The 53791-nt window shown below is 41.2% G+C and carries 73 protein-coding genes and 1 riboswitch (1 of these 74 cut by a window edge); of the genes, 33 read left to right on the forward strand and 40 right to left on the reverse strand.

Translation table 11 applies throughout. From position 1 onward, the window contains the following. Positions 1 to 176: 176 nt before the first annotated feature. Entirely contained in the window at positions 177 to 827 is a 651-nt protein-coding gene (locus L2D08_RS07070) for a YiiX/YebB-like N1pC/P60 family cysteine hydrolase (protein ID WP_242233047.1), read from the reverse strand. Between the two features lie 143 nt (positions 828 to 970). Here L2D08_RS07070 and L2D08_RS07075 point away from each other — a divergent pair, with 143 nt between their 5' ends. After that, positions 971 to 1075, forward strand: a complete 105-nt coding sequence (locus L2D08_RS07075; RefSeq protein ID WP_242233048.1) for a YjcZ family sporulation protein — start codon at positions 971 to 973, stop codon at positions 1073 to 1075. A 50-nt stretch (positions 1076 to 1125) separates the two neighbouring features. Here the strand turns inward: L2D08_RS07075 and cotJC are convergent, their stop codons facing one another. Genes cotJC through L2D08_RS07090 form a run of 3 tightly spaced genes read right to left on the reverse strand, consistent with a single transcriptional unit; the run spans position 1126 to position 2219 of the window. Continuing rightward, positions 1126 to 1695: a spore coat protein CotJC gene (gene cotJC / locus L2D08_RS07080; protein WP_242233049.1), complete on the reverse strand. Its 570-nt coding sequence runs from the start codon at positions 1693 to 1695 to the stop codon at positions 1126 to 1128. Positions 1696 to 1717: 22 nt separating this feature from the next. Beyond that, positions 1718 to 1981 (reverse strand): spore coat protein CotJB, encoded by a 264-nt coding sequence (locus L2D08_RS07085; protein WP_242233050.1) that lies wholly within the window; start codon positions 1979 to 1981, stop codon positions 1718 to 1720. Continuing rightward, positions 1974 to 2219 (reverse strand): spore coat associated protein CotJA, encoded by a 246-nt coding sequence (locus L2D08_RS07090; protein ID WP_242233051.1) that lies wholly within the window; start codon positions 2217 to 2219, stop codon positions 1974 to 1976. Before L2D08_RS07090 ends, L2D08_RS07085 begins: the two co-directional genes overlap by 8 nt. A gap of 139 nt (positions 2220 to 2358) precedes the next feature. Between L2D08_RS07090 and L2D08_RS07095 the strand changes: the two genes are divergently transcribed. Further along, positions 2359 to 2589 (forward strand): hypothetical protein, encoded by a 231-nt coding sequence (locus L2D08_RS07095; RefSeq protein WP_242233052.1) that lies wholly within the window; start codon positions 2359 to 2361, stop codon positions 2587 to 2589. Between the two features lie 513 nt (positions 2590 to 3102). Here the strand turns inward: L2D08_RS07095 and L2D08_RS07100 are convergent. From L2D08_RS07100 to modA, 4 genes are all read right to left on the reverse strand, one after another. Beyond that, positions 3103 to 3339, reverse strand: a complete 237-nt coding sequence (locus tag L2D08_RS07100; RefSeq protein ID WP_242233053.1) for a hypothetical protein — start codon at positions 3337 to 3339, stop codon at positions 3103 to 3105. Between the two features lie 88 nt (positions 3340 to 3427). Beyond that, positions 3428 to 3724, reverse strand: a complete 297-nt coding sequence (locus L2D08_RS07105; RefSeq protein ID WP_242233054.1) for an IDEAL domain-containing protein — start codon at positions 3722 to 3724, stop codon at positions 3428 to 3430. Between the two features lie 405 nt (positions 3725 to 4129). Continuing rightward, on the reverse strand, positions 4130 to 4786 hold the full coding sequence (gene modB / locus L2D08_RS07110; protein WP_242233055.1) for a molybdate ABC transporter permease subunit: 657 nt from the start codon (positions 4784 to 4786) through the stop codon (positions 4130 to 4132). A 4-nt stretch (positions 4787 to 4790) separates the two neighbouring features. Continuing rightward, positions 4791 to 5594, reverse strand: coding sequence for a molybdate ABC transporter substrate-binding protein (modA, locus tag L2D08_RS07115; RefSeq protein ID WP_242233056.1), 804 nt, complete (start codon positions 5592 to 5594; stop codon positions 4791 to 4793). A 123-nt stretch (positions 5595 to 5717) separates the two neighbouring features. On the opposite strand from modA, the gene L2D08_RS07120 reads away from it, so the two are divergent. Then, entirely contained in the window at positions 5718 to 6635 is a 918-nt protein-coding gene (locus L2D08_RS07120) for a substrate-binding domain-containing protein (protein WP_242233057.1), read from the forward strand. A gap of 71 nt (positions 6636 to 6706) precedes the next feature. Here the strand turns inward: L2D08_RS07120 and L2D08_RS07125 are convergent, their stop codons facing one another. Beyond that, positions 6707 to 7543, reverse strand: a complete 837-nt coding sequence (locus tag L2D08_RS07125; protein ID WP_242233058.1) for an STAS domain-containing protein — start codon at positions 7541 to 7543, stop codon at positions 6707 to 6709. A gap of 546 nt (positions 7544 to 8089) precedes the next feature. After that, the gene (locus L2D08_RS07130) at positions 8090 to 8743 is read right to left on the reverse strand and encodes a glycoside hydrolase family 25 protein (RefSeq protein WP_375337566.1); all 654 of its coding nucleotides are present in this window, start codon (positions 8741 to 8743) and stop codon (positions 8090 to 8092) included. Positions 8744 to 8935: 192 nt separating this feature from the next. Here L2D08_RS07130 and L2D08_RS07135 point away from each other — a divergent pair, with 192 nt between their 5' ends. The 6 genes from L2D08_RS07135 (at position 8936) to L2D08_RS07160 (ending at position 12998) form a co-directional block, all read left to right on the forward strand. Beyond that, positions 8936 to 9100 (forward strand): hypothetical protein, encoded by a 165-nt coding sequence (locus L2D08_RS07135; protein ID WP_242233059.1) that lies wholly within the window; start codon positions 8936 to 8938, stop codon positions 9098 to 9100. 155 nt (positions 9101 to 9255) lie between these two features. Further along, positions 9256 to 10005: a TraR/DksA C4-type zinc finger protein gene (locus tag L2D08_RS07140; protein ID WP_242233060.1), complete on the forward strand. Its 750-nt coding sequence runs from the start codon at positions 9256 to 9258 to the stop codon at positions 10003 to 10005. Between the two features lie 166 nt (positions 10006 to 10171). Further along, entirely contained in the window at positions 10172 to 10702 is a 531-nt protein-coding gene (locus L2D08_RS07145; protein ID WP_242233176.1) for a GNAT family N-acetyltransferase, read from the forward strand. Between the two features lie 269 nt (positions 10703 to 10971). Continuing rightward, positions 10972 to 11829 (forward strand): manganese catalase family protein, encoded by an 858-nt coding sequence (locus tag L2D08_RS07150; RefSeq protein ID WP_242233061.1) that lies wholly within the window; start codon positions 10972 to 10974, stop codon positions 11827 to 11829. Between the two features lie 141 nt (positions 11830 to 11970). Then, entirely contained in the window at positions 11971 to 12399 is a 429-nt protein-coding gene (locus L2D08_RS07155; protein WP_242233062.1) for a YugN family protein, read from the forward strand. Positions 12400 to 12503: 104 nt separating this feature from the next. After that, positions 12504 to 12998: a L,D-transpeptidase family protein gene (locus tag L2D08_RS07160; RefSeq protein ID WP_242233063.1), complete on the forward strand. Its 495-nt coding sequence runs from the start codon at positions 12504 to 12506 to the stop codon at positions 12996 to 12998. Positions 12999 to 13190: 192 nt separating this feature from the next. Here L2D08_RS07160 and L2D08_RS07165 read toward each other — a convergent pair whose 3' ends face one another. The 4 genes from L2D08_RS07165 to L2D08_RS07180 all read right to left on the reverse strand — a co-directional run bounded on the left by L2D08_RS07165 (position 13191) and on the right by L2D08_RS07180 (position 14750). Further along, positions 13191 to 13418, reverse strand: coding sequence for a hypothetical protein (locus tag L2D08_RS07165; protein WP_242233064.1), 228 nt, complete (start codon positions 13416 to 13418; stop codon positions 13191 to 13193). Positions 13419 to 13611: 193 nt separating this feature from the next. After that, on the reverse strand, positions 13612 to 13785 hold the full coding sequence (locus tag L2D08_RS07170) for a hypothetical protein (RefSeq protein ID WP_242233065.1): 174 nt from the start codon (positions 13783 to 13785) through the stop codon (positions 13612 to 13614). Positions 13786 to 13942: 157 nt separating this feature from the next. Beyond that, positions 13943 to 14251, reverse strand: a complete 309-nt coding sequence (locus L2D08_RS07175; RefSeq protein WP_242233066.1) for a hypothetical protein — start codon at positions 14249 to 14251, stop codon at positions 13943 to 13945. Positions 14252 to 14330: 79 nt separating this feature from the next. After that, positions 14331 to 14750: a hypothetical protein gene (locus tag L2D08_RS07180; RefSeq protein ID WP_242233067.1), complete on the reverse strand. Its 420-nt coding sequence runs from the start codon at positions 14748 to 14750 to the stop codon at positions 14331 to 14333. A 123-nt stretch (positions 14751 to 14873) separates the two neighbouring features. Here L2D08_RS07180 and L2D08_RS07185 point away from each other — a divergent pair, with 123 nt between their 5' ends. After that, positions 14874 to 15191 carry a DUF2642 domain-containing protein gene (locus L2D08_RS07185; protein ID WP_242233068.1) on the forward strand — a complete coding sequence of 106 codons (318 nt, stop codon included), beginning with the start codon at positions 14874 to 14876 and terminating at the stop codon, positions 15189 to 15191. 359 nt (positions 15192 to 15550) lie between these two features. Further along, positions 15551 to 15748, forward strand: a complete 198-nt coding sequence (locus tag L2D08_RS07190; RefSeq protein ID WP_242233069.1) for a hypothetical protein — start codon at positions 15551 to 15553, stop codon at positions 15746 to 15748. 91 nt (positions 15749 to 15839) lie between these two features. On the opposite strand, the gene L2D08_RS07195 is transcribed toward L2D08_RS07190, so the two are convergent. Together L2D08_RS07195 and L2D08_RS07200 are read right to left on the reverse strand one after the other, a co-directional pair. Next, positions 15840 to 16067: a LexA family protein gene (locus L2D08_RS07195; protein WP_242233070.1), complete on the reverse strand. Its 228-nt coding sequence runs from the start codon at positions 16065 to 16067 to the stop codon at positions 15840 to 15842. A 219-nt stretch (positions 16068 to 16286) separates the two neighbouring features. Next, on the reverse strand, positions 16287 to 16622 hold the full coding sequence (locus L2D08_RS07200) for a hypothetical protein (RefSeq protein ID WP_242233071.1): 336 nt from the start codon (positions 16620 to 16622) through the stop codon (positions 16287 to 16289). A 52-nt stretch (positions 16623 to 16674) separates the two neighbouring features. Next, positions 16675 to 16765: riboswitch (cyclic di-GMP riboswitch) on the reverse strand. A gap of 259 nt (positions 16766 to 17024) precedes the next feature. On the opposite strand from L2D08_RS07200, the gene L2D08_RS07205 reads away from it, so the two are divergent. Further along, positions 17025 to 17489, forward strand: a complete 465-nt coding sequence (locus L2D08_RS07205) for a hypothetical protein (protein ID WP_242233072.1) — start codon at positions 17025 to 17027, stop codon at positions 17487 to 17489. A 56-nt stretch (positions 17490 to 17545) separates the two neighbouring features. On the opposite strand, the gene L2D08_RS07210 is transcribed toward L2D08_RS07205, so the two are convergent. Together L2D08_RS07210 and L2D08_RS07215 are read right to left on the reverse strand one after the other, a co-directional pair. Beyond that, the gene (locus L2D08_RS07210; protein WP_242233073.1) at positions 17546 to 18220 is read right to left on the reverse strand and encodes a Bax inhibitor-1/YccA family protein; all 675 of its coding nucleotides are present in this window, start codon (positions 18218 to 18220) and stop codon (positions 17546 to 17548) included. Between the two features lie 233 nt (positions 18221 to 18453). After that, positions 18454 to 18759, reverse strand: a complete 306-nt coding sequence (locus L2D08_RS07215) for a hypothetical protein (protein ID WP_242233074.1) — start codon at positions 18757 to 18759, stop codon at positions 18454 to 18456. A gap of 1087 nt (positions 18760 to 19846) precedes the next feature. On the opposite strand from L2D08_RS07215, the gene L2D08_RS07220 reads away from it, so the two are divergent. Then, positions 19847 to 20332 (forward strand): YhcN/YlaJ family sporulation lipoprotein, encoded by a 486-nt coding sequence (locus L2D08_RS07220; RefSeq protein ID WP_242233075.1) that lies wholly within the window; start codon positions 19847 to 19849, stop codon positions 20330 to 20332. Positions 20333 to 20518: 186 nt separating this feature from the next. Continuing rightward, complete coding sequence (locus L2D08_RS07225) at positions 20519 to 21802, forward strand: ATP-binding protein (protein WP_242233076.1); 1284 nt, start codon at positions 20519 to 20521, stop codon at positions 21800 to 21802. Positions 21803 to 22009: 207 nt separating this feature from the next. Here L2D08_RS07225 and L2D08_RS07230 read toward each other — a convergent pair whose 3' ends face one another. Continuing rightward, positions 22010 to 22174, reverse strand: coding sequence for a hypothetical protein (locus L2D08_RS07230; protein WP_242233077.1), 165 nt, complete (start codon positions 22172 to 22174; stop codon positions 22010 to 22012). 108 nt (positions 22175 to 22282) lie between these two features. Between L2D08_RS07230 and L2D08_RS07235 the strand changes: the two genes are divergently transcribed. Together L2D08_RS07235 and L2D08_RS07240 are read left to right on the forward strand one after the other, a co-directional pair. Beyond that, complete coding sequence (locus L2D08_RS07235) at positions 22283 to 22390, forward strand: YjcZ family sporulation protein (RefSeq protein ID WP_285881603.1); 108 nt, start codon at positions 22283 to 22285, stop codon at positions 22388 to 22390. Between the two features lie 219 nt (positions 22391 to 22609). Further along, positions 22610 to 22873 (forward strand): hypothetical protein, encoded by a 264-nt coding sequence (locus tag L2D08_RS07240; protein ID WP_242233079.1) that lies wholly within the window; start codon positions 22610 to 22612, stop codon positions 22871 to 22873. Between the two features lie 74 nt (positions 22874 to 22947). Here the strand turns inward: L2D08_RS07240 and L2D08_RS07245 are convergent, their stop codons facing one another. Then, positions 22948 to 23196 (reverse strand): hypothetical protein, encoded by a 249-nt coding sequence (locus L2D08_RS07245; protein WP_242233080.1) that lies wholly within the window; start codon positions 23194 to 23196, stop codon positions 22948 to 22950. A gap of 219 nt (positions 23197 to 23415) precedes the next feature. On the opposite strand from L2D08_RS07245, the gene L2D08_RS07250 reads away from it, so the two are divergent. The 3 genes from L2D08_RS07250 (at position 23416) to L2D08_RS07260 (ending at position 24550) form a co-directional block, all read left to right on the forward strand. Next, a complete protein-coding gene (locus tag L2D08_RS07250; protein WP_242233081.1) occupies positions 23416 to 23877 on the forward strand; it encodes a hypothetical protein in 462 nt (153 codons plus the stop codon). Positions 23878 to 24002: 125 nt separating this feature from the next. Then, positions 24003 to 24146, forward strand: a complete 144-nt coding sequence (locus tag L2D08_RS07255) for a hypothetical protein (protein ID WP_242233082.1) — start codon at positions 24003 to 24005, stop codon at positions 24144 to 24146. Positions 24147 to 24370: 224 nt separating this feature from the next. Further along, positions 24371 to 24550 (forward strand): small acid-soluble spore protein H, encoded by a 180-nt coding sequence (locus L2D08_RS07260; RefSeq protein ID WP_242233083.1) that lies wholly within the window; start codon positions 24371 to 24373, stop codon positions 24548 to 24550. Between the two features lie 83 nt (positions 24551 to 24633). Here the strand turns inward: L2D08_RS07260 and L2D08_RS07265 are convergent, their stop codons facing one another. Beyond that, a complete protein-coding gene (locus tag L2D08_RS07265) occupies positions 24634 to 24876 on the reverse strand; it encodes a hypothetical protein (RefSeq protein ID WP_242233084.1) in 243 nt (80 codons plus the stop codon). A 165-nt stretch (positions 24877 to 25041) separates the two neighbouring features. Between L2D08_RS07265 and L2D08_RS07270 the strand changes: the two genes are divergently transcribed. Both L2D08_RS07270 and L2D08_RS07275 read left to right on the forward strand, forming a co-directional pair. Further along, positions 25042 to 25368, forward strand: coding sequence for a hypothetical protein (locus L2D08_RS07270; RefSeq protein ID WP_242233085.1), 327 nt, complete (start codon positions 25042 to 25044; stop codon positions 25366 to 25368). 418 nt (positions 25369 to 25786) lie between these two features. Further along, positions 25787 to 25978 carry a hypothetical protein gene (locus L2D08_RS07275; RefSeq protein ID WP_242233086.1) on the forward strand — a complete coding sequence of 64 codons (192 nt, stop codon included), beginning with the start codon at positions 25787 to 25789 and terminating at the stop codon, positions 25976 to 25978. 127 nt (positions 25979 to 26105) lie between these two features. Here L2D08_RS07275 and L2D08_RS07280 read toward each other — a convergent pair whose 3' ends face one another. Beyond that, positions 26106 to 26534, reverse strand: a complete 429-nt coding sequence (locus tag L2D08_RS07280) for a hypothetical protein (RefSeq protein ID WP_242233087.1) — start codon at positions 26532 to 26534, stop codon at positions 26106 to 26108. A gap of 184 nt (positions 26535 to 26718) precedes the next feature. Here L2D08_RS07280 and L2D08_RS07285 point away from each other — a divergent pair, with 184 nt between their 5' ends. The 4 genes from L2D08_RS07285 (at position 26719) to L2D08_RS07300 (ending at position 29010) form a co-directional block, all read left to right on the forward strand. Beyond that, complete coding sequence (locus L2D08_RS07285) at positions 26719 to 26901, forward strand: Spo0E family sporulation regulatory protein-aspartic acid phosphatase (RefSeq protein WP_242233088.1); 183 nt, start codon at positions 26719 to 26721, stop codon at positions 26899 to 26901. A 371-nt stretch (positions 26902 to 27272) separates the two neighbouring features. Further along, positions 27273 to 27422: a hypothetical protein gene (locus tag L2D08_RS07290; protein ID WP_242233089.1), complete on the forward strand. Its 150-nt coding sequence runs from the start codon at positions 27273 to 27275 to the stop codon at positions 27420 to 27422. Between the two features lie 236 nt (positions 27423 to 27658). Further along, on the forward strand, positions 27659 to 28099 hold the full coding sequence (locus tag L2D08_RS07295) for a prolipoprotein diacylglyceryl transferase (RefSeq protein WP_242233090.1): 441 nt from the start codon (positions 27659 to 27661) through the stop codon (positions 28097 to 28099). 410 nt (positions 28100 to 28509) lie between these two features. After that, on the forward strand, positions 28510 to 29010 hold the full coding sequence (locus tag L2D08_RS07300; RefSeq protein WP_242233091.1) for a hypothetical protein: 501 nt from the start codon (positions 28510 to 28512) through the stop codon (positions 29008 to 29010). A gap of 55 nt (positions 29011 to 29065) precedes the next feature. Here L2D08_RS07300 and L2D08_RS07305 read toward each other — a convergent pair whose 3' ends face one another. Together L2D08_RS07305 and L2D08_RS07310 are read right to left on the reverse strand one after the other, a co-directional pair. Next, positions 29066 to 29701 carry an MBL fold metallo-hydrolase gene (locus L2D08_RS07305; RefSeq protein ID WP_242233092.1) on the reverse strand — a complete coding sequence of 212 codons (636 nt, stop codon included), beginning with the start codon at positions 29699 to 29701 and terminating at the stop codon, positions 29066 to 29068. 90 nt (positions 29702 to 29791) lie between these two features. Next, positions 29792 to 30049, reverse strand: a complete 258-nt coding sequence (locus L2D08_RS07310; protein WP_242233093.1) for a hypothetical protein — start codon at positions 30047 to 30049, stop codon at positions 29792 to 29794. Between the two features lie 198 nt (positions 30050 to 30247). On the opposite strand from L2D08_RS07310, the gene L2D08_RS07315 reads away from it, so the two are divergent. Continuing rightward, the gene (locus tag L2D08_RS07315) at positions 30248 to 30463 is read left to right on the forward strand and encodes a hypothetical protein (protein WP_242233094.1); all 216 of its coding nucleotides are present in this window, start codon (positions 30248 to 30250) and stop codon (positions 30461 to 30463) included. 95 nt (positions 30464 to 30558) lie between these two features. On the opposite strand, the gene L2D08_RS07320 is transcribed toward L2D08_RS07315, so the two are convergent. The 3 genes from L2D08_RS07320 to L2D08_RS07330 form a co-directional block, all read right to left on the reverse strand. After that, positions 30559 to 30912, reverse strand: a complete 354-nt coding sequence (locus tag L2D08_RS07320; RefSeq protein ID WP_242233095.1) for a hypothetical protein — start codon at positions 30910 to 30912, stop codon at positions 30559 to 30561. 1173 nt (positions 30913 to 32085) lie between these two features. Continuing rightward, positions 32086 to 32709, reverse strand: coding sequence for a hypothetical protein (locus L2D08_RS07325; RefSeq protein WP_242233096.1), 624 nt, complete (start codon positions 32707 to 32709; stop codon positions 32086 to 32088). Positions 32710 to 32936: 227 nt separating this feature from the next. After that, complete coding sequence (locus L2D08_RS07330) at positions 32937 to 33344, reverse strand: hypothetical protein (RefSeq protein ID WP_242233097.1); 408 nt, start codon at positions 33342 to 33344, stop codon at positions 32937 to 32939. A 300-nt stretch (positions 33345 to 33644) separates the two neighbouring features. Between L2D08_RS07330 and L2D08_RS07335 the strand changes: the two genes are divergently transcribed. The 3 genes from L2D08_RS07335 to L2D08_RS07345 all read left to right on the forward strand — a co-directional run bounded on the left by L2D08_RS07335 (position 33645) and on the right by L2D08_RS07345 (position 35065). After that, positions 33645 to 34433, forward strand: coding sequence for a hypothetical protein (locus L2D08_RS07335; RefSeq protein WP_242233098.1), 789 nt, complete (start codon positions 33645 to 33647; stop codon positions 34431 to 34433). Positions 34434 to 34610: 177 nt separating this feature from the next. After that, positions 34611 to 34778 carry an aspartyl-phosphate phosphatase Spo0E family protein gene (locus tag L2D08_RS07340; RefSeq protein WP_242233099.1) on the forward strand — a complete coding sequence of 56 codons (168 nt, stop codon included), beginning with the start codon at positions 34611 to 34613 and terminating at the stop codon, positions 34776 to 34778. Between the two features lie 137 nt (positions 34779 to 34915). Continuing rightward, positions 34916 to 35065: a hypothetical protein gene (locus L2D08_RS07345; protein ID WP_242233100.1), complete on the forward strand. Its 150-nt coding sequence runs from the start codon at positions 34916 to 34918 to the stop codon at positions 35063 to 35065. Positions 35066 to 35142: 77 nt separating this feature from the next. On the opposite strand, the gene L2D08_RS07350 is transcribed toward L2D08_RS07345, so the two are convergent. The 9 genes from L2D08_RS07350 to L2D08_RS07390 form a co-directional block, all read right to left on the reverse strand. Continuing rightward, a complete protein-coding gene (locus L2D08_RS07350) occupies positions 35143 to 35526 on the reverse strand; it encodes a DUF6173 family protein (RefSeq protein WP_242233101.1) in 384 nt (127 codons plus the stop codon). 177 nt (positions 35527 to 35703) lie between these two features. Then, positions 35704 to 36879, reverse strand: a complete 1176-nt coding sequence (locus L2D08_RS07355) for a beta-ketoacyl synthase N-terminal-like domain-containing protein (protein WP_242233102.1) — start codon at positions 36877 to 36879, stop codon at positions 35704 to 35706. Between the two features lie 175 nt (positions 36880 to 37054). Further along, positions 37055 to 38413 carry a glutamine synthetase family protein gene (locus L2D08_RS07360; protein WP_242233103.1) on the reverse strand — a complete coding sequence of 453 codons (1359 nt, stop codon included), beginning with the start codon at positions 38411 to 38413 and terminating at the stop codon, positions 37055 to 37057. Positions 38414 to 38702: 289 nt separating this feature from the next. Further along, positions 38703 to 39734, reverse strand: coding sequence for an FUSC family protein (locus tag L2D08_RS07365; RefSeq protein ID WP_242233104.1), 1032 nt, complete (start codon positions 39732 to 39734; stop codon positions 38703 to 38705). 289 nt (positions 39735 to 40023) lie between these two features. Further along, complete coding sequence (locus tag L2D08_RS07370; protein ID WP_242233105.1) at positions 40024 to 40185, reverse strand: hypothetical protein; 162 nt, start codon at positions 40183 to 40185, stop codon at positions 40024 to 40026. Positions 40186 to 40290: 105 nt separating this feature from the next. Continuing rightward, complete coding sequence (locus L2D08_RS07375) at positions 40291 to 40485, reverse strand: hypothetical protein (protein WP_242233106.1); 195 nt, start codon at positions 40483 to 40485, stop codon at positions 40291 to 40293. 180 nt (positions 40486 to 40665) lie between these two features. Next, positions 40666 to 40863: a hypothetical protein gene (locus L2D08_RS07380; protein ID WP_242233107.1), complete on the reverse strand. Its 198-nt coding sequence runs from the start codon at positions 40861 to 40863 to the stop codon at positions 40666 to 40668. Positions 40864 to 41077: 214 nt separating this feature from the next. Next, positions 41078 to 41305, reverse strand: a complete 228-nt coding sequence (locus L2D08_RS07385) for a hypothetical protein (protein ID WP_242233108.1) — start codon at positions 41303 to 41305, stop codon at positions 41078 to 41080. 474 nt (positions 41306 to 41779) lie between these two features. Further along, complete coding sequence (locus L2D08_RS07390; RefSeq protein ID WP_242233109.1) at positions 41780 to 41956, reverse strand: hypothetical protein; 177 nt, start codon at positions 41954 to 41956, stop codon at positions 41780 to 41782. A gap of 493 nt (positions 41957 to 42449) precedes the next feature. On the opposite strand from L2D08_RS07390, the gene L2D08_RS07395 reads away from it, so the two are divergent. From L2D08_RS07395 to L2D08_RS07405, 3 genes are all read left to right on the forward strand, one after another. After that, on the forward strand, positions 42450 to 43004 hold the full coding sequence (locus tag L2D08_RS07395) for a DUF7010 family protein (protein WP_242233110.1): 555 nt from the start codon (positions 42450 to 42452) through the stop codon (positions 43002 to 43004). A gap of 606 nt (positions 43005 to 43610) precedes the next feature. Then, positions 43611 to 44039, forward strand: a complete 429-nt coding sequence (locus tag L2D08_RS07400; RefSeq protein ID WP_242233111.1) for a hypothetical protein — start codon at positions 43611 to 43613, stop codon at positions 44037 to 44039. Positions 44040 to 44351: 312 nt separating this feature from the next. Continuing rightward, the gene (locus L2D08_RS07405; RefSeq protein ID WP_242233112.1) at positions 44352 to 44522 is read left to right on the forward strand and encodes a hypothetical protein; all 171 of its coding nucleotides are present in this window, start codon (positions 44352 to 44354) and stop codon (positions 44520 to 44522) included. Between the two features lie 1788 nt (positions 44523 to 46310). On the opposite strand, the gene dctA is transcribed toward L2D08_RS07405, so the two are convergent. Further along, the gene (dctA, locus tag L2D08_RS07410; RefSeq protein WP_242233113.1) at positions 46311 to 47651 is read right to left on the reverse strand and encodes a C4-dicarboxylate transporter DctA; all 1341 of its coding nucleotides are present in this window, start codon (positions 47649 to 47651) and stop codon (positions 46311 to 46313) included. Positions 47652 to 48295: 644 nt separating this feature from the next. Here dctA and L2D08_RS07415 point away from each other — a divergent pair. Further along, positions 48296 to 48622, forward strand: coding sequence for a hypothetical protein (locus L2D08_RS07415; protein WP_242233114.1), 327 nt, complete (start codon positions 48296 to 48298; stop codon positions 48620 to 48622). A 965-nt stretch (positions 48623 to 49587) separates the two neighbouring features. On the opposite strand, the gene L2D08_RS07420 is transcribed toward L2D08_RS07415, so the two are convergent. The 3 genes from L2D08_RS07420 to L2D08_RS07430 all read right to left on the reverse strand — a co-directional run. Further along, a complete protein-coding gene (locus tag L2D08_RS07420) occupies positions 49588 to 49791 on the reverse strand; it encodes a DUF6366 family protein (RefSeq protein WP_242233115.1) in 204 nt (67 codons plus the stop codon). Between the two features lie 450 nt (positions 49792 to 50241). Beyond that, complete coding sequence (locus L2D08_RS07425; RefSeq protein ID WP_242233116.1) at positions 50242 to 52836, reverse strand: polynucleotide kinase-phosphatase; 2595 nt, start codon at positions 52834 to 52836, stop codon at positions 50242 to 50244. Further along, a protein-coding gene (locus L2D08_RS07430; protein WP_242233117.1) for a 3' terminal RNA ribose 2'-O-methyltransferase Hen1 crosses the window boundary here: on the reverse strand, positions 52833 to 53791 show its 3' portion. It continues 394 nt past the right edge of the window; 959 of the gene's 1353 nt are visible here — the last part of the coding sequence; the start codon falls outside the window, past its right edge — the gene reads right to left on this strand; the stop codon is at positions 52833 to 52835. The genes L2D08_RS07425 and L2D08_RS07430 overlap by 4 nt, the downstream gene beginning before the upstream one ends.

Genomic DNA, 53791 nt, shown 5'->3' on the forward strand with positions numbered 1-53791 from the left:
GATAACATTCTTTTCCCTTTCCTGCTTTATTATAAGCCTTTTTTTATAATTTATTTGAATTTAGCACATAATGTAATAAATAAGAATATTTTTAAAAGGACCATCCATACTAGGAGTGAGCAGCTTATGAAAAAGGAGCGTTTTGTTATGAAGCAAAAAGATCAGCGCAATTTTATTTATCTGTGTGTGTACGGATTGATTGTTTTGGCGGTTGCGTTCACTCTTTCGCCTGATAAGTCAGGAACCATTTGAAACATCGGGTAAACATTGGGATCTGCCGCAATATGCTCGGGGTAAATAAAACCTTCTTTTGTCCGCGGAAACTCAACGCCTATTTGTTTAAAGCATAAATCCACAAACTCCGAACAAATATATTCTTCATTTTCTTTATGCCGTCCAATGCCCAGTTTAATTCTCGTTAAAATTCGGACCAGCTCTGCCTGGTCATAATTTTGATGAAGCAAATCAAGCGCTTTTCCAATCATATAGTGCAGCTTTCTTCTATCGAATGAAGAATCAATGAGGGTTTTGTGGCGTGCTATGTACAGCGCCCCTTTATACTTTTCATCCGTCTGCCGATTTCCCTTTACGTATTGAGCCAGCGGAATCACACGCACCCCGGTGCTTTCTACACTTTCAAATACGAGAATCCGGCCGTGCCAGCGCACTAAAAAAGCGACATGGCTCATAAGAGAGTTGGATGCTTTTTTAATAAATTCAGAGATCAAAGAAGTTCCACTGCAAAATAATAGATCACCGGTTTGAATTTTCGAAACGGCCTGCGAATAGGGAATTTGAATGATACCATTAAACTTTTGAGAGCTCATTTTCCCCCTCCTTCAAAAATCAGTTTCATTCTTTATACGGTATGCTTCCAATTTGAAGCTGTCCCTAAGAAATACCCTTGTCTGCCGATTTGTCCAGGAATGTTTTTTTCTGCCGCATACACTATTATGTGGAGGTGGAAAAAATGGGTGCTAAACAGGAAGGAAACAGCTGGGGCTATGGATCAGGTTTCGTGCTTGTTGTCGTTTTGTTTATTCTCCTGATTATTATCGGTACAGTGTTTGTTTAATGTATGGACAAACAAAAAAGCCAGAGCCGGCGGCTCTGGCTTTTTCTCGTTTAAAATATTTTTTTCTGGCTGCGGTCTTCCTTCACGATTTCGACAGCCTCCCGGAAACGCTGGGAATGTACAACTTCCCTTTCCCGCAGGAAACGGAGGGAATCGTTTAAGTCCGGATCATCGGATATATCAATAAGCCACTGATAGGTGGCCCGGGCTTTTTCTTCAGCGGCGATATCTTCGTACAAATCCGCAATCGGGTCCCCTTTTGCTTGAATGTACGCAGCGGTAAACGGCACACCTGCCGCGTTGTTGTAAAATAGAGCACTGTCATGGTTGACATAATGCTCAGTAAGCCCCGCTTCACGGAGCTGCTCGGGTGTTGCATCTTTTGTCAGCTTGTAAATCATGGTGGCAATCATTTCAAGATGAGCAAATTCCTCTGTGGCAATATCATTTAAAAGCCCAACTACCTTATCTGGAATCGTATAGCGCTGATTCATATAGCGGAGTGCAGCGGCAAGCTCCCCATCTGCTCCTCCGTACTGTTCCATTAAATATTTGGCAAGCGTTGGGTTGCATGTACTGACTTTTACAGGATATTGGAGCTTTTTTTCATAAATCCACATTCGATAGCCACCTTTTCATTTTTTAGACCTGCCATGGCCAGGGAGAAGTGCTCCACGTCCATTCAGCCGTAGATGTGTTTGGACTGTTCTGCTGAAGCGGACCAAACTGTGCTTCAAAAGCCTGCTTCAGCTGTTTACTGTACTGCGCAAACTGTTTGTACTGCACAAGAGCCTGCGGATCATGAGGATGCGTGTCTAAGTAAAGAATTAATTCATACATGACAAAGTCAGCCGCTTGAATTTCTTCGAGCTGCTGGTAATATTCCTTTGGCAGAGGATTAGCCACGGCTTCGTCCTCCTTTTCGGTACGGATTATCATAGTAATCGTAAAATACTTTCCAAAGAGTCCCTTTTTTCAGTGCCTCTCTGGGAGAAAACTGTGGGAGGCCCGGCGGCTGAAAGCCCACGTACAGATTCGGAGGCGTGCTGTAATACTTACATCCGATCGGCGGACAAGGATCAAACGGCCCATGTCGTGGTACATAAGACTTCAAAGATGAAAAAGATTGCGGCTGGCTGCTCATATTTTGTCCCCCTATCCCTTGTTCTTTTCCTATGTGTATGTACAGGCATCAAGATTATGCGCAAGCAAAGAAACCGAAAAAGAAAAGGTTTTTCCTTTCCCCTCTTTTGGGTAGAGCATGTAAAAAGGAGCGATGCAGCATGCACATTGATTATCAGCGTCTTTATGAAGATTATTTGATTGCAAAAGAAGAAAGAACAAGACAGCTTGAGCTTGATGAATTCCAAAGCGAACAAGAACATATGTCCAATTGGCTGCAAAAAGTGCGCGGCATGACGGCCGAGCAGGCGCAGGCAGTTATCGATCATTCACCCATCCGCAGCCAAATTGAAGAAGAACATAAAAGAAAAAAGAATGAGTCAAACGAGTAATGGTTAAAAAAAGCACCTCTTTTAAAAGAGGCGCTTTTTTATTTTCGAAAGGAATGTGTTTTATTTCTGCTGTATAAACCAGTTTAACAGAATAGTAGTATCACCAACCGGTAAGGCAAAGGTCTGCAAAACTTTTATCCCCGGTTCGATTCCGAGTACCACCTTTTTTGGCCGGTACTCGCCTGATCTACTTTCAGCAGGCGGATATCTTCAAACGTCTGATAAAAACGGGCTTTTACTTAAAGCCCGTCCATATTTAACCCGGTGAACGGCTTCCGCCCTGCTCTTTTTTTTGTTTGTAATAGCTCCGCCTAATACACTCCACTCATCGTTTATACAATTTCCTCCTTTATCGTTTGAACGCCCATATGTTTTATCATAAACAAATTCATGCCGCGCATCCTATGGCCGTTCTGAGCTCTCCGCTTTTGGATTTTTCACAAACAAAAAAGCACAAAAATGCCGCCCGGCGGCGATCTTTCTGCGCTTGGTGTCCTGCCCTTTAAAATGTACTTATAAAGCAGTTTTAAACTGGCTGTATTTCTTTTTTCGAAACGGCTTAGAAGCCGCCAAAATATTGTCACGCTTAAACGTGCGTAATGTTCCACGCTTAAAGCAGTAAGCCCGAATATAGTCAGGATGAATTTTCCTTACAATAATGCTGCGGTCGGTAATAACCCGATCGTCCGTCATGTACATAATTACAATTGGCTTTTTTTCTTCAAGGGACATTTGAAACAATCCATTCATTTTTTAACCTCCCTTTCTTCCTCTATTATACCGAACAAACGTTCAAAAGGCAACTAAAAGTCGAACGTCTGTCCGCAAACAGCGAGGGTTAAAAAATATCTACTGTTAATTCGTCAAACCATTCTTTATCCCTTGTCAGCAATGCCAGATCAATCAGCGCTGTTTTATCTTGATAAAAGTCGAGCAGCTGTGCAGCAGAGTGGAAACGGCTCGATTCATAAATTCCCTGAGTCGGTTTGCGCCACTGGATCGTATTGTTTGTGATCCATCCTACTTTTGTAAATTCAACGCATTCTTTATGCCAGCTGTGATTTTTGATACTGCTCACATAGCCGATGGCTGTTGAACCTCCAATTTCGATCATTTTCCACTCCCCTATATTCATTTTAAACGCCTCCCTTTGTTTTTTGTTTAGAAACCCTTTTCACGCCCTTGAAGGAAATAAACCATCCATATATCATGTTCAACTTCACTGCCTGCCGATTTGTTTGGCCGCCTTTTATGATTTCATTTGATTTGAATGTATGCACTATACTATGTTAATAGACTTCTTTTTTGTTTTATTTATATGATAAAAGAGGAGGACCATGCTAAAAAATTTACTGCACAAAAAAAAGCACTTTTTCAAGCGCTCTCTTTTTAATCGGATTCTTTATTGCTTTCTATTGCATATTATTGAGAAAAGTTGGATAAGCTATAGGTGTTGGGAACTTCATCCCTCCAACTCCTATTTCAGCTGGTTATTCGTTTGCCGAGGAAACCCCTCGGCTTTTTTTGTGAGCTCTTTTCTTTAGGATTTAATCAGCTGAATACAGGCTAACATCAGAAACGAAATACCAATCATACTGCCCACCCACATCCAGGCCATTCCCATATTTCCCGAATCAATCGCCATGTAGATAGCTGTTGAAGCCGTTTGTGTTTTTCCGGGAATATTTCCGGCAAACATAAGCGTTGCGCCAAATTCGCCTAATGCCCGTGCAAAGCTTAATAAAAATCCCGAAACAATGGATTTGATTGCGAGCGGTGCGGTTACAAATAAAAATAGCGCGAATTCACCCGCTCCATCCACACGTGCCGCATGTTCAATGTCCCGATCAACAGATTGGAAGCCGGTTTTACATGATTGATACATAAGGGGAAAAGCCACCACCGTTGACGCTATGACGGCAGCCCACCACGTAAACATAATGCTCTGGCCCAATACTAATTGAATGAACCTGCCGGCGGGGCTGTTTTGGCCAAACAGCACAATTAATAGAAACCCGACGACCGTCGGCGGCAGGACGAGCGGCAGTAAAAAAAGAGTTTCTATAGCCGCTTTTCCTTTAAACGACACGTTTGCCATCACTCTGCCGAAAAAAAGACCGGTGATTAAGACGATGAAGCTGGACACAAAAGCAATCTCAACCGAAAGACGGAGCGGCGGCCAAAATGAATACTCCATCGTGTCAGCGCAATCCTTTGAATCCGTACTTTTCGAAAATGTTCATCGCTTCTTCACTCTGCAGATATTGATAAAAAAGCGCTGCTTCCTTTTGCCGCTTGCTGCTTTCGACAATACCTGCCGGATAAGTGATCGGTGCATGGCTTTTTTCCTCGGCTGCCGCCGCTATCTTCACTTTCGAAGAAATGAGTGCATCGGTTTTGTAGACCATTCCCGCATCGACATTCCCTGTTTCTACGTATGTAAGCACCTGCCGTACGTCTTTTGCATAAATTAATTTTCCGCTCACTTTATCCCAAATATGGAGATGCTGCAGCGTTTCTTTTGCATATTGACCCGCCGGAACCGATTCGGGCGTACCGATGGCGACTTTCTGTGCTGCTGGGAGCTCTTCAAATGATTGGACAGCGGCCTCCCCTTCTTTCGGTACGACGAGAACAAGATCATTGCCTACAAGGTCGGCACTGTTTTCCTGCTTAATGGATCCGTCTTTTACTAAAGCATCAAATTTGTCCTCTGCTGCTGAAAAAAACACATCAACCGGCGCTCCCTGCGAAATTTGCTGTGCCAGTGTCCCTGAAGAACCAAAATTGTATGTAACGTCTACATTGGAATACTTTTTTTCAAATGATTTTTTAATTTCACCGAGTGCATCCTGAAGGCTGGCTGCGGCCGACACCGTAATAGTTACGGTTTCCTCTTCCTGCCCACTGTTTTTCGCCTGTTTGCTTTGCTCTGCTGATGAGCAGGCTGCACAGCCAATGATCAATACAAGCAGCAGGCAAGCAAACATTCTTTTTTTCTTCATGCTTCCCCCTCCTAGTTATAATTGGTTATAACTCATTATAACTAATTATAATTTATCCCTGGCCGGGAAGGAATATTTCCTTTGAAGAAAGGCTCGAGTAAAATAAAAGGCGGAGGGATGAAAATGATGATAGAACAATCATATACGATCGAAGAAGTCGCTAATTTATTAAAAGTATCGAAATTAACCATATATGATCTTGTTAAAAAAGGAGAGCTTCCGGTTTTTCGAGTCGGCCGGCAGATGCGTATGTCTGCAGCAGATTTAGACCGTTATGTAAAAAAACAGACCATTACTGCCCCGACGTCGGTCCCTTCCCTCAGTGATTCAGAGCACAAAGCCAGTATTGTGATCAGCGGACAGGATATTGCGCTTGATATCCTTGCCCAGCATATTGAAAAAGAGTCTTCTTACAAAGCGCTGCGTTCACATGCTGGAAGCTTGAACAGCCTCATTTCGATGTATCAGGGGAAGTGTGATATTGTCAGCCTTCATATGTATGATGGAGATACCGGTGACTATAATCTGCCTTATGTGAAAAGAATTTTGAGCGGGTACTCGTATACTGTCATTCACCTTTTAGCAAGGAAGGCCGGTCTGTACGTTCAAAAAGGAAATCCGCTGCACATCCGCTCATGGACGGATTTAAGGCAGGAGCATGTAACCATTATTAACCGTGAAAAAGGATCTGGAGCCAGAATTCTGCTTGATGAGCAGCTAAGAATTCATAACCTCTCCCCCCGATTTGTAAACGGCTATGAACGGGAAGAAAACAGCCACTTGCGCGTCGCATCGGCGGTTTTAAACGGAACAGCCGATGCAGGCGTCGGCATTGAAAAAGCCGCACAAATGGTAGGTGTTGATTTTATTCCGCTTATTACAGAACGCTATGATCTTGTTCTATTAAAAACGCCCGAAACAGAAGGGCTCGTTCAAACGGTTCAAAAAATTATATCTTCTCCGTTGTTCCAGGCTGAAATAGGATCTCTCGGGAATTACGACTGTTCAAAAACAGGCCGTATTTTATTTGAAACCGATTAAAAAGAAAACCAGTTAAAGAATGGCCCCTATAATGGGCATTTCTTTAACTGGTTTTCTGTGCTGATATTTTATTACATTTCACTGGCGGCCATCGCATGTGACAGCGTGGAAGCAATGGACAGCTTGTCAAAGTTAAGACCCAGCTGCACGGCTGTTTGCGCAAGCTCCGGACGGATGCCTGACAGCGTGGTTTTGACGCCGATTAAGCCTAGCGCTTCTACAAGATGGAACAGCTGCTGGGCCACCATTGTATCAATCATAATCACACCTGACAAATCAATGAACAGACAATCCACCCGTTTTTCCGCGCATTGCTCGAGCGTTTTTTCGAGAATCAGCTTGGCGCGTGCAGTATCAATATCCCCTACCAGCGGCAGAAGTCCCGTTCCGCGATTTAAGGTAATAACAGGAGAACTCAGCTCGTTAATCATTTCCTGCTGGCATTGAAGCCGTTTCACAGAGAATTTATGGTGCTCTTCCATAAACCAGATCACGACGCTGTCAATACCCCGGCTGACCCGCTGATTCCATAGGTCAACAGCCTCCTGTGGAAAAGCGGACCGATGCGCAGAAAAAAACTCTCCTAAAAACCGGAGGTACTGGTCGCGTGTTCTAAAAAATTCCCTCACAATAAATTGCGCTGGTGTATTTAAGTGCTGCTCATCTTTTGCGACTTGAATAATCCATTGTTCCAGATCCTTTAAAAAAACACTTTCTTCTTTTACGAACAACTCGCAGAATTGCAGATGGAATTCGTAATTTTGCTTTTTAAGCAGTTCAATAGCATGGGGATCTGTTGTGGAATAAACTCCGCTTGGATCATTTTTATCCAAAGAAGCGTACCACTCTTCAGTGATCTGCTTTGCTTTATCTAATAAAAACTCCCGTATTTCTTGAGCTGGCTTCATATTTTTTCCTCCTGCGGCTGAATAAATGAACATTCGTTATTTTAAACGATTTTTGTAAAATAAGCTATCCTTGCACGGTCTCTCTGCATAAGCATCTCTCTTCTTTCAAATCATATAAAAGGCCAAAAACTGAATGCAGATGCAGTGTTTTTTATTTTTGGACTGAATATGTTTTATTTTTCTTGAGATGGGTAAAGAAGTAATTCATTACGATAAAACAAGGAGGTTTTCTACAAGATGACACCAATTGAACTTTTCGGATGGTCTTTATCTACTTTGCTGACAGCCGGCTTCGCTGGTTCACTTTTTTTCATGTCGAGAAAACCAAAATTGTTTTCCGAATCCGAGTATGGCTCCTCACTAAAGCATAATCCTGAAAACAGACAAAACCACAGCCGATAACTGTTGAATGTTTTTGATGAGCAAGCCGGAAAATCGACAACCGGGGAGTTTAAGCAAGCTCCTTTTTGCCTTATGACCATGGATTCCACACACTTGAAACCCGAAAAAGCTCCAAAGCCGCCCCTTAGCGGCTGGGGCTTTTTGTCATTTATCTCCTGTTATTTTATTCACAAATGAAACAGCGAGATCGATTATACTATCCGCTTTTGTTTTCGTTACAGCTTCAGACGGGCTGTTAAGAAACCACTCCAATGATTTTGTTCCAGTTAATCGATTTAAATCAACTGATCCCTTAATTCCTTCAATTTTCCCCCTGTCTGTATACTGCCATATGTCACACGGAAAGTCCGGCTGTTTTTGGCTGTACCGCGGAATCCAGACAAAATCAGCCCTTACTTTTTCTGCTTCAAATGCTTTGTACGTATGATGGCCGATATACAAGCCAACTTTTTTGGCCCCTAAACGCCGAAGCTCATCAATAAACGCTTGTGTACCGGCACGCATATCATTCATCGTTTTCACTTCCACATCTGCCGCCCAAAAAGCGGCTCTTTGATCACCCCGTTTCCAAAAGTCGCGCGCTTCGATGACCGCATCATTAACTGAAACAAACCGGCAGAACGCATAATTGCCGAATGGAATACCATACTCGTTACATGCTGCAGCATTAGCTGCATAACAGCGGTCCCTTGTCGTGCTGCCATCCTGCACCCGCAGAATGGCCAGCTCTATATGGCGTTGAGCTGTTTTCCAGTCAATGACGCCTTGGTGATGGGAAATATCTATAATCTGTTTCATCCGTCTGCCTTTCACTTCCATATTAAACAATGTTTTATTCCCTGTTTTTCTGTTTTTAAAACCTCTATTTACTTTTTTATCGAAAATATGGGAAAGCTTACATCTCTTTTGCATATTTATAGTGCTAAGTGTCCAAACTAGCGCATATCTTATTTATAATATCGTGTTTTTTCAACAAAGGAGGTTTTGCAAATGGCTCCCATTGATATGTTCGGATGGCTGTTATGTGTATTGTTAACCATTAGCTTTATTGCTTCAATTATTTTCCTTCCAAAAAACATAGACTCCGAAGAAAAATCGGATGAGGTCTTTTCAAAGAGCATTCCCATCAAAAAAGAAATAAAAAAGGAACATTAAGCGCTTAAGGCGCTTTTTTTATGTGCCAAAATATACAACTGCACGCTGCAGGAGTCAAAACGGCTGCTTTGGGAATCATACTTTAAAAGAGCTTGCCCTTTTCAAAATGAGTATGCTGAAAGACGTTAAAAATGGAATGTAAAGGACTGAACCTTATGCTGAACAAAACCCAATTAGCCGATTTTCAAACAGAGTTAACGAACAGAAAAAAGGAATTGGAATCCCGTTTTGAGGGTACTGATCACTTCCAATTGCAAAGAAGCTTGTCTGACTCGACGAGGGAATTGTCCGTTTACGATAATCATCCGGGTGATGTGGGGACAGAGTTATATGAGCGGGAAAAAGATATAGCGTTGAATGAACATAGCCGGTTTGAATTGGAAGGAATCAATACAGCACTAGAAGCGATTCAAAATGGAACGTATGGTATTTGTAGAACCTGTAAAGAAGAAATTCCTGTAGAGCGTTTAGAAGCCGTGCCAACCACTTTGTTTTGTCTGAAGCATTCACAAGACCAAAATATTTCAAACGACCGGCCCGTTGAAGAAGCCGTTCTTGCGCCGCCATTTGGCCAGTTTGATTTTGATGATAAATCAGAAAATATTGCCTACGATGCAGAAGACGCCTGGCAGGATGTTGCGCAGTACGGTACTTCTGAAACACCGGCAGACTTTATGAATGCGCCAGAGGAATACGGAGACATGTATGTGGAATCACAGGAAAATAAAGGTTATGTAGAGGATTATGAAAACTTTGCGGCTGTTGATATTCATGGAAACAGAGTGGACGTTTATCCAAGCAGAGAGCATAAATTGTATGAGGAAGTGCTTGATGATGAAGACTTAATGTCTTCTTTAGGCGATCTTCCTCCGGCGGAAAAAGACCCGTACACAGAACGAAAATAAATTTCTTGTTTGCCAGCTGTTCATGAGACAGCTGGTTTTTATTTCCACATTTACTTTTACAGGCTATAATAAAAAAAGCTTATGCCGTAAAGGAGCTGGACAATGCACAAAGAAACCCAAGCTTTTATTCAATAACTCATCCTGCATATGGAGGGGAAAAAGATTGCTGATTGATTTCTTTGAAACGAAGCGGCTCATACTCCGCAAAGTAACAGAGGCGGATGCTGCTTCTCTATTTTCAATCTGGTCTGATCCAGCCGTTACAAGGTTTATGAACATTGATACTTTTACTAATGTGGAACAGGCAGAGCAAATGATTCGTTTTTTAAACCAACTGGCAGACGAAAACAGGGCTGTCCGGTATACCTTAACCGAGAAGAAAACAGACCAAGCCATCGGCTCATGCGGGTTTAACAGCTTTGATTTCGAAAATGCAAAAGCTGAAATTGGATATGACCTTGGCCGGCCTCATTGGGGGAACGGATATGCAGGAGAAGCGGTATTGTGTTTGATCGATTACGCATTTCATCATTTACAATTAATGAGGGTGGAAGCAAAAGCAGAGCCTGAAAACCTTTCTTCTATTAGAGTGCTGCAAAAAACAGGTTTTTCATTTGAAGGCATTCTTCGAAAAAGCGAAAAATCAAAAGGAACATTTATTGACCTTGCTCTTTATTCACGTTTAAAAACAGATTGATTACCGCTAATCGCCGCCTCATCCCCGGTGAGGCGGCGATTGATAATCCGTCATAAAACACCCGTGTACTACTTGCTATCCTTTATCCCCTTTACCACTTTTTTATTTGAGACGGCTCCTTAGATTTGCCGAATGTACTTTCCTCGTCGAAATCCATCCATTTCATGACTCGTTTTCTTCGAACGAAATCCTGCCCTATGAATAAAACAAACAGGTCTCTGCCATGATAACGACTGAACAACCAATACGAAGAAATGAGGCAGATATATATGTATTATTACAAGGAAGAATTGATCAATATTGTAGCACCAGACCAGCCCGATCCCGCGGCTGCAAAAGTGCTGCAGGAAATATTAGGCGGACATTTCGGGGAAATGCGGACAATGATGCAGTTTTTCTTTCAAAGCTCTAATTTCAGAGGCAAGGCCGTTCAATACCGGGATCTTCTTCGCGGTATTTTCCTTGAGGAAATTGCCCATGTAGAGCTTGTACAAAACACTATTAACCAGCTGCTCAATGGTTCCGGTGAGTCTCCTATGCCAGGCAATTCCGGAGCAGATGGCGCGCCGCTCGGTGACGTAGTCAAGCATGCGAATCCGCATCATTATATTATCGGTGCCCAGGCTTCTCTTCCAGTAGACGCAGCAGGAAATCCGTGGAATGGCTCCTGGGTGTACAGCCACGGAAACCTGATCGGGGATTTGCTTGATAACCTCGTTCTCGAATCAACAGGTGTTCTGCAAAAAACTCGTATTTACGAAATGAGCAGCAACCAAACTTTTCGTGAAACGCTGGCTTTCCTTATTGTCCGGGATAATGCCCATCAAAATGCATTTGCCAAAGCGCTTGAAACACTGGGAGTTGATTGGGGCAAGCTGTTCCCGGTTCCAAATTACGATATCAATAAATACCCAGAATGCCGGAAGTATGTCGAAATGGGCTACCACAACGCGCTGTTTAACTTCAGAATGGATGAAACAAAAATAGCCCAAATTTTCCAAGGCGAGTCTCCAAGCCGAAATGATGGGACGCTTTCGGTTGTCGATCCTCCGGCAGGCTTCCCTGTTCCCCTTATGCCGGAGATGCCAAATGAACATAGCCCAGGAACAAACGACTTGAACGCTTAATCCAGCATCATACACCTACACCCCGTGTTCAAACAAACCCGGGGTTTTTGGTGCTTTTTACTTCGTTCGGCCACTGTACGTATTGAATACAGATTTACCGTTAAAACTGTAAACGAACTTTCGGAACAGGAGTGAAAAAATATGTTAAAGCTGCAAACAGAGCTGGAAGGAAAAACGGCCCGCTTTGGTGATATAAGAGACAAAATGAATGAGCTTGGATACGACTTGGGCGGAAATTGGGAGTATGACGCTGGCAGCTTTGATCATACATTATGGAACAGTAAAAACGAAACCATTTATATTCGTCTTCCATTTACGGTACTCGACGGTATGCTTGATGAGTATGATGCTTTTATTTCGTTTGAATCTCCTTTTATTATTAAACATGTGATCAATATGGGCTTAGAAAAAGACGAGCATTCTTTACTGACAGCATCCGGCTGGAACCAATTTCAAGATCCGGTTTCTTCTGACGCGCCCATCAATCAAAAAAACAAATGGGAAGAAGCAGGAAAAGAAGCAGTCAGCCAGCTGATTCAATATTTGGAAAAAGGGCTGAGCGCCAGCTAATGTTCATACTGTTACTTATATTAGTATGGATATTAGTACGATTTCTCCCGTTTTGCAACGGCCTTGAATAAACTAAAGGGTCAAAGCAGAAAAGGAGGAATCACGTGATTCATACTGTAAAACGCGGGGAAACACTTTCCTCGATCGCGGGAGACTACCGGATTTCATTAGCTGCTCTTATTGCCAGCAATCCAGGTATTACACCCAATTTGATTTATGTGGGACAGCGCATTACCATTCCAGGCTTCCCTTCTCCCGCAAGCCTTCCTTTTTCCATTGTGGTCTCTCTTTCGAATCGGGCTTTAACGCTATTTTACCGGGGCCAAGTCAGAAAAGTATACCCGGTTGGCGTTGGCAGAATGCTGCATGAAACACCTGTAGGAGATTTTATTATTATTAATAAAGCACCCAACCCGGGGGGGCCGTACGGAACGATGTGGATGAGTTTGTCGAAGAAAAGTTATGGCATTCACGGCACAAATGATCCTTCTTCCATCGGAAAGTATGTTTCTAGAGGCTGTGTTCGAATGCACAATAAGGATGTGGAAGAGCTTTCCCGGACGATTCCTATCGGGACTCCTGTGTCCATTCGGCCTTAGTATACTGGACTGAAAAAGCCCAGCTTGTGAGCCCGGCTTTTTCAGTTCAGGTTCATTTATTATTCATGGACGGTCGGAAGCTCGATTAAAAACACATTCCTTTATTGACTTTGCTTGTAACCTGGATTCTTCCGCCTAAACTTTGAATAAAGCTAAAAGCACCCATCATGCCGAGGCCGGTTCCATTTGCTTTTATATCATTCCTTTTCCCTGACCGCAAATACGGATTTTAGCAAGATGATGTTCATAGGTTGTTTTGATCCTTGTTTTGCCGCCGTCCGGCATGGCTTCGATTGCATTTTTAATGATATTGATGAAAGCCTGCTCGAGCTTTTTTCGTTCGCCAAGGATATACAGTGCTCTTTTTTCTGCAGACACGTCGAGCTCTACACTGTTCATTTTGGCCAGCGGCATTAACACGTTTACAGCATGATTTATTGTTTCGTGAAAAATAATGGCTTATGCCTCAGCGGGAGCGTGTTAAATAATCGTCCATAATGCCAGTAGCCCTGTCCAGTTCCTGAATGGAAATCAGAATTTGCTCTTTTGTTTCCGATGGTATCTCACTTTCATAGGAAAGCTGTATAAATCCCCGGGTGGCCGTCAGCGGATTTCACACTCCATGTGAAATGCCGGCGGCAAGGTTGCTGACAATCTCTAATTTCTCCGCTTTCATCAGCTTTTGCAATACATCAAAATTGGTTTTAATCACCTCTAACAAAACGGCAGCAATCAGGATAAAAACAATATTAAGGATGTAAAAGACCACCCACATGTTTACCGTCATATGCATATCATAGATTTGCCCGGCCGTGTACGTTGTAAGCAGCTAAGAAAAAAGGGTAATCACGTCCATCGAAGGGAGTTTTGTTTTAACGGCATCTTTAAATAGTAATTCGAGAAAAACATCGCCAGCACGGCAATAAGCGTAAAGGTAAAAAAGGTTATAAGAAAACCGGAAGCAGCCATGCAGCAAATCCCGGCTCTCCATATAAAATCCCCAGCAGAAAAGGAACCCGGCGCAAGTCAAAGTTAAATCCGTCTCCAAATGAAAAAGGAAACAGCATACATAATACAAAAGACATAACCGGAAACACAACAAACCATGATGCCTTTACTTTTTTAAAACGGTATAAGCAGGAAACAAGGTAAAGCATTTGCATAAAAAAGACCGGAATAAGAACAAATAAAAAATTAATGAGTAAATCTTTTATGATAAGCTCCATCAAGGCACCGACCATTCTTGTATACATAAAATCGGCTCATTCATGTTGTTTCTTTAAGAATAATCGATCCTTCGCTGGAACTGAAACTGCTTTTTGAAAGCGTTTTCTACTTCTCAATAATCACTGCATTGATAGCCGGTGCCCCATCTTTTGCTTTTTCCACTGCCACTGTTCCATACACTGTAATGCTCTCATTTATTTCGACTTCCGTCTGTGTGGCATTCATAATCACATATGTGCCATCCGATGCCTGAAGGGAAAATGAGCCCGTTAAGCCGGGTTCGATCACTTCCGTAACGCGTCCTGTCGCAGTCACTTTTTTACCGACTGGCGGCTCGTCAGCATTTAACTCCGGGAATTTCGCCGGCACGGCTTCCTCTTTCATCTGTTCGGCCAGCTCTTCCTCTGACGGCTCTTCAATAATTGATTCCGTCCCTTCTGAAAACGTGCTTTGAACCATTTCTTCTTCTGCCGTACAGGCACTTAATACGATAGCCGCTGCAGCCGCTGCGATCCATTTTTTCATTACAGCACCCTCCTTTTTTCTGCTTGTCCTACATTATGAAAGAGCTAAGCCGGAAAGTACACGAAGGCAAAGTGTCACTCCGCCAATGAACGCATACTGTAACTATATAAAGGAGTGAAATCGATGGTACAGGAATATCCAAAGCCGCCTCAACACTCGCTGTTACCGCCAGGACATTATTTGTATTCTCCCCAATTTCCAGCCATTATGCAGCAATTATCACCGGTTTACACCGTAACAGCAGAACCCGTCTTTCTCGACCACCTTCTCATGCATAGCGGCAAAATGATTCAAGTAGCCACAACCGGCGGGTTATTGACCGGAAAGCTGACTGGAGTGGCCATTGATCATCTTCAGTTAACCATCAATGATGTTCATCATCACATTCGATACCCGCACATTATTTCTTTCAGCATGGCACAACCGAACCAAAAAACCTGAAAGTGTCCACTCTCAGGTTTTTTGGCTAAATGTGTTTTTAAGGCTTGTGTATAAACTTCTTTTAAAAGGTCATCCTGCATGTATAACTGCGTTTGTTTATTATTCGGCCGCTATCACCGTGATCAGCCCGCTTTTTTATGCAGGCCTCATTCAGCCCAAACAGCAAAATACATGCACCAGAGGAATAAAACCTGAAGGCAGGCCATCTGCTCAACTGACGGCCGATGCCTTCTTCCCATTAAATCGTTTGCGTCTTTCGAAAAGCGGGTACGCTGGATATACATTCTATTATCTGCTTTTTCCAACACATTTCTCCACTTTTTTCAGATAACAGAGAATAAAGAGTCGGAGGTGATCATATGAGGAGAGTTCAAGGCATTCCCAGCTTACTCACATACCTTAATGCCCATCATTATTCGCTTACACATGAAGAGGTTGAGGATTTAATCCGAAAAAGACAATTTCCTCATAGAAAGCTGATGAACGGGGCGATGATCTTTGACTTAAATCATATTGACTGGTGGTTATCGGAAAATCAGCCTTCGAAGAATCCTTGAAGCTCACACGTGGCTTGTATCTTCTGCATTATTATGAAAGCGAACCGATCTTTCCCGGTTCGCTTTTGGTTTGCCGTCCTGATGAAATCCTTTACTGAACAAATTTTCCGGTTACACGCAGGGTTCTTGGCTTTCTATCTTCCCAGGTTACATAGCCGGATTCTTTCAGGCGGTCTAAATGGCCTTTTACAGTTGAAGCAGATTTTAGTTCTACCGTTTCGCCAATCTCACGTATCGCAGGTGGATAATTTTTCGTGCGGACACACTCATTTATATAAAGAAGCATTTTCTGCTGGCGGACGGAAAGCTGATTAAGCATATGGTTTTTCCTCCTTTTCGCAGGATTTCTTCGACTTATACTCAAATAGCGGGACAAAAATGTTTTTACTTCTTAACATGTAAAGACACATGTTTATAACCTGCTTGATCTCTCTTTTTCATTGTAACGAACAAACGTTTTTTCTCCAAATAAAATCCAATTATATGTTTCCATATTTAACGGAAAGCCTCCGCATTTAAATAAAAAAAGCTCCCTTCATCAGGAGCTTTTCATTGTTTTATATTCCCGGCTTTCGTATATGGCTTGAAGCTTATTTTCGGCTTCCCGGGGACTCATCGATAAACCCGTTAAAAAAGCCAATAGGTCATCACGCTCCGAAAGCTTTCTCATAGAGTGAAACGTGATCGGCTTATGTTCTTTTAAAAGTGTCATAATTTCAATCGTAGGCAGTACTTCCGGCTGGGAGCAATCCCTTAAGAAAGAGCGTAAAAACCGTACAAAAACTAAAGCGGAATCTGTACTGTCCGGATATTTTTTCAATAAAACAAAAAATTTTTCTACATGTGCTTTTACGTCGTTTGATTTTCTCCGCATATTTCCTCCTGCTTTAAACAGTTATTCAACCAAATACGGAGAAGCTTCCCTATTTGGCAACCCGGCTGTCGTTTTTCACTGGCTCAAAAGTAGACCCGTGGCTTTGCGTCCTTCCCTTTCGGAGAAGTTTGCCTTTATCTTTAGTCCCATTAAATCATGTCGAATTATGTCAAGTCAAGCCGAAATGAACTATATTACAAACCCGATTAGCTTTTTATACCTATATACTATTCAATCTTTTGACTCAATCACCTTCTGCCTTAACCTGTTCTGGCTAGTGATAAATAGCGGATTCGTTTTGCCTGCCAGAAATTCTTTGGCCATCCTGCTCTTTTTGTTTACTTCTTCATACACTGGGCATGCTACCATTGACGACAACCTTACTTAAAGGAGAATGCACACATGAAATTTACCGGCACAAAAGAACTTCTTGTCAGCGGACTAACGGCTTTACTCGTACTCGGGCTGGCCGGCTGCGGCGGCGGACAAAATGACGACACGAATAATGAGCAGGATCAAATGGAAGAACAAAACAATACCGGTACCCAAAATCAAACTGAACAAGATGAAACAGAAGGCGATTTAGATACCGAACTAAGAGATGAAAACGACAAAGGAAACGGAGTCAATGATGGTCCGGATCAAGAAAACGGCGGCAACAACGAAGATGCTAACGGTATCAATGACGGAAAAGATCAGGATAACGGTATCGATGATGGAACAACCGATGATCAGCTGGACCCTGAAAATAACCCAGAGGATGCTAACGGTGTCAATGACGGAAAAGACCAGGATAACGGTATTGATGATGGAACAAAGGATGACGAGCTGGATCCTGAAAACAATCCAACGAAAAACAATCAATAACTGAAAAAGTCCCGGCCGCATATAGGCCGGGACTTACTTTTTTCGGGAAGAGTGTCTTAGTCTCTTGAAGTGAAAAAGTTCAGCACCCGCAAAATATCCAAGAAGATATTAATAAAATTCAAATACAAATCAAAGACCGCTGCTGGCACGTCCGCTTCTTTAAACCCTGACTCCTTCATCCGGGAAATGTCATACAGCATATAGCCGGAGAAAATAAGGATTCCGGCAAAGGCAAGGCCAAGGTCCATAAAGCTGGAACCAATAAAAATGTTGGCAATGCTAAGCAGGATCAGTGTAAGCAGTGCAAAAAAGAGCATACCGCCCAAAAAGGAGAAATCTTTTTTTGTAAAGTATGTGTAAATAAACAACCCGCCGAATAGAGCGGAAGCAATACCGAACGCCGCTACGACGAGCGCCATCCCCATCGCATCGACGTATAGATCGATAGCCGGATAAATAGAAATTCCAACCAGCAGCGTAAACACGTACACGAGCCACATAGGCAGCCGCAATCCATACGTACTGAACCCTTTCTTTCTTTTTCTTCCCGCTGAAAATGATTTTATTAAAAGCAGCAGCAGTACAAGGATCGGAACCAGGCCTAAAGCAAGTGCTACTGTTTCTGGAATGAACATCCCGCCAACTAATGTACCGATAAACGAAAGCAAAAGCGTACTGAAAAACCTCGGCAGCACATGGGACGTAATCAATGATTTTCCTGATTGCATCATAACCAATCTCCTTCTCTTTGTTTCATTTTTTTCTACGGATCAACTCTTCCTTTTGTTTCATTGTTTTTCACTTTCTCTATCACTTAATGTTCCATTTCCGCTTTTAATAACCAGTAATAAAGCCGATCAGCCGCACAAAAAAGCTTCCTTTTTTATAAGGAAGCTTCGGACCTGTATAGGCAAAGTTTGAAGGCAGACTGAGAGCAAGAGCATCCGAATGGATGCTCTTTTTGTTACGAGTGCTTCTGCTGAACGAGCAGCTGCCGCTCATGGTATTCATCAATTTCTTTCATGAGCTTTTTTTCAATCCACTGCCGAGTGCTGCTCTCTAGATTGCCAAATGAAGTGTTTAAGCTATCTGCGACAACCTCACGTTTGTTTTTATTAAATGTAATAGTCCCATAAATAGGCACTGGCTTGATAAAAGGCTGATCCCGGTCTCTTTGTTCTGCCACAATGGCAAAACGGTAAAACGGACGGTTTAAAATTTCAATTAACATAATGTGCCCGGACAGCATCATGCGGCTGTTTGTTATCATCGTTTCACCACCTGTATCCGTCAGTATGGTCCATTTATTATTTTTTATACAATAAAAGCCGCTTTTTTTAACCCGTTAAAAAAACAAAGCTGCCTGCCTCTTCCATTGACAGACGGCTTTTCTCCTGTCTCGATATCCCTTTCATCAGGAGACGGAAATAAGCGGCGAAAAAAGACATCTCTTTTAAGGGGCCGCATATAATGAGTTCGTGCAGAACGTGTTCTTGGTAAACAGGAATCACTGCATTCGTTTCTAGATAAGTGAACGGAAAATCACTGCAGTTTCAAGGATGTATACTTATCGCTAGACAGAAACGGAGAGGATTTTATGCATTGGTTTCGATTTGTTCCGGTTGTGTTTTTTTCTTTCTCCAGCCTCTGTTTATTTGCTCTGCAATTCAAAGAAATTATGCGATCCATTCAAGAAATGGCGGCATTTTACAAAAAGAAATCATCCTAGTCAAGCGCTGATCATCCTCAAGGCAGAAATTCATGCTGATTCTGCCTCCTTTTTATTTCGCACCTAATTGTTTGAATGTTTTTCTTCCTCTTTACATAAAATTTAAAAATAACCATTTTTATTTTTTATCCTTTTCAACCTCTCCATGTTCACAGACAGTATATAAAATGGGGAGAATTTATTTAAAGGAGAGTGTTTACTCTGAAAGAGGTTGCCCTTCTTTTATCTGCTGAACTGGAACGGCTCGTCGATGACTATTTCAAATGTCCTGATTTAATCATTAAAAAACAGATTCAGGATGATATCCAGCTTTTAAGTGAAGCTTTAGTACAATGTAAACAGCCGATATAAAAAAGTTTTTTATCTTTATCTGGATGTATGGCAATCGAAACGAGCGGCGTCTGCTTCTGTGCAGGCTCGACCCGTTCATGTCGATAGATTAAGCAGAAAAAGTACGGCCGGACTCATTTGATCGTTCCCCCATTTTATTTTTAAACTCTTTATACAAGAATGGTTATAGCAGGAAGCCTTTTTCAAAAGGCTTCTTTTTCATCTTCATGGTATATTCCGGCATACATTGGAGAAAATATCCTTTGTTCATTTTAACTTGTACAAAGGAGGCTGTTTGATGAAAAAAGCATCAATGTATTTGGCGGCTTGTATGACTATCTTTTTCTTGGCCGGATGTATGAATAATAATGACGAAACGGCAGACAAAGCTGACAATAATGCGGCTGAACAGGATTCACAGAATGAGCAGACAACAGATGATGAAGGTAATAATGAAGCCCGACTGTCTGTATTGGATAAAGCAGAGGGCAGCCTTGAGGACATGGATAAAGTAGAAGACGCCACTGTTCTGGCAACAGGAGAGCGTGCTTATGCCGCCGTTCAGTTAGAAAATGACACTCAAGTAACGGACGAACTGAAAAAAGACATGGAAGACAAAGTAAAAGAATCAGATACGACCCTTGAAGAAGTGTATATTTCGGAAGATCCGGATTTTACTACTCAAATGAAGGATTATGCTGAGCGGATTGAAGCAGGCGAGCCTGTAGAAGGACTTGTTGATGAATTTAGCGATACCGTTCGCAGAGTTTTTCCAAGCGAATAACCGATCGTTTTTTACCCGGTAGGGCAGCCGGGTTTTTTGTTTGATTGAAGGCGTTTTTTTATTTTTCATATTTTTTACTAATCAAATAGAAGAAAAAAGCTTCTTCCGTGTTATGATAAAAACGTATCAGAGCTGGGTGAAAAATCCCTTCACCTCTTACCACTTTACACGACTGGAGTTGCAAGATTGGATATTCTTCTTACTAATATTCAAAGCTTCTTATTAAACACCCTTTTGATTTATTTCGGTTTTACAATTTATTTTAAATTCCTGGAACGGAAAGTAAACCAGATTGTACATAACCTGATTATTATATTGATTTGTGGAATATCGATTGTGTTTTCTATGAGTTTTCCTATTATTCTTTTACAAGAAATACCCATCGACTTCCGCCAAATTCCTTTGATCATTGGAGCATTATACGGAGGACGCCGGGCTGCCTGCATTCTGACAGCCGTTTTACTCGGCTATCGTTTTTTATTGGGAGTCCCGGACTTTCTATCCGCCCTCCTCGTTTATTCTCTGCTGCTGCTTTTATGGGCTGCGGTTCTGCCTTTTTTCAAAAAAGCAGCCGTTCTTAAAAAGAAACTATGGATTGCTCTATGCATCTCCTTAACTGCAGCCCTGTCTACACTCGCTTTGAACCTGCTTTTATTGCCATTAGCTGTTACGGCAGCGTTTATTATGTTTGCTGTTTTGATCGTAGTGCTTCAAACAATCGGCCTCCTTCTTTGCGTATGGATGATTGAAAAAGCAAAAAAAGAGATGATATTGTCCGAAGAAATAGCGAGGCTTGAGAAATTAAAAACCGTCAGCACCATTGCCGCCAGTATTTCTCATGAAGTACGAAATCCGTTAACCGTCACGAAAGGTTTTCTTCAGCTGCTGCGCGACCCCCAGATTTCCAATCTAGAAAAGGACTATTACATCAGCACGGCTGTAGAAGCCTTAAACAAAGCGGAGTCAATCATTACAGACTACCTTACCTTTGCCAAGCCTTCATTGAAAAATGTAGAAATGCTAGATTTGAAGCATGAATTAATGAATATCTCACATTTTGTGGCGCCTTACGCAGCTATGAATGATGTAGAAATCAAAACAAATTTCCAGAAAAACAGCTTGCTGGCTGGAGAAAAAGAAAAGTTTCATCAATGTATCCTCAATATTGCAAAAAATGGAATTGAAGCCATGCCCGGTGGCGGTACCCTGACAATCGAATTGAACCGCTTTAAGGACCATGCTGTTATTACTGTAGCGGATACAGGCATTGGAATGAATAAAGAACAAATTGAACGGCTGGGAAACCCTTTTTTCACGACAAAGGATCTCGGTACAGGACTTGGCACAATGGTAGTCTACAGTACCGTTAAGTCTATGCGCGGCAGCGTTCAAGTAAAAAGTGAGCCTGCAAAAGGTACACGCTTTATTCTTTCCTTTCCTGCTGCTGAGCAGTCAGGCTCCGCTGGCTAGCCTGTCCCGTTTTTCTTTTAAAGCGGACATTCAAGAGGAAAGCAAAACGTTTTTTGGCTTTTTTGTATAAATTTTTATGGAGAGGTTCATAATAGGACTGTTAGTTCCCAACCCCAACTCCTACAAGTGAACATGACTTTTCAGCCAGGCATCGCCTGGCTGCTTTTTTTTTGCGCATATTCTGTTGCTAATCTGGAAAAGGCGGTATTACTCTTTCGTTTTTTCCCTTTCTGCCTGATATTCTTCGGCAGACACCCACCTTATTCCGTAACCAGACATCATAAATGCGTGAGCAGCCATATTAAAGTTTTGCCCCCTGCCTCGAAATGTTGCGACAACCTTATTGTCCTTCACAACAAAGCCATACTTCACGCATTCTGCTCCTTTCATGATTCCTCTAACATTTTTTGTTTCACTATGACCATTCGCACAAGAGCCGCCTTTACTTCCTCATATTATATGGAAAAGGAGGTGATCATGATGGGCTACAAAAACGGTGATGGATACGGATCTGGCTTCGCGCTGATTGTTGTTCTGTTTATCCTTCTTATTATCATTGGTGCGTCTTACGTTGGCGGAGGATTTTAATAGGTATTAAGAGAGTATGCACAAGATTTGTTTACATGACTCCTGCTTTTGCTTTCTGACCGGTTTTACCCGCCAAACCACTATGTTAACAGCTGTATGCCTGGTCATACAGCTGCTTTTTACATGCAGACAAAAGCCTTGCTGCTTCGCACACTGTGCCGGTTTCTGCATACAATGTGAACGGATATATGCTTATTCCATTGGGAGAGGAGGCACATAGTGAATCAGCGTTATGTAAAAGCAGCTCAAAAGGAAAACTCCCCGGTGTCTCTTGAAGTGAATGCAGCCAAGCTGACGGTTCTTGCTACAGCCCTTACAACCCTCGCGGATGCGGTTGCCACATTTGCCGCACTGCTCGCTTTAGAGGAAGCAGCAAGCGCTGAGTCTTCAGCACCACAGCAGGCAGAGTCGATTCAAAAGCAATTAACAGCCATGCAAAAACAGCTTGATTTCTTAACAAGTGAAGCAGCTAAAAGACGGTAACCTTCCATCAAAACGCATGGTGTTTATAATACAATGCCAAAAACACTCCTGTCCAGGAGTGCTATTTTTCCTTTTTAATCAAATTCTTTGTCGTTAAATTTCTTTGTTATATAAGCATGAAGGCCCTTTCTGCAAGCAGCTGACAGAGAAGACTTTTGGGGATGAATGCTGTCCCCAAACGGCCTGCCCCTTAAGAACTTAATGACCTCCTCGAATGCCTTCCCCTTTTCGGCATCGAAGCCCGCTGCTTTTACAAATAAAATGTGCTGCCCTGTCCATTCATAATCAACAATGTAAAAAGTGCTCTCCTGTTTATCGCTCATATAAAGATTCCTCCTATGTACTGTTTTTAGATAACACTGTTCAAAAGAAAATAGCAACCTTTTTCAGTAAATATTGTTATGATTTGTCGGCCTAAAGAGCTGGCTTTTCTTTATTTTTTGAATAAAAATAAACATAACTATATTCCCTTGTCGGCTGCCCGGCTCCAGCCCGGGTGTAAATCCACGGAAAATCACAGCTCGCTTGAAAGAAGGGATCGCTTGATTTTAGTTAGCCTGCTCGGACTTATTTTAATCGTTTTTGCTTGTTTATATTTTCTTTTTCACTTTTTGTGCAGCTTATTCAGCAGAAAGCATCGTGTGTTCAAGCGCATCTTTTACCCGGCACTTCTTGTAGGGATTTTTCTTGTTGCACTGGCGGCGCTTGGAAATGAAAACCAGGGTTTTGAAGCCGCTTTGGCTGAAAACAACCGGTTTAAACAGGAAATTACGATATTGGAAGAAGAGATAAGCATATTAGAGGGAAAGATAGCGGATGCCGAACAATACAGCATGGCTTTGGAGAAAACCAATGCAGCGGCTTTTTCAGAAAAAAAGATCATAACGGAAGACATCGCCGCGCTTAAACAGGAAGTGGCCCGTTTAAAAAAAGAAAACAAAGCAATATCCGCCGAGCGGGACAGCCTGATAAAACAAAAAGCGTCTACTGAAGCCCAAAAGTAAGTCCGCCTTCAGCCAGTGGAGTGGCGGCTGCTTTCATATATGAGATTATCCACGATAGCATGCAAATGGCTTACCTACGCCGGATCATCCAAATACCGTAATCCTTTAAAGAAGTTTTTGTTTGAATGGATCAAGCGTTAATAGATTTTTTAGCTATGGCGAACTTGTATGGCTTGTCTGCAAAAAAGTACGAGTATATAGATCCGCAGCAGCACGTGTATAATGACCAGCTTCATTTTCAATATGCTAATCAGGTGGAACGGCATTGAAGGATGATGGAAAAGCCGTACCCTGACCTTCATTATAGGGCGTATTCAAACAAACAAGCCGCGCCTTGAACCGGCTTGTTTGTTTGAACTTCTGATACACCCCTGTTTTACGCATTCAAAACATTGGCAGCAGATACACTTTCGTTCCCTTCACACCATGCAGAATAAGGAACGCTTTTTAAGTAAACGTTAAAAGTGTTATCAAAAAAAAGGAGGCCGCAATGATGAATTTACGACGAGCTCAAGAAATCGCCACTTCTCCTGTAATGGCTGACGTGACGTTTAACGAATTACCTATTTATATCCAACATGTAGACGAAGACAATGAGATGGCTCGTATTTATCCACTGGATGAGCCTGAAAAAGAACAAAGTGTTCCCCTGGCTGCCTTAAAAGAGCATTAATTTCTTTGTGTTATCAGAAAAAGGTGTATCTGTGCGGAGTCAGATACACCTTTTCATTAGTTGCCGGCAAGCTCCTTTCCAGCTTACGAACCTTGTTGATTCGTTTCAGTTTCGCCATCATTCGGATCGACTTCTACTTGATCGTCTTCATTCGTGCCTGTATTGTTCTCTTCGTCCATTCCTTCATTAATGTCGCTATGATTGTTTTGCTCAACTTCTTCCTGCTCAGCCGGCGGATTTTCTTCGTTTCCACAGCCAGCCAGTCCAAGTGTAAACAGAACCGCTATTCCACTCATAAGCATTTGTTTTTTTCGGCTTTCGCCCATTTTCAAGTCCCTCCTTAACGAGTTTCTTACTCAGTAGCATGTCCTTTCCCTTTATCTTCAACCCAAAAACATATCGATTCATACAGTTCCTTGAAAAAAGCACCTGGCCGGCTTATAAATAATTTTTTTTCGTTTGTGCACGATAAAGCTCGGGAGGTGAAAAAGATGGCGGATCAAAACCAAAACAACCAGCAGAATGGAAACGGCCAGCAGAACGGCGGTATTTTAGAAACGATTGGCAAAGGCATCGAAAATGTTATGGACACATTAACAGGCAATAACCAAAACCAAAACAACCAGAGTCAAAACGGCCAAAACCAGCCGAAAAACCAAAACAACAATGAAGGCGCCCGGTATCAAACGAGCGGTCAAAATGTAAGCCGCAAGGGTCAAGGGGACAATCAACAAAACGGCTCCTACAGCAGCCAGGGCTCGCAGCAGCAGAACGGCAAGCAGCAATTTGGCGATGCCAATACGATACGGGTAGAGTAAACGTGCCCAGCCCTTTTTAAATGTGTGTATGTGAAACAGGCTTTATTTTTTCATCCGACCCTACTCCGTTAATAAAGTGGTGATCATATGCTCCATTCCCGAGCAAAATGTATACTCTTAGGTGGTACGATCTTATCAAGTCTGTTAAATATTATCATTTTGATTTTAACCGTTATTCACCATATAACCATTCAAGAACAGATGGATGACTTAAAAAAGAACAGCCGTTGAACTCATGTTTAAAATGGCAGCTGCCTTATGTCTACGCAGCTGCCATTTTACATGGATTATTTAAAAATTGAACGATCAGGTATATAGCTGGGTCCAACAGGGTAAAAAGGTTTATATTCACTCATTTGATCCTTTACACAAGTTTTTCTCTCCCAAGCCTGGAGAAATATTTGTGGGAGGTGATGAAATGAGAAGAATTCAAGGAGTACAGAAATTAATCTCCTATCTTGAGTCGGTAAACTATCCAGTTGCTGAAAAGGATATTTATGATCTAATCACAAATAAGAAGCTTCCTCATAAAAAAGTTGGTTTAGACATCATTATTTTTGATTTAGATCAAATCGACTGGTGGATCGAACAAGATCAAACACAAAGTTGACAGAAGAGCCCCTCGTTATCCAAGCAGGGGCTTATTCCTGTTTGGCCATGTAAACAGGCAGAGACAAGCACCTCGTTATGAGTTCCACTAAATAAAAAAGAAGAACACCCCACCCGGTGTCCCTCTTTTATTGATAAAGTTCCTTGTAAGCCAGCACTTTTAAAGCCTGTATTTCATCTTCAGTCAGCTTGCTCTGGAGTGTCTCTAATAATGCTTGTTTCTTTTCTTCTGTCAGGCCGCCTTTTACGGTCGATTGAATGTCTTTAAGCTCGCCCGGGCTGAACTTTTTCACCATTTCCCTTGCCGCTTCTTCTTTTGTCGTAAACGGAAGAGAAGAAGTGTCGGCATTGGCGCCTTCTTCAACCAGCTTTTTCAGCTCTGGGTTGTTGTTAATTTGCTGCTTAATCTGTTCCACTTCTCCGCTGTTTTCAATCTGTTGTGCTACTTCATCCATTATTTTATCGGAGGCAATTTTGGTTCCGAAGTAATACAGTCCGGCTCCTAGAAGAGCCACAAGCAATGCCAGTCCAATGAAGAGCTTGAATAATGTCTTCACTTTATATCCTCCTAAATGTACATCATGCTTTTATTAACATAACAAATTTCTCTTTCTTTTCCCAGTGCTTTAACAGCTTTCAACCATGTCTTTTGTTCAAAGACCTTTACATTTTATATAAATAGGTTTTCCCCCTTTCTTTTTTGGGTAACTGAACCTGCGAAGTACATTAATGGAGAAAAAGATGCTAAATGAAAAAGACCCTACAGGTTATTTGTATGAAGAAATCGAAAGAGTCCGCGGGCTGCTGGCTTCCGCGGTTCAGCTCTATGGACTTTCCAGTGCAGAAGCGCTTTATTACAGTGAAGAATTAAATACATTAATTCTTCATGCCCAGCTTCAAAAAAGGCAGGTGCTTCTTGTATAAAATTTTTTCAAATGGTACATACTAGAACTGTTAGTTCCAAATCCTACTCCTATAAGTAAACCTTGTATCAGCCAGGTTCTCACCTGGCTGCTTTTTTATGCGCTCCCAGCCCTCCGGGTCATTGAAAAACCAGACCGAAGCTTTTTAAGCTTGAACCTTATTGGCTTTCTGCTGCCATAATGGAGTCTGGTCCTGCTTATGGTTCATCAGAGCCTTTTCTTTTCCGGCGGCCGGCCCAATGAGTTTTTTATTAAAAACCGGTCTGTTCATTCGCTTCATAAAATATAGGTAATTATAGCTAGTATATTAAACCTATTTTAGGTAAAATTAAATAAGGATTACGTAAAAACCTTTATCTAGGAGCGTTTACTATGGAAGATCTATCCATCATCCTGTCTAATGAGCTGGGAAAATTAATTAATGACTATTACCGATACGATGATCCAGAGATTAAAGAACTGATTCAAAGTGACATTCAGTTATTAAACGAAGCTATTTCTTTGTGTGAGCAGTCAACGTAGGGCAGCCCTTCCGGCTGCTTTATTTTTTTGAATTTTGCACATTATTAATTTTACTACTCCTTTGCCTGCAGTGCAGGATATAAAAAAGCAGCCGCCTCTTCGGTTCTTTTCTTTTATATTGTACAATAGCTTTATACTTTCACAATAAGTCCTGTTACTGGAGATGAGCGGCTATAAAAATCTATAAAGTGAGTATGTACCTTTTTGTCCTCCTGCTTGCAGTACTTTCCTGTTTTTTGTTGCTTTTGAATGTTTTTTTAACAGACAAACCTGAACAAAAAAACGAAGCCGCAACAGCGGAACAAACCGAAACAACCGCACCGGAAAAGGAACAGCCTGCTGCCTCAAATGAAAACGACACAACAAGCAATGAAACAAAACAGAAAAAAGAAACAACATCCCAGACGCCTGAAAAGAAAGACGGCTATGTATCCGATTGGTTTAACCAAGCAGATACACAAAAAAAGGAGAAAGCGGATTCTGCAGCTGACAGTAAAACGCCGAATCAAGCAAATAATGAACTGGCTGACCGAGAACAAACGGACCAAGAAACAAATGAGGGGGATACAACCTCATCTGATAACCAAATGAGTGGCGAAGCGAGCGCAGAACAACCTGTCCTGCAGCCTGTTCCCCCGGCCCGGCCAGAGAAGCCTGAACTTTCCTTCGAAAAATAAGTTTTTTCACCCAATAAAAAAGCACTCACGCCCTGTGAGTGCTTTTATTATGTGTGTACCATTTCGAAATGGATACTTTATATACACGGCTTACCAAACCATACTTTAATGTACCCGTCGCAACTGCTCATTAAACTGCCCCAAAGTCATGTACCGTCAATTCCTTATCTCTTTCCGCTATTTCAAAAATGGGAGGTGTACCCTTTCTTGCTCTTTCAAAGAATTCAGTGATCGTAAACAGCATCAAGCTTGTGATTATACCCCTGTTGTTACAGGCTGATCGCCGGGAAGATTTCATACGGGCGTTCATTCTTTTAAATGTGTGCTGAAAGACCATTCGGGGTACATAATGAGTATAGGGTTTCCTGCTTAAACGAATAAAGGTAACAATCAAAAAAGAAGGTGTTTATATGGGATTTTGGAAAGGTGCTGCTTATGTAGCAGGTGGAGTCGCAGCAGCCGCTCCGCTGGCTGCTAGCGCGATTGCCGCGACAGCTGCAGGAGCCGCCATCGCCGGCACCGCTGCTGCTGTCACAGGTACCGCTGCTGCAGCGGGAACGCTTGCAGCGACGGCGGCTGCAGCGGCTGGAACGGTCGCTGCCGGAGCTGTAACCACAGCCGGGGCCGCCGTCGCTGGCGCAGCTGCGGCTGCCGGTGCATCCGGATTAGCCAGTGCGGTAACCACTGCCACCGGAGCCGTCTCGGGAGCCGCGGTCACAGCCGGAACAGTGGCTGCCGGAACTGCTGGTGTTCTTGCAACGATTGCGGGAGCGGCTGGAGCAGACATATTGATGGAGCCTATTTCACCAAAAGGAATCCGAAAAAAGGGATTAAAAACCGTTATAATCGGGGTTCAGGAAATACATGCCTCCTGGAAAAAGAGGCATGCAGAAAAAGACACATCCGCCTAAAAACGTGAAAAGCTGTGTTTGTTCTTTTAACAAACACAGCTTTTTTATGGAGGTTTTATTTATGCTTCTTTAAAAAAGGGTTATTTTCCTTTTCCCGGCCAATCGTTGTCACATTATCATGACCCGGCAGTACATATGTATCGTCCGGCAGCGTTAAAAGCTTTTGACGAATGCTTTTCAACAGCTGGGTTTCCTGCCCGCCTTTTAAATCCGTACGGCCGATGCTGCCTTCAAACAGAGTATCCCCTGCAACAACAAAGCCTCCCTCTTTAAAATAAAAGCTGACACTGCCGGGAGAATGTCCCGGAGTTTCGTACACATCAAAAGAAAAGCTGCCAATCGAAAGCCTTCCTTCCCCTGTGAATAGCTGATCAGCGGCGTTTACTACAATAGGCTCTATTCCCTCAAAAGAAGCCGATCCGTTCAAAGCCGGATTGAACAGCCATTTTTTTTCAGCGTGATGAAGGTAAACCGGTATACTGTATTCTTTCCGCAGCGGTCCCACTGCTCCGATATGATCAAAATGGGCGTGTGTTAAAAGAATGGCTTCCGGCTGCAATTTTTTCTGCCGGATAAACCGCCGAATTTTATTCCCTTCTCCGCCTGGATCGACCAGTAAGGCTCTTCCTTTCTCATAAATCACGTATGCATTCGCTTGAAGCGCCCCTGCCGGCAGCCCAATCCATTCCATGTCTATCACCTCTTCTCCTCATTTTATCATGAAAGAACGGCTGTACTTTTCCGGATGTGCTGCCCAGCAAAAAAGCGCCTGGATAGGCGCTTACACTTTTCCTGATTGTTTCCTCCGAAAATCGGCTATTTTTGATTCAACATCCATATAAATGTTTCTTGCTTCATCAGCGGAAATATTAAATTCACGGCTCACAAGTGCAGTAAGCTGAGGATCCTGCACTTTAGCATCATATGCATCACCGTAGCTCATCGTTCTTTCGTATTCGTCTCTCATAAAACGATACACATCTTTTTCGTGCTGACTAAGCCCGTCAATAACATTTTCTGTTACGGAATTTACTTCCATTTTGTTCACTCTCCTTTTTTAGCTTTATTCTTTATGTTCCCCCAAAAAGGGCAAAATTCACCTCTACTTTGACGGCGCAAGAGAAAACCTTATACATAGCCGTTTCAAGAGCACAGTCAAAGAACAGGCATACGGCTTATACAAAGATTCCGTATTTGAATATCTTAAGGTAACCCTTTAAAGGAGGTTTTTTTGGGGATGATGAACCAAACCTTAAAAGATCTTTTGGATATGGCGAGTTTGTATGGCCTGCTGGCAAAAAGATATGAATATGTAGATCCGCAAAAGCATATGCACTTTGAATTGCTTCACCTTAAATACGTCGATCAGTTAGAACAGCATTTCACAATGCTGGAAAAACACCATGGCCCGTCTTCTTTTTCCTTTTCACCTCCTCCTAATACCATGTACTAATAAACAAGCAAGCCGTTCTCCTGTCCGGCTTGCTTGTTTTGTCTATTTCTCATTCAAGCCTTTAAAACGACGGCTCCATAACCTTTTTACTTTTCTCAAGCAATAATTTTTTCATTTTGAAGACGTTGAATAAACTCCGTGTACTGGCGCTCATAGCTTTCCGGAAACTCATTCGTAATTGAAACGGCCACCTCTTTTATAAGCGGAACCTGGCTCTCGTCTACTGTATAAAAAATTTCATTTTCTGTTTCCTCAGTGCTTAAAATATTCGTCAAGCCTATTTTTCTTTCCTCTTCAGAAGCAAGCTTTTCATAATGCTCAATATATCGGTGATAACACATTCCTCCGCCAATATCGATGGGCGGATCCAATGTTTCCGCTGCTGCAAACGCAATATGGTCCCCTGCCCGCTGCGCCTTTTTGTTAATTTGCAAAATACACTGTGTCATTCAAAGCCAGCTCCTTCCTTACTTGTACAGTTCGTTTGGAATATTCACTTTCATGTCCATATTTTTCACCATTTGTTTTAAAATAAACAAAAACTCTTTCATTCACCACAGGGAACATGTCTTTTATCACATTGAGGAAGCTTCCGTCTCTAATAAATGAATTTTTTTATATATTTACGCATATTTTTTTGGAATTAGGGTATAAACATATAGGTTTGACTATTTTATCCTTTAGTAGTTTAATAGACATCAACATCACCCACACGTTCATCTGTCCCGCATCTTAGTGAAAACAAGTTATCCAAAAAGGAGTGCTCATTCTGGAAGATACCATCATTCTTCTTTCTGCTGAATTGGGTCGTTTAATAGATGATTATAACCGGTGTCGCAGCTTGCGCCTTAAGAAATTAATAGAAGAAGATATCCAGCTTTTACAAAATGCACTGCTGGAGTGTGAGCAACCAGTTTAAAAATATGTTGGTTGTTCTTTTTTATTTCTTTTATTTGAAATTTACACATTCTGATACATGTATTTTTAAAAACTATTTCTTACTGTGTTTAAAGACGGATATGTCCCGTGTAGGATGGGAAGAAGCGGCTGTATTCATTCTTTTCTTGAAACGATACATACTGGATACCTATATGATAGGAGTTGTCACTTTTTATAAGACAAGGATTAAAAATTTGAATATTCTATTTACTTCATACTTTTTAGTTTACTTTTGTTTTTCTATTTACTTTATTACATTTTCTAAAAATAGAACAAATAATTTAATAAACATCCTTGTCATTACACTCTTTCTTTCAAATCAAAAAAACCGTTCATGATGAACGGTTTTTTTGATTTGAAAAAGGATGTATTGTTTTATGCAGGCAGTTAGCCAATCAGCCATGCGGCAATCAACGCGGCCGATAAACAAACACCGCCTAAGCCGTTCTCATGGATTTTATCGAACTTATCAATGTTGAGCCTTAAGCTTTAACTTTTAAGAGCTTTGATCTTTCACCTTTAAGGTTTGAACGTTTAACTTTGAGCTTTCAGCCTGATAACGCTCGCTCGCGTTTAAGTTCCCTGTATCCTCAAATGGATGAATGAAAAGTTAGCGGCTGTAAGGCCAAAGCCGCCGGCACCTGTTTAGTTTTGCTGATTTTCGACTGACTAACCGCTTTATCTTATTCCGGCACTTTAATTTCCGTCAAAGTATTCGAGGTAGACAGGACAAAATCGACTTCTGATAAAAATTCATCAATTTCCTGCTCCAGTTTCTCGTATGTATGGCGGATTTTCAGCGGATCGATCATTTTAGCTTCGTTATCGTTTCGGTAGCTTTTCACAAGCTCATTGTTTTCGTCCACTTTCGTTTTTGCTTCGCGTCCATACAAAGCATCGAGCTTTCGATTCAATTCTTCTTTGACTTCCTCATTTATTCTTTGAATATTGTTTACCGCTTTTGTATACTCGTTTTTCATTTTTTGCATAAGCTGCACTTCATATTGGATAGATGTTTTTCGCTCGATGGCTTCCGCTACCGTATATTCTTTGTCTGCAATTTTCACCCTTGTCATGGCATTGGAAAGAACAATCGCAGACTTAATATCATTGCGTCGTTTCATCAAATCTTTCACAGACTGATAAGCTGATTGCACTTTATCTTCATATTCCTTGTTCGATGTGTATCCGTTCACCGCTTTTTCACCGATGGCGAAGTCAACGAATGCAGCCGAGTTCATTACTGTCTTGATACGCTTGTCCAGCAGCTTCAATTCTGCCAGCCCCCGGGTCACAGACATTTTCATACAAAAAACCTCCATTTTTTCTCTTCTTTTATAGTAACACAGGCAGAAAAAAGAAGCTTTCTTTTCGCGATGGACTTGATCGAACAAAAAAAGCCGCCTGCAAAGAAATAAATTCGGCTGTTGTATACAAAAAAAGACGCATCAGCTGAATCGCTGATACGGCTTTTTTCGCTTCTTTTCTTTCTCTTGCTGTTCAGTTTATCTTTTTTTGTACAAAATACTTTTATTCAGTGAGCCGCGCCTGGCGACAGGTATTCGACTACTTTTAATCCGGAGAGGTCGGGCGGTCTGTATGGATTGGCCACTTCATACCTGGCCAGAAGCATTTTCACGGGAGTTTTGTGCAAAATAGATTCTTTCATCATCTCTCTGGCCCGGTCATTTAACGCTCTTTCCTCATCTGACGTTAGGGCTCTTTTTTTCTTTTGCACGAAATCAGCGGTGAGGGACCGGCTGATGGCAGCAAAGTAAAACCAATACTCCGTTGAACGTTGATCATGCGGCTTTCCCATTACAATATGATCCGGTACAACACCGATAATCTCGCCCGCTTCTCCCCAGTATTTTTTGTCGTCCCATTGCCAGCCGGATGAGTACTGAACGAGTGATTCATTAAAAGGAACTGCTTCACTCATAGTCTGCCGCTTTCCTTATCTTTTCTCCGCCATTTACAGCAGCTTTCTCATCGATTCCGTTCCTGCCCACTTTTTTCATCCTTTCTTTACCGAGGTTTCCATGTACGTTTCTACTTCGGCCACACAGCGGCGCAGTACACAGCTTGAGCGGATAGTATCACCGCTGCAGCCAAGCTATATTCATCGATCAGTGCTTAAGAAAAGCAACAAATAACGGCGGATTCATATGATAAAAGTGCTGCATATGCCATTATCCAGTATCCGCTTTTTTGCGGCTGGCTTTTTAGGAGGGGCGTTTCAATGAGAAACTCACAAAAGCAGGAAACCGCCAAAAAAAAGAATTTCCCTTTATTTTCTTTTATAGATGGAGCAGATCTGACTGTTGTTTTCAGCCTGTTTTCTGTTCTGTCGGTTGCTTTTATGTATTTTTATACGGAAAGTCAATTCAGATATTACGGAGTGCCGGCTGAACTGATTGAAATTAAATTGATTAACTTCACCGGGACCTTATTTTACCTGCTTATTTTATGCCTTTTGCTGGCACAGTTTATTTCCCTATTTTCCTCATCAGAAGCTTATTCAAAAATGTATTCAAAAAGATGGTACACTAAAATCCTTTTCGTTTTTTCCTTCCTTATTACAGCTCTGCTTGTGCTTTCTAAATCCACTGATTTTTTTGTGACATCGGAATACGATAAAGCCTTTACCTTTCTTCTAACAATCGGCACGATCATTGTATTTCTGCTTATTTTCTCTGAAATCACCTATCTTGTAAGGCGAAAAAATTCAGGTACACACAATCAATCGGTTTGGTATATATCAGCTGGAATCGGAGTGCTAATGTTAAGCAGCGCGCTCGGCTATTTTCAAGCTTATTTTAAAACGGCTTACTACGTAACGACAGAGGAACCCCGCCAGGTGGTGGTAGGAAAGTATAATGGCCATCTTATTGTAGCGCCAGTTGATTTAAAAAAAGGGGTAATCAAACGGCAGTATGGCATCTTGAAAATGGAGTCAAAGGACGGAAAGCCTATTTTAGAAAGTATGCACACAGGAAAGCTAAAAGTAGAGGAACCGAGGATAAAATAAATCCCGCCTGGATGACCAGCGTTTAATTTTACTTTTCTTTCCTCACATTTCTTGTGAATGTTACTTCAGGCCCTTTCCATTACTTTCGTCAGATTTCCTCACAAACAACTGTTTCTTTTCTATGCAAAATATCCTATAATCAAGTTAGTTCCTATTCTTTTTGACAGGAGAATGCATATGGATACGAACCAGCCAATTCTTGAAGAATTATCATTCCAAATTAAAAAACTGCGCCATCTAATGATTCTCGCTGCTGCTATTTATGGATTCGGAAGTGAGGAAGTGTTAGGATACAGCCAGGAATTAGATAAATTAATTATTGAGTATCAGCTTCAAACGAGCTGACTATTTATAGAGCCGGAAGAATTTCCGGCTTTTTTTGCGTGTTTATCCAACATAAACTTATCTTTTCCCTTCTTTCCCTGCAGCACCTCCGAATATTTCCGGGCGTTCAACAAACTCTATATAGAGGAGGTGACAACATGGAAAAGCAAGAGCAGGCAAAAAAAACGGGACAGAAAGATGAATCGGTTAAAACCATGGATCAAGGGTTTAACTTGATTGTTCAAGCGGTTAACAACGCGACAGGCATAGATAAAAGCAATGATGGAAAAAAGAATAAAGAAGGGTAAAGCGAGCGCCTCTTATGGCGTTTACCCCTTTTTTCCCAAAGCTTCAAAAAAAGCCACCTATAAAAGTGACTTTTGCCTTACTGAATAAAACCGAGTGGAATTTTTGGTTCTTTAGGGTTCGGCCGGGGCATGGCCATCAGCAAAAAGTTAAGCTGCGATACGTGCTGAATCAACTGCACTTCCAGTCCACTCTCCGTAACGCCATCAAAAATGATTAAACTCGGATCACAATAACCTAATGCCCTGACCTGGAAAGTAACCGACTGCCCGGAAGGAATCAGTTTCACACCCACCCCCTGGGTGCCATCCAGTTTGTTATCAAAATCTTCCGCTCTCTTTTTTAAATGCTTATACACTTCACTTGCCAGGTTTTTTTGTCCCGGTGCACTCATCGGTAGAGGCAGCTCATTGCAAATGTCACTGTCGTTTATTGGTTGAAGTGAATCTGGCTTTTGTTCCACTTTATCATCTCCTTCTTCGAACCGGGCAATTCTGCTTTACTTCCCGTTTTATTATCTCCTTTTTCGTGAAATTATTACCCGAGTCTTCAGAAGCGTCCTTCCCCTTTTAAACCGCTCGATATGAAAAAGCCTGCAGATTCAGTCGGATCAGTCGTCGTTGTGTAAAACAAAGGCCGCCTATCCTGTAATAAGCAGCCCTGTGTTACTTCCCCCAAAGCCGTGTGTCGTCACCGCAACCGAGGAAACCGGCTTTTCTTTTTTTTCGGTTACAATCGGCAGTGATTCAAAGCTCTTTTTATCGGTTCCATATGTAGCAGGAATAAAGCCTTCCCGTATGCTGATCATGGAAGCAATCGCCTGCGTTACGCCTGAGGCTCCGAAGGTATGGCCGAACAGCCCTTTTATAGACGTGATAGGAACACTGCCATCGAAGCAGTTTCGATAAGCAGCGGCCTCCACCCGGTCATTTTCCTCTAAACCTAAAGCCTGGCTGTTCACGTATGACGGCAGGCGGCTGCCGCATATTTCCCGCAGCACTTGAGTCATGTTTTCTCCGGTTTGATCGGATTGAAACACTGAAATATTATCATGATTGGAAAAGCCTTTTTCGATAAAAGCATAAATGTCTACCCCTCTTCGCACAGCATCTTCTTCCCGCTCCAATACAAGCGCCCCAGCCCCTTCGGACACAACAAATCCTTGAGTCGATGTTGAAAACGGCATACCTGCCTGACGTACATCTTCTTCGACAGCAAGACCTCTTTGTTTTAAAAAACCGTACACGAGCGTTCGATTAATTAAAGAATCTGCTCCCCCTACCACACATATGTCCGTGGAATAACTTTCAAGAAGCTGTTTTCCGAGTAAAATAGCATCGGTACTGGCAGTACATGTGTTTCCAAGCGTCAGCTGAAGATGATTGGCTTTTATGTATGAACCAATCCCCATCGCAAGTGACCCAATATTGCCATGCGTAACACCCGTCACCGGATAACGCCGCAGGTTTTGTTGTGCAGCGGATGCCACGAGTTCTTCGATTTCTGTGAGCCCGCCTACAGATGTCCCAAAAATCACAGATATGCGTTTACCTGGATGATTTTCTATATGGATACCTTTAAATGCCTCTTTCACTGCGGCGATGGCCAGTTTATTTATCCTCGAGTACCTTTTAAAAAAAGGATCACTCAGTATCTCATGATCAATCACACCCATAACTAAATCTCTGTGTTTTTGCGTTCCTATATTTCTTACAACCTGCAAGGGACAAATATTTTGAGCCAGCATTTCAGCAAAACGGCTTACACTGTCCGCTCCTGGAAGCTGCACGCCCATCCCCGTCACTGCTACTTTCATCATTGACCTCTCGTTTCTAAAGTCCTTTTTTTATCAGTATAACACTGAAGTTAGAAATGAATGAGTTATTTTTCCTCCTCCACCCGAGGAAAGAAAAAGAAAAACAGCCCTCCATTTTACCAGCAAGGTGAAATGAAGAGCTATCAAAAAAAAGCGGGCAAAAGCCCGCTTTTGATTAGAATTTAGCGTGGTAATTTTCGATTTCCCATCCATGAACGGCTGTACGGTAGCTGTCCCATTCTGCTTTTTTCAAAGAAACGTATTCGTTATAAACGTGTTCCCCTAGTGTATTTACTGCAATATCGCCTGATTCCAGAGCTTCTACTGCTTCTTTTAAGCTGCCAGGAAGACTTTCAATTCCGTAAGACGCTCTTTGTTCTTCCGTCATATGGAAGATATCTTCATTAATAGACGCTGGCGCTTCTAGTTCTTTCTCAATTCCATCCAAGCCTGCAGAAGCAATAACAGCAAACGTTAAGTAAGGATTTGAAGATGGATCCGGGCAGCGTAGTTCCACACGCGTGGCAAGGCCTTTTTTCGCCGGGATACGGATAAGAGCAGAACGGTTAGACGCAGACCAAGCAAGGTAGCAAGGTGCTTCGTAGCCAGGAACTAAACGCTTGTACGAGTTTACCAATGGGTTTGTTACTGCAACAAAGCTCTTCACATTTTCTAATAGACCCGCAATAAAGTGGTACGCTTCTTTTGATAATTGTAAAGCATCAGAAGGATCAAAAAATGCATTTTCGTTCCCTTTAAAGAACGACATATTCACGTGCATACCAGAACCATTGATTCCAAACTTTGGTTTTGGCATAAATGTTGCATGTAAGCCATATTGTTTCGCAACTGTTTTAACGACCCACTTGTATGTCGTTGCTTTGTCCGCTGCACCCAATGCATCTGCATATTTAAAGCTAAGTTCATGCTGGCCTTCAGCCACTTCATGATGCGATGCTTCAATTGTAAAGCCCATTGCTTTTAATGCACGGTAAATTTCCAGGCGAACGCGCTCACCAAGATCTTTTGGAGATGGCTCAAAGTAACCGCCGTTATCTGATAGTTCAGTAGTCGGGTTTCCGTTTTCGTCTGCTTTGAACAAGAAGAATTCTAATTCCGGTCCGACTGAAATCGTGTAGCCATATTCCGCTGCACGGTCAACTGTTTTCTTTAAAACGTTACGTGTATCTCCTTCAAACAAAGAACCATCTGGATTTACGACCGAGCAAAGAAAACGTGCTTCCGCGTAGCCATCTTCTTCTGTCCAAGGAAGAACCGCAAATGTAGATAGATCAGGCTGAAGATAAAGATCTGAATTGTTGATAGCAGAAAAACCTTTAATAGATGAACCATCAAACATCATTTTGCCTTCTACGACATCTTCTAATTGTTCAGCTGTTACAGTGACATGCTTTAAGATTCCTTCGATATCTACAAACTGTAAGTGAAGTAAATCTACACTTTTTATTTTAATCGTTTCTTTAATTTGTTCTAAAGCTGCTTCTGTTGTATTTGAAATAAGAGTTTCTGTCATGTCATCTTTTCCTCCAAGTTCGCGTTATGTAATATCACATCTGATATTTTGATTATAGTTCAGTCGACATGTTTTGACAATCATTTTTTTGAATATTTATGCTAGTTTAAGTAATGATTTTTTTCTATAAAGTGAAATCCTCCAGCTTTTCCGCTAAAAAATAAAAGCTTCTTAAAGCAATTTATTGTTTTCTTTTAAAACAAATAACCAGGATTAAACCCCATTTTTCTAGTGTATAAAAATGAATTCATAAAAAAGCAGCCGCTATGAACAGCGGCTGCTCTTTTCCTCAATTTTTTCTTACCTTGTAATATTGGTCGATTAATTGGTCCATCCTCTGCAGGTGAAAAGAATATTCAACGATGGAAGAAGCAATAATCAATAAGCGAAATTTTTGATCTTTGTTTTGCTTATAAATATCCAGCGCCCGTTCAAAAAAAGCCGCGCTTTCCTTTATTTCTTTTAGTTCGTGATCGTTTTCCTGTTGCTTGATTTTCCCTTCATATTTTAAAAATAAATATTCATGATATTTAATTAGTTGTTCAATATGAGTATCAAACAAATAATCCTCTGCTTCGTTTGCCCCGCTTTGGAAATAATGTTCTTCGATATTTTCCAGTATTTCTTCTCCCTGCTGAAGCGTCTTGAGCATTTGCTTAAATAGGACAATCTCCCGCACATCCACCGGCTTTAATTTGGAGAGCTTGGCGCGCTCTTCATCAAACATTTTGAACAAGTCCTCCAACTTTCGAATATCATCCTGAAGCTTTTTACTTTGCTCTTGAAAAGATGTTTCCGTTAATTCATTGGACACGGCCGTACGCAGCAGCAGTGACATATTTTGAAAAACCGTTCTTGTTTTTTCAAGGTAATTCTTTTTATAGTTTGGCGGTATAATCAGCAGGTTCACGACCAAAGCAGATCCAATACCAACTAAAATAATCAAAAATCGATTCAATATAAAATCGACATTTTCATTGTCCGGGGTACTCATAATTGCCAGTACGGTCACGAGTGTCAGTGGAATGGTGCTTTCCATTTTCATTTTCAAGCTTAATGAAATTACGAGCATCATCAACACCCCGATGATAATAGGGTTGTCCCCTATAAAGTAAATAGAAAAAAGGGAAATCGCAGCGCCAATGGTATTGGTCATTACCTGATCGAGCAGCTGCCGCCAGGATCGGTAAATAGATGGCTGAATTGTAAAAAGGGCTGCCACCGCTGCAAAAACAGCTGGCTCAAGGTTTAGGAAATAACATATGTATAGTGATAGTGTGACAGCAATGCCTGTCTTGAAGACACGCGGGCCTAACGTCATTTTTCAATCCTCCTGTTTGGCTTTTCAATATAAACAAAAACACTTTCATTTGATTTTAGTGGAATATGGAGTTTACTACAAATAATTCTCTTTAATCCATTTTAGAGGGTATGTATAGCAATCTGGTTAGAATGGTGTATGTCTTCATGTGTACCTTAAAAGCCGGGCGCCTTAAGCAGCCAGTAAGTGTCTTAAAACCTGTGTATTTCCGGAATAAAGAAAAAAGCACCCCGAAGGCTGCTCGCTTGTTTTATATTTTAAGTATATTCTTCCCACTATTAATTAAGCGTTACAGGGGGAGTGAGCCATTTTTAGATACCAATCGATCGGAAATGAACTTGTTCTTTTCCAAAATTAACGTTTTCAATAGCTTTTTCGTCCCCTGGTCAATTTCAAGGTTTTTTAATATTTTGTTCATTTCTTCTGCGGTCAATTCCGATTGTTTAGCCATATCATCGTCTCCTTTTATTTACATTTCGGCAATAGAAGAATGATTTCCTGCTTGATCTCCTTCGCCAAGAGCTTTGTTTATTCGTATATAAAAAATAGCACCCGTTTATTTAGATGCAATTGTTTCTCTTTTTTCTTTTATAAATTTGTTTAGTTCCCTGTAAAATTCTTTTTCCGTTGCAATATTCTTTTCACTAAGTAAAGCAGACACGGCTGTAATGCGTGAAAATATATTGCATAATTCCTTGAATTTCTCTAGCTGTGAAATGTATTTTTTCATTTCTGTTTGTTTCTCATTCATTTTCCCATTTTCTCCCTCCTGTATATTGCAGGAGGAAGCGCTAAAATCCAATAAAAATCATTCATCAAATTCCGACAAGACGACGGCTGCTTTTATTTAGGAAAGGGATACGTGAAGATTACCTCTCTTGATATACATATGTTCTTTTTAAGTTTCCAAGCGAGAAAGCCGGTTGTACACTCAGACAGGTCTGCTCTCGATTACTTCAAACCGATCTTTACTTAAGTACAATTTCCTACTTAAGGCGTCTCCTGCCAGTTCTGCTGAGTCGCCGATTGATTGATTATCGATTTCCACTATTTCGTAGGAATAATTGAGACTAGGTACTAACCGTCCTTCTTTCATATCAAATCTTCGATATTTTACTTCTACCTTCATCTGAAACCCTCCTTTACCTTTATTGTTTATTTCGATTAAAGCGGCCAACTTCCTTCAAACACTACTTGTCCTAATAGCTAACTTATTTAGTTTTTTACTTTACCCGCTTTGATTTACTATCATCCCAGTCCGCCAATTTACATTACCTTTACCTCAAAGATTTTTTGAACAAAGAAAAAAGCACCCCGGAGGATGCTAGTTATCTTTTCCCGCATTACATGTCTGCCGGTTCACCTTTTATACCGACCGGTTTTACAAATGAAATCTTTGTCACTAAATTCAAGTTAATCGCCTGGTTGTTTTCGTCAATAATCCATTTCTCTTCATGATCCGTGAACATCTTCAATACCACTTTTTCCTTGCCGGGTGGACCTTTGACTTCGATAACCTCACTATTGTCTTTATCGAATTGCAGTTTGACTTTATAGATGATTTTATCCATTGCGCGCTCCCCCTTTTTCTAACATTTCGTCAAAAGGAGGTGATTCCCTTCTTTCTTAGCTGCTCTCTCATATCATATTGCACAAGGACTCAAAAAGAAGATACAGTATGAAAACAAAACGAAAAATGGACTCGGAAGTTGTCCATGTAAAGCCAGTCAATAAATTAGCAGCTTCTGCCTTTCGCACCTGTCTTCATAACGGTTGAAGAGTTAAAGAAATCCGCTTATTGCAGAAAAACAAACGAAAAGCTGGGAGCTGCTGACTAATCTACTTTCAAGAAAGCCTGTAGACTTGATTAACCTATCTATAAGCTTTTTTATTTGGCTTGGATAAAATATGCCGAACTTGTCCATCCTGACCGGTAGCGAGAGACTCCTCTCTCTCATGTAATATCCACACCGTGCAGCCAGAGCCCCCTCTGGCTGTTCTTTTTTACGCACATTCTCCACTATTTCTTTTCTTCTTGCTGCCTGTTACTTAATGAATGGCTTTACAAATGCTCCAATTACGACGGCGGTTGCGATAGATGCTGATACACCTACAGGATTAATATTCGCCTTTGTGTACTCGGCTACTGCAAAAAAAGTAGCAATTGCAAATACCAGAGACCAGTGTATCACTTTCAAGATTGCTCCTCCGATGCTTCGCATTTAGTGTTTCCTTATATAACTTTGTTTGTTTTATTTGTCCCCAAAGATGAGGAATCCCATTCAGCGTGTTAGGCTATCATGCTTCGCAAGTGAGTTTTAATCTTAGTAACGGTGTATTTATAGCTATTAGTTGCCTTCCTTATAAAGCAAGAACATTGATTTCACATAATTTCTCCAAGTATAGGAAATGACCAATATCAGGGCGTTAAATAATAGCACCCTCTTCATTCCTAACACTTCGTATCGACCTTGAAGCCCGGAAACCTTCCTGGCTTTTTTGTATAAATTTTCATCTAACGGCCCATAATGATACTGTTACAACCCAAACCCAACTCCGACAGCTCGTCACCATTTTCCAGTCAGGCTCCCCGGCCCGGCTGCTTTTTCATGCAACCTGAAAATATCCCATTAATGATTTAACCTTTAAAGTTCATAAAAAATATAAGCATTCAATAGCACATTATAGACAGGTCTTAATATGTCAGCGTAAGGAGTGAACTACTTGAATAAAACACTTGAACAGTTTCAAACCGATATGATCCTGGCAGCCAAAAAAGGATTTCCCATATTGTTATCTGGTTCCATCATTTTTTTGTTATTCACCTTTCTGCCCTTTGTCTTGCCCTTTAAACCAGTCTGCTTGATATGGATTTTAGGTATGAGTGCGATGTTTCCATTTGGTCTGGTGCTATGTAAACTGATGAATATCCATTTATTATCAACCGATAATCCACTTAGTGTTTTAGGCGGTATGATTGCAGCTGCCCAGACTTTTTTTATTCCTGTGTTTATCCTTGTGTATAGACATATGCCTGAATACCTTCCTTTTACAATTGGCCTGCTTGGAGGCTCGCACTTCCTCCCTTACATGTGGATCTATAGAAGCAAGGCCTATTTGTTTATCACATTAGGCACCTGCTCTTCCGCTCTCATTTTAGGTGGTTACTTTGTTGAGCAGGCATTTACACTTGTACCCCTGGCCACTTCTATCGTATACGCAATCGGTATTTTGTTGATTTTTAAGGAACTTAAAACTGATGCTGTTTAGCTATTCGCGCAAGGATTGTTCCATGCGACATACTAACCAGCAGTCTTACTCACGATAGCTTGGGTTCGCTTTCTGACAAAATATCATAAACTAAACATAACCCTGCTATTTACAGTCAGAGCCCCCCTGGCTTTTTTGTTTAAATCTCCTTTTTCTTTTCTCGTCATCTCTTTAAGACTGCATCTTTGCTGCCTGTCAACTTGCCTGCCAGGAAAGAAAAGTTTTAAAAGGCTACCTATTGGGCATACTGTAAACAGGTGCATATTACGACTGCGGTACTTAACCAAGTTTTGAAGGCCTCACGGCACCTGTGAGGTCTTTCTTTATATAAATCATCATTCAACATCTCGAGGATATATCATCTGCTCAGCACTTTAAAATAAAAGTCTCTTCTTTGCTGAGCATACCAAAAAATTCACAATAATATTAGCCGCATATTCCTGAAAAAGTGATGCACCAAAATCGATATACGCGCCTTTCAGCATATCGCTTCCTTCTTAAAAACCTCAATCTCCCGTTTTATTATGCAAAAGCAGGCAATCTTCTTATACAACATAAAATGAAGTGAATACCCTACTAAGGTAAAGTTAAAAGGGGGAATTTTTAATGAAAATGGATGAAATGTTAAAGGATCTTTTAGAAAAAGCAAGCTTATATGGACTGCTCGCGAAAAAATACGAGTATGTAGATCCTCAAAAGCACATGTATTATTATCAAAAACATTTTCAGTACGTAATGAAGGTAGAACAGCATTACATGATGCTTGAAGGGCGCAGCCATGCTCCCAAAAGAATGCCTAAAAGATGCGGATGTAACAAAGCTCCCCAAATGATGCCTGAAGGATATAACAATGCTCCTTATATGATGCCTGAGGCACCCAATAACAATGCTCCTTATATGATGGGGGAGGGCCATGATAACAATGCTCCTCACATGATGCCTCAGGGCCATGATAACAACGCTCCTCATATGATGCCTCAGAGCCACGATAACAACGCTCCTCATATGATGCCTGGACAGTATCCAATGTATTAATTTTTATGAAGAAGTCGTTTTACACGGCTTCTTTTTAGTTAAGGAACGATTTTAGCGTTTTCCCTTACTCACCGCGACTGTACGCCACTGCTGTTGCCATTCCCCGCCCGATCCCTCGCTCTAGAAGCTTTCTTCGGGGCGAGAGGCTTGTCTCCAACATTAACAAAGACCTAACCTCCCTCCGAAAATGGCAAGCCTGCCCCGTTTATTTAAACGTCTTGTTATGTTTTAAATTAAAAAATAACGCTTTATTTTCTTTTAAATGGGTAAATAAATAATTCAAAGATTTCCTTACAAGGAGGTTTCCAAAACATGCATCCCATTGAACTGTTTGGATGGTTTTTATCCGCTGTTTTAACGGTAAGCTTCATTGTTTCGGTCATTTTCCTATCAAGAAGATCCAAATCCTTTTTTAAATCAAACGATGAGTCTTCAAAAGACAATAATCAAAAACTCAAAGACAAAGATAAACGATTTTATTAAAATGCTTCGCTTTTTTGTTTTTACTTTTGTCACTTCTTATCCACTCTCTTGCCCTTAATTGTCCTGCCGCCCCTTTTATTTAATTCGAAGAAACTATTTCATTTTCCAATTTTCAGGTTTTAAGTCTTTCGCTCAGCCAGAGACCAAAGCCATTTAATACTTGCAAGGAGCTGATACGATGAACCCCGCTTTGTGGATTTTTATGTTCCTCCTTTTTTCAGTTGCTATCACCTTCGGCTACTATTGGGAAAAAAATGATTAAATTGCATTTGCTGCAGCTCAATTGATTCAATAGTGATTGCAACGCACGGTGTGACACTATCAAACTTTGAAACCCTCAAATCAATAAACTGACTGTCATCTACCTAAATGACCTGCTGTGGCTGCTTTCTTTTTTCTGAAGCTTTTCAGTGCTGGCTCGAATACCCGGTCAGTATTTCCAATGGACCTTCTAGAAGCTGAACGGGTCAGCGCTGGGAAGCAGCGAGCTTTACGCACTCCTTGATTTTTGTGGACCATACATTTGAACTTTTCCACGAAAAGCCGGAGCTCTTGGCCAGCCTGACGCAACCAGCTTCTCCATATACTGCAAATGTAATGAACCAACTCAACCTCCTTTTCCACTCTCTCCATACTTTTCATTCAAGAAACTCAACGATCATTTTTGCCATCTGACTTATCTATCTCTTTCAATGTTCAGCTTTTGTTTCCTCGTAAAAGTTCCACACGTATTCATGCATAATACACCTGGAATGAAACAAGCTACTCAAAAATAGAAAGGAGCTGTTCACTCTGGAAGATTTATTCATCATTTTTTCTGCTGAGATTGGCCGTCTTGTGGATGACTATCATAAATGTGAAGATGAGAACCTTAAGGAACTCATCCACAATGACATTCAACTTTTGAGCAAAGCATTGCTGGAATGCGAACAGGAAAAGTAAGGTATATTACCTTTTTATTTTTCAGGTTCTATTATTGAATTTTGTACAGTGTTTATCGTGTTCTCCATTTGACCCATGTTCCTTCAGCTTTAAACTGCCGCTGATCTCTATGTTAATAGTGGCTGGCTGAGGATTAGACATCACTTCCATAATATTTTCAAGCCTCTATAGCTCCTGTTCTTTTATGTGTTATTAAAGACAATGATGATTCCGATGCGCTCGATTAAATAATCTGCAGCATCGGTTAAATACTTGAATTGATCTCATGCCGCCTCATCTCCTTTCAAAATTTCCAAACTCGCTATATTCCTTCACGAAAGCAACCTTCGCAGTACTGGTTAGGCCATTCCATTGTTTTACTAAAATGACCTTTGCTACATTTTTAGCTTTGCTTTCCTTACTCCACAAAAAATACCCGCTATCAATAACGGATAGCAGGCCTAAAAGAATCAAGTTAAAATAGTTATTTAGTTTTTGCTGGCGTTTCTGCTGGTGACTGTGTTGGAGTTTCTGCCTGGCGGCTTCGGTATTTCTGCAAAATCGCTCAAATTAATTCTCCTTGCCTGTATAGCATGTTATATTAATTTGATTAATTTACTCTGTCCTTGTTTTTAAAGCCGTGTTTCAGAAAAGAAGCTGTCGCGCATAGCAGGTCTGAAACTCTTGATGTTTATGCAAAGAAGAGCAAAGATGGCATCGCATGTGAACAATAAAATTAAGCAGTCAACCAAGTAAAGCTGCATCAGCAATGAATACTTAAATACCCAGCCTCCAAAAATATCAGCAAATAACAAAGGACTTGCTCCACAAGTAAGCAAGCCCTTATTATTGATCTCTATCCATTATTTATTTGAAATTCTTTAAAGGTAAATCGCTGGTGGACGCTTTGGGCTTCATACTAACAGGCTCAATTTCAATACGGCCGGCCAAAACGTCTTTTGCACGTTTTATATCGAGCAGTCTTTCCCAGCGTGCGATGACAAATGTTGCTACTGCATAGCCAATAATGTTGACAGTTGTACGGTAATTACCCATAAAGCGGTCTGGAGCAAGCATCAGTGCTACCGCTGCAACAGGAATAGAGCCTGTGGCAGCTGCGGTTGCAGACAGCGCTACGAATGCAGATCCCGGAATACCGGCCATCCCTTTTGACGTTAATAAAAGAACTCCTAAAATCATAAGCTGGTCCATTAAACTTAGGTCAATCCCCACCGCCTGCGCAAGGAACACCAAGGCAAGTGACAGGTAAATGGAAGCACCATCCAAGTTAAAAGAATAACCAGTTGGAATAACCAGCCCGACTACCGCACGATTACAGCCCGCGTCTTCTAACTTGTCCATTAGTTGCGGCATGACAGCTTCTGAAGATCCTGTTGCAAAAGCGAGCATAATTTCCTCACGAATATAGACAATTACTTTCCAAAGGTTTAGGCCTAAAAATACACGTGTGATAATAGCTAATACGACAATAAAAGCAAGACACGCAGTAGTCATTGCAATAAACAACTTACCAAAAGATAAAAGTGTGCCCATTCCATACTGACTAACGGCAAAGGCCATCGCACCAAAAGTGGCAATTGCTGTCAGCTTCATAATGTAATCCATAATCTTAAACAAGACTTCATTCACTTTTTCTAGTAAATCAAGAATCGTTTCACTTGTACGCCCGCCTACATGAACAAGCGCAAAGCCGAACAGGCAGGAGATAAGTAAAACCTGCAGCATTGAGTTTGTTGTAAAGGCACCTACCGCACTGTCAGGAATAATACTCATTAAAAATTCAGCTTCACTTGGCAATTCAGATCCTTGGGTTTTTTCTTCTACTGCTTCTGTAGTTAACGTCGAAGGATTTACATTCATACCTTCACCAGGATTCATCAGGTTTGCAACAACCATTCCGATAATCAAGGCAAGAGTTGTTACAATTTCGAAGTAGAGCAGTGTCTTACCACCAATTCGGCCTACTGTTTTAATATTCCCCACTTTGGCAATCCCGACCACCACTACACTAAACACTAGCGGAGCAATAATCATTTTGATCAGTTTTACAAAACCATCACCCAGCGGCTTTAAAGCAAGACCAATATCAGGAAATGCATAGCCGACTAAAACCCCCGCTACAATTGCAACCATAATTTGAAAGAATAATCCCTTATAAAAAGGAACTTTCACTTTTTCTTTCTTCATCTGCCTCTCTCCCTTTTACATTATTTCGATGATCTTTATGTAATAAAAAGTAACATTAAATATCTCTTAATCATCTTAAACTATGATTAGTAAGATTTCATTGTTCATCATAGCTAATTATTTCATCATTTTTAGTTGTTTCTTCTATTTATTTTCCTGAATAAAACTGCATAGTAAACAATTGTAATTTTTTATGTGATTTTTTATTCCACTGAATTTAAAATAATAAATAAAAAGCCGTACCAGCAAGATGACTGGTACGGCTTTTACTCATAATTTAATGAATAGTAAAACCTATTCTCCGGCATAAGCAGCTAGTGCTGCATTAAAAAAAGAATCGTTTAAAAACGGCTTGAACTCCGCAAAGTATCCCGACAGCATGACAAAAGATGGATGCAGCCACAAAATAGTTTCCTTATAATTTTATTTATGTTTCAACATTGCACTTTAAGATGCCTTCTTTTTAACGCGGTATAAAAGCGGACGTCCTGTGAAAAATGGCATGGATACGCACTAAGCCTTCCTTTCTTCTGTTCGTTATAGTTAATTTTCCTTACTGAAAATGAGAGGCTTTACCCTTTCTTGGCAAAACAGGAATCTGTTACACTCATGAAATAACAATTGAATACGGAGGTTGTCCCTTAATGTCTGTCACATTATGCGTGTCCTGCCATACAAGTCAGGCCGTTTTAAAAGAAAATGAAAAACCTTTTTGCCTGCCCTGTTATTCAACCCTAACGGGAATTAAGTTCCAGGAGGAATCGGAGCCTGCTGAATCCGATCGTCCGTCTTTCTTTTTCGACTCAGGCGCTATCCCCACATTAGAACTTCTTGCTGAAACATTGCGGTCATTAAAACAAGAAGAGATTGAGACAATCCGCTCGGAAAACATGTTGGATGCTGCAAAAGCTAAAAAGCAATTGGACCAGTTTATTTATGAAGCAGAATCGCTTATCCAAAATTTCAAATAAGATTCTCTTATTTTTAGTGAATACATATTATCCAAATAGAAACTTTCTCTAAAGTTTGTTCATGATTGCGTTTGAGCCCAAGTTATAACATACCTTTGTTTTTTCTCAAGAGCCCCGTATAACATGGAGGCTCTTTGCATATTGATTGTTTCATTTTGAGCGAATGAGAAAAAGACTATCCTCTCATCGTCAATAGCGAACCAGTTTTTACCTAAGAAATCAAATCCATTAACCCTAAAATCAAGCGACTGGTCATCGGCATGTCAGCGTCACTAGTATTGAACAGCTGAAAAAGCGCACAAGGCGGTTCAAAACACACGTCATTTTTGATACAAATCTATGCAGGAGATATACAAACGGAGTGAAAAAAGACCACCAAGCTTATGACAACAAGTGTGACTGTGATAACAGCGGACAGGCTTGCGAAAGGTAAAGAACAAGTAATGAATTTTCTAAAGTAAAAACCGTATCAGTTAACATACTGATACGGCTTTTACTCATTGATTATGCTTGAGCAGCTTCTCTGGGACTTCAATTTCAATATACAAACAGAAATGAATAAGCGTTACTAATATTGTGCCAGAATTGATAAATAAATACATACAATTGCCGCAGTAAATAAGAAGACAGAATTCAGAAAGTTTTTCCGCATTTTAATGCCCTATGTACAAAAAAAGATTGCCGCAGCTGATTTGGAGCCACTTTGATAATAGGCATTATTCAAGAAAAATGAACTGCTACAAATAATAGCACTTAGTAAAGTGAGGGAGATTGGTATTTTAAACCACAAGGGCTCTGTTAAGAATGGTTTGATTATAAATTTAAACTACCGCATAACGGTATAACTTCCTTCAAGAAGCTCTTCACCTAATTGAATATAAGATTATTCAGCGGATCGAAAACTAATTGTACTACGGTTGAGACCTTAAAAAGTGCATAATAAAAAACCTCAAAAAGAGGCCTTCTTATTTGAAAAATATTGATATCAAGACAAAGCCTATTAAAATTACAAGGATTAGAATGCCGAGACCTTTCCAACCTAAACTCCCTGCTAAACCAGCAAGGTTTTCATTCAATGCATCATTCATATTTCCAGTTGGATTTCTTTTTAGTTCTTCTTGTCTTAGTCTTTCTCTTGTTCTTTCAGGCGTTTCTTTATCTTTGCTCATTTTGGCACCCCTGTTTTCTGTAATTCTAACATAGTCTGTTAATTCTCGAATAATCAATCTTGTTTAAATGGCTACATAAGGTAATATTGCAATGTTATAGAACGTTCTCAATTACCTGTAGCCAAAGTAATATTCTTTATGGAAAAGCCTTTTTTAAAGACAAAAAGCCGGAACACCTCGTGAACCGGTACGGATTTTTCGCACAACTCAACAGTCAATAAAGGGAAATCGCAAAGAATTATTACTTGTCTTTATAGCCAGCAGCAAACTGATACTGTTGAGCTGGGAAATAACGAGAGAAAAGCAGAGCATATTAAAATAAAGAGCATGAAAACAACCATAAATATGAAAAAACAAAGCCGGAACTGTTGTGAAATCAACGTTACCGGCTTTGTTTTTTATAAAATTTTAATCTCAAAGGGATTTGAGGACAATTCCTTTATTATTGAATCAAAGTCTTGGATCTATAACGGGGTCCGATTCAAGAGCTAGCACTGCCAGTGTACATCCGTGTATTCGTTCAATGGATTCTTTGTTAACGAATCGCTCAATGCCTTCAATCCCAAGTGCAAATTCTTTCAGTGCCATCTTTTGCTTTTTGCCAGTATTTCTTTTTTTCAGCCTCTCCAGGTTTTGAGGCTCTAAATAATCCATTCCATAAATGATGTGCAGATACTTCTGGCCTCTCACTTTGATTGCTGGCTGTATCAGCTTTCCTTTACCATGGGCAACGAAGAATTCCGGCTTGATTACAATGCCTTCGTGCCCATCCTTTGTCATTTCCTCCCACCACTTGATTACCTCTTTTTCATCATCCTCGCTTGTAATCACTTTATAGTCTGTTTCAATGAAATAGTCAGACATGCCGGCGAGCAAACGATTCATCTCCATATGCCATATATGCGGCTGATCAAAAAAGGTCTTTCCGCTATGAGCCAAAATATGAAAAGGAGCAATTTGAATATCGTCCATTGTTTGGACATCCCAGCAATATTTCTGAAAAACTTGTTTGAATGTATGAGCGTTCTCAAGCTTTTGTTCATACTCTCTCAGCCAGTCCTGTACCTGCCCCTGATTTCCATGTGAGATGCCGAGTTTTTCAACTAATGCTGTCCGATCCAGCACAGCATTTTCTGCCACATGGGCATACTGGCTGCTAATCAATTCTTTCGCTTTTAAATTCCATGGCATGATCTCTGCGTCCATTAAAACAAAGTCGGTTTCATAATTGTTGAAATAGCCGCCTTTGGTTAAATCAGCGCATAGCTTTGCCAGCAGCTCCGTTTCCTGCTCACGGCTAAAAAAGCGCCGGCCGCTTCTTGTATAAATCACACCAAGCGAATTTATTCCTATGTGTTTTTTAGAGGATTCGCAATCCTTAAACAGAAGCAAGACAGCCCGGCTGCCCATGTGCTTTTTCTCCGCAATCATCTTAGTAATCCCGTGGTCCCGGTAATACCGAAATGCTTCTGCCGGATGCTCTAAAAAACCAGCTTCAGCAGAGGTGTCAGGTGTCGGGCTCATCGTTGGCGGGATATAGACAAGCTGCTCAATCGGGACTGTTACATGAGATACCGCATCGATAGCCGGCTTTACGATACTCTCCGCCACTTGAACTTCTCCCAGCTCTTTTGTCAGTACGCTGTAGCCGTTCAGAAACGCACCGATGTTTGGGGGATTTAACCGGGCTTTTTCCCACTCTGTCAGCGGGTTATCCAATACCCCTGCGTAGTCTTTCTTTGCTTGGACAGAAACATATTCTTTCTCTGGATAACGAAATGCTGTCAATTTTCCGCCGAACACAACGCCTTGATCAATGTTAATTGTATTATTTATCACGAGTGGGCGCGGCTTCGGATCGTGGCCCCAAACAATAAGAGTCTGCTGCTTATGACCCGTAAACCAATCTTTTCGTACAGGCTTTCCTTTTTCATCCAATCCATCCGTATCACCGTACCGGCAAAAGTCCTGCACAGCAGGTGACTGCCTGCCTATAAATTCATCTTTAATCCCCGCATGTGTGCAAACAAGAACCGGAGACCCGTTTCTCGTTAAGACATAATGGGATGGTGCTTTCAATAGAAACTCTTTTAAATCATTTTTTATTTCTTCCGTCTGCTCTTTTCCGTTCTGTACTTCGAAAAGATCCAGTTCTTCCTTCACTCGCTCATCCCCATGGGACAGTGTAACCTTGCGCTTGTCGAGCCAGCGGGCAATCTTCCAACCATGGTTACTGTCGATCATATAAGCAAGGCCTTCCTTTACATGCCGGCAGAAAAACAGCATGGTCTCTAGTGACATTGGCCCGCGGCTCATAATATCGCCGAGCGATAAAAAGCGTCTCCCCTCGGGATGAACATAAAAATGCTGTTCATTTTTCACATAACCCAGCTTTTCAAGCAGCGCAATCATTTCCTCAAAGCAGCCATGAATATCACCAATCACATCAATGCCCTGACCGATATCGATTTCCAAAGGATTCGAATGGCGATGTACATGTATTTCTTTTGTTGTATTAATAGTATATACTGCCTTGTAGCCTTCTTTTTTGACGAAGTGTTTTTCCCGTTTAAATGTTTGGTACTGCTGCCGGACCCGGCGCTTTCCTCGTGGATGCTTTCGCGCTTCATCCCGATTTAACAAAACGGATTCTTCTGTATCCAACAGAATCGCTGTGATCGGCAGATGATGTTTCCTGGCAATGTCCACGTACCGCTTCCGGTCGTCTGGATGAAGGTTTGTTGCATCAATGATCGACAACTTATTTAAACGGCATCTTGTTTCAATAAGCGCATCCATCATCGCAAACGCTTCCTGTGATACTCTTTGGTACAATTCTTTAGCATAAAGTACTTCACCTTTTGACAGATCACGCCACTCCATAAATTCCTCGTCGTTCACCAGCAGCCGAAAGGCATCCGAACTGATTACTTCCGACTGCTTGATTTCCCCCTGGTCAATCTTTGTTTGGAGAAGCGTTGATTTCCCGCTGTTTGATGGACCAATAAGCAGAACTATGCCTGCATGCGGCAAAGAAATGTTCATATTCCCGCCCCCTTTCTTGTAAATACACAGATTTGTGTCGGAAAACCGTGCTGCTCATGCTCTTCTCCTGCACCATCAAACCGAAGCTCGTAGGCTTGATCTTTGTTTCGTTCTTTACACCAGTACTCAAATTCAGGTCTTGTCCATTCAAAGCGGTGATCGGTGTGGCGAAGAGCTTCGTTCATGTCATAGACTTCGTTATATTCACGGTTAGGCGTTGTGACAATGAAGGTGTTTGGCCTATATTCATGTAAAATCATTTCAACAGCTTTAGGAAGCCTGTGTTCGTCAATATGCTCAATGACTTCACAGAGAATAATCACATCTTTTCCTTTTAACCGCTCATCGTAATAAAAAAGCGATCCCCACATAGAAGTAGGCTGAACAAAGCCGATTTTCTCTTGTACTTTTTCAAATCGGCGGATCGCCTGCAAAGAAGCAGATTCAGAAGGCTCCACTGCCAGGATTTCCTCCACTCCGGGCAAAAATCCAAGCCGGACTGCTAACTTTCCTTCACCGGATCCGAAATCAACGACAGTTTTCGGCTTTACCTGTTTAACAAGATTAATAATTTTCTCATATCTTAAGTCATTCAGCCGCACTTTTTTCTCTTGTTTTACTGCCTCTTTTACTGCTTCTTTGTTCTCAATCATACTGTACAAGTCTTTAAAACGAAGTGACTGACGGTAAATATACTCCCGCATCGGGTGATCTTCCAGCCAGCCTTTCCCGTAGCGCTCCAGCTTTTCAATTTCTTTTTCATCAATGTAATAATGCTTATAATTGTCCATTACAGGAATCAGAATAAATAACTGGCGCAGTGTATCACGTAATGTTTTTATTCCGCGTATTGAAAGAAAACGGGCCGTACTGCGGTCTTTTAATTTTGCTTTGTAATCTGTTTCTCCATATGTAATATCCACACTGAAGCCAAGTGGATCAAACAGCTCATGCA

It is taken from the genome of Domibacillus sp. PGB-M46, assembly GCF_022668875.1.
Classification (GTDB): Bacteria; Bacillota; Bacilli; order Bacillales; family Domibacillaceae; genus Domibacillus.

Coding starts and splice junctions, on each gene's coding strand:
- L2D08_RS07415 (WP_242233114.1), top strand. CDS start 48,296: ATGTCTGTCACATTATGCGTGTCCTGCCATACAAGTCAGGCCGTTTTA.
- L2D08_RS07155 (WP_242233062.1), top strand. CDS start 11,971: ATGTTAAAGCTGCAAACAGAGCTGGAAGGAAAAACGGCCCGCTTTGGT.
- L2D08_RS07380 (WP_242233107.1), bottom strand. CDS start 40,863: ATGAAGGTAGAAGTAAAATATCGAAGATTTGATATGAAAGAAGGACGG.
- L2D08_RS07260 (WP_242233083.1), top strand. CDS start 24,371: ATGAATTTACGACGAGCTCAAGAAATCGCCACTTCTCCTGTAATGGCT.
- L2D08_RS07305 (WP_242233092.1), bottom strand. CDS start 29,701: ATGGAATGGATTGGGCTGCCGGCAGGGGCGCTTCAAGCGAATGCATAC.
- L2D08_RS07095 (WP_242233052.1), top strand. CDS start 2,359: ATGCACATTGATTATCAGCGTCTTTATGAAGATTATTTGATTGCAAAA.
- L2D08_RS07370 (WP_242233105.1), bottom strand. CDS start 40,185: ATGGCTAAACAATCGGAATTGACCGCAGAAGAAATGAACAAAATATTA.
- modA (WP_242233056.1), bottom strand. CDS start 5,594: ATGAAGAAAAAAAGAATGTTTGCTTGCCTGCTGCTTGTATTGATCATT.
- L2D08_RS07170 (WP_242233065.1), bottom strand. CDS start 13,785: ATGACGGTAAACATGTGGGTGGTCTTTTACATCCTTAATATTGTTTTT.
- L2D08_RS07245 (WP_242233080.1), bottom strand. CDS start 23,196: ATGAGCGATAAACAGGAGAGCACTTTTTACATTGTTGATTATGAATGG.
- L2D08_RS07300 (WP_242233091.1), top strand. CDS start 28,510: ATGGGATTTTGGAAAGGTGCTGCTTATGTAGCAGGTGGAGTCGCAGCA.
- L2D08_RS07290 (WP_242233089.1), top strand. CDS start 27,273: ATGGAAGATCTATCCATCATCCTGTCTAATGAGCTGGGAAAATTAATT.
- L2D08_RS07365 (WP_242233104.1), bottom strand. CDS start 39,734: ATGACGTTAGGCCCGCGTGTCTTCAAGACAGGCATTGCTGTCACACTA.
- L2D08_RS07385 (WP_242233108.1), bottom strand. CDS start 41,305: ATGGATAAAATCATCTATAAAGTCAAACTGCAATTCGATAAAGACAAT.
- L2D08_RS07425 (WP_242233116.1), bottom strand. CDS start 52,836: ATGAACATTTCTTTGCCGCATGCAGGCATAGTTCTGCTTATTGGTCCA.
- L2D08_RS07140 (WP_242233060.1), top strand. CDS start 9,256: ATGCTGAACAAAACCCAATTAGCCGATTTTCAAACAGAGTTAACGAAC.
- L2D08_RS07375 (WP_242233106.1), bottom strand. CDS start 40,485: ATGAATGAGAAACAAACAGAAATGAAAAAATACATTTCACAGCTAGAG.
- L2D08_RS07400 (WP_242233111.1), top strand. CDS start 43,611: ATGAAAATGGATGAAATGTTAAAGGATCTTTTAGAAAAAGCAAGCTTA.
- L2D08_RS07215 (WP_242233074.1), bottom strand. CDS start 18,759: ATGATAACAAACAGCCGCATGATGCTGTCCGGGCACATTATGTTAATT.
- L2D08_RS07200 (WP_242233071.1), bottom strand. CDS start 16,622: ATGCGGAGAAAATCAAACGACGTAAAAGCACATGTAGAAAAATTTTTT.
- L2D08_RS07405 (WP_242233112.1), top strand. CDS start 44,352: ATGCATCCCATTGAACTGTTTGGATGGTTTTTATCCGCTGTTTTAACG.
- L2D08_RS07175 (WP_242233066.1), bottom strand. CDS start 14,251: ATGTATACAAGAATGGTCGGTGCCTTGATGGAGCTTATCATAAAAGAT.
- modB (WP_242233055.1), bottom strand. CDS start 4,786: ATGGAGTATTCATTTTGGCCGCCGCTCCGTCTTTCGGTTGAGATTGCT.
- L2D08_RS07130 (WP_375337566.1), bottom strand. CDS start 8,743: ATGAAACAGATTATAGATATTTCCCATCACCAAGGCGTCATTGACTGG.
- dctA (WP_242233113.1), bottom strand. CDS start 47,651: ATGAAGAAAGAAAAAGTGAAAGTTCCTTTTTATAAGGGATTATTCTTT.
- L2D08_RS07310 (WP_242233093.1), bottom strand. CDS start 30,049: ATGGAAGTAAATTCCGTAACAGAAAATGTTATTGACGGGCTTAGTCAG.
- L2D08_RS07270 (WP_242233085.1), top strand. CDS start 25,042: ATGGCGGATCAAAACCAAAACAACCAGCAGAATGGAAACGGCCAGCAG.
- L2D08_RS07180 (WP_242233067.1), bottom strand. CDS start 14,750: ATGAAAAAATGGATCGCAGCGGCTGCAGCGGCTATCGTATTAAGTGCC.
- cotJC (WP_242233049.1), bottom strand. CDS start 1,695: ATGTGGATTTATGAAAAAAAGCTCCAATATCCTGTAAAAGTCAGTACA.
- L2D08_RS07320 (WP_242233095.1), bottom strand. CDS start 30,912: ATGACACAGTGTATTTTGCAAATTAACAAAAAGGCGCAGCGGGCAGGG.
- L2D08_RS07125 (WP_242233058.1), bottom strand. CDS start 7,543: ATGAAGCCAGCTCAAGAAATACGGGAGTTTTTATTAGATAAAGCAAAG.
- L2D08_RS07090 (WP_242233051.1), bottom strand. CDS start 2,219: ATGAGCAGCCAGCCGCAATCTTTTTCATCTTTGAAGTCTTATGTACCA.
- L2D08_RS07105 (WP_242233054.1), bottom strand. CDS start 3,724: ATGAATATAGGGGAGTGGAAAATGATCGAAATTGGAGGTTCAACAGCC.
- L2D08_RS07355 (WP_242233102.1), bottom strand. CDS start 36,879: ATGAAAGTAGCAGTGACGGGGATGGGCGTGCAGCTTCCAGGAGCGGAC.
- L2D08_RS07345 (WP_242233100.1), top strand. CDS start 34,916: ATGGAAAAGCAAGAGCAGGCAAAAAAAACGGGACAGAAAGATGAATCG.
- L2D08_RS07420 (WP_242233115.1), bottom strand. CDS start 49,791: ATGAGCAAAGATAAAGAAACGCCTGAAAGAACAAGAGAAAGACTAAGA.
- L2D08_RS07340 (WP_242233099.1), top strand. CDS start 34,611: ATGGATACGAACCAGCCAATTCTTGAAGAATTATCATTCCAAATTAAA.
- L2D08_RS07335 (WP_242233098.1), top strand. CDS start 33,645: ATGAGAAACTCACAAAAGCAGGAAACCGCCAAAAAAAAGAATTTCCCT.
- L2D08_RS07195 (WP_242233070.1), bottom strand. CDS start 16,067: ATGCTTAATCAGCTTTCCGTCCGCCAGCAGAAAATGCTTCTTTATATA.
- L2D08_RS07070 (WP_242233047.1), bottom strand. CDS start 827: ATGAGCTCTCAAAAGTTTAATGGTATCATTCAAATTCCCTATTCGCAG.
- L2D08_RS07360 (WP_242233103.1), bottom strand. CDS start 38,413: ATGACAGAAACTCTTATTTCAAATACAACAGAAGCAGCTTTAGAACAA.
- L2D08_RS07390 (WP_242233109.1), bottom strand. CDS start 41,956: ATGCGAAGCATCGGAGGAGCAATCTTGAAAGTGATACACTGGTCTCTG.
- L2D08_RS07190 (WP_242233069.1), top strand. CDS start 15,551: ATGAGGAGAGTTCAAGGCATTCCCAGCTTACTCACATACCTTAATGCC.
- L2D08_RS07315 (WP_242233094.1), top strand. CDS start 30,248: ATGATGAACCAAACCTTAAAAGATCTTTTGGATATGGCGAGTTTGTAT.
- L2D08_RS07100 (WP_242233053.1), bottom strand. CDS start 3,339: ATGAATGGATTGTTTCAAATGTCCCTTGAAGAAAAAAAGCCAATTGTA.
- L2D08_RS07210 (WP_242233073.1), bottom strand. CDS start 18,220: ATGATGCAATCAGGAAAATCATTGATTACGTCCCATGTGCTGCCGAGG.
- L2D08_RS07120 (WP_242233057.1), top strand. CDS start 5,718: ATGATGATAGAACAATCATATACGATCGAAGAAGTCGCTAATTTATTA.
- L2D08_RS07255 (WP_242233082.1), top strand. CDS start 24,003: ATGGATCAAGCGTTAATAGATTTTTTAGCTATGGCGAACTTGTATGGC.
- L2D08_RS07275 (WP_242233086.1), top strand. CDS start 25,787: ATGAGAAGAATTCAAGGAGTACAGAAATTAATCTCCTATCTTGAGTCG.
- L2D08_RS07205 (WP_242233072.1), top strand. CDS start 17,025: ATGAAATTTACCGGCACAAAAGAACTTCTTGTCAGCGGACTAACGGCT.
- L2D08_RS07235 (WP_285881603.1), top strand. CDS start 22,283: ATGGGCTACAAAAACGGTGATGGATACGGATCTGGCTTCGCGCTGATT.
- L2D08_RS07325 (WP_242233096.1), bottom strand. CDS start 32,709: ATGAAAATGTCTGTGACCCGGGGGCTGGCAGAATTGAAGCTGCTGGAC.
- L2D08_RS07075 (WP_242233048.1), top strand. CDS start 971: ATGGGTGCTAAACAGGAAGGAAACAGCTGGGGCTATGGATCAGGTTTC.
- L2D08_RS07135 (WP_242233059.1), top strand. CDS start 8,936: ATGGCTCCCATTGATATGTTCGGATGGCTGTTATGTGTATTGTTAACC.
- L2D08_RS07220 (WP_242233075.1), top strand. CDS start 19,847: ATGAAAAAAGCATCAATGTATTTGGCGGCTTGTATGACTATCTTTTTC.
- L2D08_RS07265 (WP_242233084.1), bottom strand. CDS start 24,876: ATGGGCGAAAGCCGAAAAAAACAAATGCTTATGAGTGGAATAGCGGTT.
- L2D08_RS07285 (WP_242233088.1), top strand. CDS start 26,719: ATGCTAAATGAAAAAGACCCTACAGGTTATTTGTATGAAGAAATCGAA.
- L2D08_RS07330 (WP_242233097.1), bottom strand. CDS start 33,344: ATGAGTGAAGCAGTTCCTTTTAATGAATCACTCGTTCAGTACTCATCC.
- L2D08_RS07185 (WP_242233068.1), top strand. CDS start 14,874: ATGGTACAGGAATATCCAAAGCCGCCTCAACACTCGCTGTTACCGCCA.
- L2D08_RS07150 (WP_242233061.1), top strand. CDS start 10,972: ATGTATTATTACAAGGAAGAATTGATCAATATTGTAGCACCAGACCAG.